General features: G+C 73.5%; 50 protein-coding genes and 1 riboswitch (1 of these 51 running past the window's edge). Of the genes, 31 read left to right on the forward strand and 19 right to left on the reverse strand.

Going from position 1 to position 56507, the window contains the following annotated elements; all coding sequences use genetic code 11:
* Window positions 1-118 precede the first annotated feature (118 nt).
* Window positions 119-475 (reverse strand): WhiB family transcriptional regulator, encoded by a 357-nt coding sequence (locus tag AB0B01_RS20035; RefSeq protein WP_361720481.1) that lies wholly within the window; start codon window positions 473-475, stop codon window positions 119-121.
* 152 nt (window positions 476-627) lie between these two features.
* Between AB0B01_RS20035 and AB0B01_RS20040 the strand changes: the two genes are divergently transcribed.
* Entirely contained in the window at window positions 628-1803 is a 1176-nt protein-coding gene (locus tag AB0B01_RS20040) for an acyltransferase (RefSeq protein WP_361720484.1), read from the forward strand.
* A 54-nt stretch (window positions 1804-1857) separates the two neighbouring features.
* On the opposite strand, the gene AB0B01_RS20045 is transcribed toward AB0B01_RS20040, so the two are convergent.
* Window positions 1858-2592, reverse strand: coding sequence for a GNAT family N-acetyltransferase (locus AB0B01_RS20045; protein ID WP_361720486.1), 735 nt, complete (start codon window positions 2590-2592; stop codon window positions 1858-1860).
* A gap of 449 nt (window positions 2593-3041) precedes the next feature.
* On the opposite strand from AB0B01_RS20045, the gene AB0B01_RS20050 reads away from it, so the two are divergent.
* The 3 genes from AB0B01_RS20050 to AB0B01_RS20060 all read left to right on the forward strand — a co-directional run bounded on the left by AB0B01_RS20050 (window position 3042) and on the right by AB0B01_RS20060 (window position 6153).
* Window positions 3042-3434, forward strand: a complete 393-nt coding sequence (locus tag AB0B01_RS20050; protein ID WP_361720489.1) for a hypothetical protein — start codon at window positions 3042-3044, stop codon at window positions 3432-3434.
* Between the two features lie 170 nt (window positions 3435-3604).
* Window positions 3605-4405: a carbon-nitrogen hydrolase family protein gene (locus AB0B01_RS20055; RefSeq protein ID WP_361720492.1), complete on the forward strand. Its 801-nt coding sequence runs from the start codon at window positions 3605-3607 to the stop codon at window positions 4403-4405.
* A 50-nt stretch (window positions 4406-4455) separates the two neighbouring features.
* On the forward strand, window positions 4456-6153 hold the full coding sequence (locus tag AB0B01_RS20060) for an NAD(P)/FAD-dependent oxidoreductase (RefSeq protein ID WP_361720495.1): 1698 nt from the start codon (window positions 4456-4458) through the stop codon (window positions 6151-6153).
* 126 nt (window positions 6154-6279) lie between these two features.
* On the opposite strand, the gene AB0B01_RS20065 is transcribed toward AB0B01_RS20060, so the two are convergent.
* Together AB0B01_RS20065 and AB0B01_RS20070 are read right to left on the reverse strand one after the other, a co-directional pair.
* The gene (locus tag AB0B01_RS20065) at window positions 6280-6921 is read right to left on the reverse strand and encodes a DUF5995 family protein (RefSeq protein WP_361720498.1); all 642 of its coding nucleotides are present in this window, start codon (window positions 6919-6921) and stop codon (window positions 6280-6282) included.
* Window positions 6922-7069: 148 nt separating this feature from the next.
* Window positions 7070-8284, reverse strand: a complete 1215-nt coding sequence (locus tag AB0B01_RS20070) for an MFS transporter (RefSeq protein WP_361720501.1) — start codon at window positions 8282-8284, stop codon at window positions 7070-7072.
* A gap of 54 nt (window positions 8285-8338) precedes the next feature.
* Here AB0B01_RS20070 and AB0B01_RS20075 point away from each other — a divergent pair, with 54 nt between their 5' ends.
* Entirely contained in the window at window positions 8339-9538 is a 1200-nt protein-coding gene (locus AB0B01_RS20075) for an ROK family transcriptional regulator (protein WP_361720504.1), read from the forward strand.
* Window positions 9539-9830: 292 nt separating this feature from the next.
* On the opposite strand, the gene AB0B01_RS20080 is transcribed toward AB0B01_RS20075, so the two are convergent.
* The 3 genes from AB0B01_RS20080 to AB0B01_RS20090 all read right to left on the reverse strand — a co-directional run bounded on the left by AB0B01_RS20080 (window position 9831) and on the right by AB0B01_RS20090 (window position 13951).
* Complete coding sequence (locus tag AB0B01_RS20080) at window positions 9831-10574, reverse strand: NAD(P)H-binding protein (RefSeq protein ID WP_361720507.1); 744 nt, start codon at window positions 10572-10574, stop codon at window positions 9831-9833.
* A gap of 55 nt (window positions 10575-10629) precedes the next feature.
* Window positions 10630-11514, reverse strand: a complete 885-nt coding sequence (locus tag AB0B01_RS20085) for an RNA polymerase sigma-70 factor (protein ID WP_361720510.1) — start codon at window positions 11512-11514, stop codon at window positions 10630-10632.
* Window positions 11515-11587: 73 nt separating this feature from the next.
* Window positions 11588-13951 carry a chitinase C-terminal domain-containing protein gene (locus AB0B01_RS20090; RefSeq protein WP_361720513.1) on the reverse strand — a complete coding sequence of 788 codons (2364 nt, stop codon included), beginning with the start codon at window positions 13949-13951 and terminating at the stop codon, window positions 11588-11590.
* A gap of 278 nt (window positions 13952-14229) precedes the next feature.
* Window positions 14230-14359, forward strand: a riboswitch (FMN riboswitch).
* Window positions 14360-14581: 222 nt separating this feature from the next.
* On the opposite strand from AB0B01_RS20090, the gene ribD reads away from it, so the two are divergent.
* The 10 genes from ribD to AB0B01_RS20140 all read left to right on the forward strand — a co-directional run bounded on the left by ribD (window position 14582) and on the right by AB0B01_RS20140 (window position 23288).
* The gene (gene ribD, locus AB0B01_RS20095; protein ID WP_361720652.1) at window positions 14582-15646 is read left to right on the forward strand and encodes a bifunctional diaminohydroxyphosphoribosylaminopyrimidine deaminase/5-amino-6-(5-phosphoribosylamino)uracil reductase RibD; all 1065 of its coding nucleotides are present in this window, start codon (window positions 14582-14584) and stop codon (window positions 15644-15646) included.
* Window positions 15647-16270, forward strand: a complete 624-nt coding sequence (locus tag AB0B01_RS20100; RefSeq protein WP_361720516.1) for a riboflavin synthase — start codon at window positions 15647-15649, stop codon at window positions 16268-16270. It begins immediately after the preceding gene.
* Window positions 16267-16920, forward strand: a complete 654-nt coding sequence (locus AB0B01_RS20105) for a nicotinamide mononucleotide transporter family protein (RefSeq protein ID WP_361720519.1) — start codon at window positions 16267-16269, stop codon at window positions 16918-16920. Before AB0B01_RS20100 ends, AB0B01_RS20105 begins: the two co-directional genes overlap by 4 nt.
* The gene (locus tag AB0B01_RS20110) at window positions 16917-18221 is read left to right on the forward strand and encodes a bifunctional 3,4-dihydroxy-2-butanone-4-phosphate synthase/GTP cyclohydrolase II (protein WP_361720522.1); all 1305 of its coding nucleotides are present in this window, start codon (window positions 16917-16919) and stop codon (window positions 18219-18221) included. The genes AB0B01_RS20105 and AB0B01_RS20110 overlap by 4 nt, the downstream gene beginning before the upstream one ends.
* Window positions 18222-18283: 62 nt before the next feature.
* Window positions 18284-18769: a 6,7-dimethyl-8-ribityllumazine synthase gene (gene ribH, locus AB0B01_RS20115; RefSeq protein WP_007262951.1), complete on the forward strand. Its 486-nt coding sequence runs from the start codon at window positions 18284-18286 to the stop codon at window positions 18767-18769.
* A gap of 35 nt (window positions 18770-18804) precedes the next feature.
* Window positions 18805-19086 carry a phosphoribosyl-ATP diphosphatase gene (locus AB0B01_RS20120; protein ID WP_361720526.1) on the forward strand — a complete coding sequence of 94 codons (282 nt, stop codon included), beginning with the start codon at window positions 18805-18807 and terminating at the stop codon, window positions 19084-19086.
* A gap of 66 nt (window positions 19087-19152) precedes the next feature.
* Window positions 19153-20001: an ATP phosphoribosyltransferase gene (gene hisG / locus AB0B01_RS20125; RefSeq protein WP_361720529.1), complete on the forward strand. Its 849-nt coding sequence runs from the start codon at window positions 19153-19155 to the stop codon at window positions 19999-20001.
* A gap of 54 nt (window positions 20002-20055) precedes the next feature.
* The gene (locus tag AB0B01_RS20130) at window positions 20056-20520 is read left to right on the forward strand and encodes a PH domain-containing protein (protein WP_361720532.1); all 465 of its coding nucleotides are present in this window, start codon (window positions 20056-20058) and stop codon (window positions 20518-20520) included.
* Between the two features lie 264 nt (window positions 20521-20784).
* Entirely contained in the window at window positions 20785-22212 is a 1428-nt protein-coding gene (locus AB0B01_RS20135; protein WP_361720535.1) for a hemolysin family protein, read from the forward strand.
* Window positions 22209-23288, forward strand: coding sequence for a hemolysin family protein (locus AB0B01_RS20140; protein WP_361720538.1), 1080 nt, complete (start codon window positions 22209-22211; stop codon window positions 23286-23288). Before AB0B01_RS20135 ends, AB0B01_RS20140 begins: the two co-directional genes overlap by 4 nt.
* A 45-nt stretch (window positions 23289-23333) precedes the next feature.
* Here AB0B01_RS20140 and AB0B01_RS20145 read toward each other — a convergent pair whose 3' ends face one another.
* Both AB0B01_RS20145 and AB0B01_RS20150 read right to left on the reverse strand, forming a co-directional pair.
* Window positions 23334-25274 carry an AAA family ATPase gene (locus AB0B01_RS20145; protein ID WP_361720542.1) on the reverse strand — a complete coding sequence of 647 codons (1941 nt, stop codon included), beginning with the start codon at window positions 25272-25274 and terminating at the stop codon, window positions 23334-23336.
* 377 nt (window positions 25275-25651) lie between these two features.
* The gene (locus AB0B01_RS20150; protein ID WP_361720655.1) at window positions 25652-26269 is read right to left on the reverse strand and encodes a hypothetical protein; all 618 of its coding nucleotides are present in this window, start codon (window positions 26267-26269) and stop codon (window positions 25652-25654) included.
* A 171-nt stretch (window positions 26270-26440) separates the two neighbouring features.
* Between AB0B01_RS20150 and AB0B01_RS20155 the strand changes: the two genes are divergently transcribed.
* From AB0B01_RS20155 to AB0B01_RS20170, 4 genes are all read left to right on the forward strand, one after another.
* Entirely contained in the window at window positions 26441-27901 is a 1461-nt protein-coding gene (locus tag AB0B01_RS20155; protein WP_361720545.1) for a peptidase C39 family protein, read from the forward strand.
* Between the two features lie 91 nt (window positions 27902-27992).
* Window positions 27993-28430 carry an SPW repeat protein gene (locus AB0B01_RS20160; protein ID WP_361720548.1) on the forward strand — a complete coding sequence of 146 codons (438 nt, stop codon included), beginning with the start codon at window positions 27993-27995 and terminating at the stop codon, window positions 28428-28430.
* A 127-nt stretch (window positions 28431-28557) separates the two neighbouring features.
* Complete coding sequence (locus AB0B01_RS20165) at window positions 28558-28710, forward strand: SCO1431 family membrane protein (RefSeq protein ID WP_361720551.1); 153 nt, start codon at window positions 28558-28560, stop codon at window positions 28708-28710.
* A gap of 252 nt (window positions 28711-28962) precedes the next feature.
* Window positions 28963-30135: an acyl-CoA dehydrogenase family protein gene (locus AB0B01_RS20170; protein WP_361720554.1), complete on the forward strand. Its 1173-nt coding sequence runs from the start codon at window positions 28963-28965 to the stop codon at window positions 30133-30135.
* A 120-nt stretch (window positions 30136-30255) separates the two neighbouring features.
* Here the strand turns inward: AB0B01_RS20170 and AB0B01_RS20175 are convergent, their stop codons facing one another.
* A complete protein-coding gene (locus tag AB0B01_RS20175) occupies window positions 30256-30492 on the reverse strand; it encodes a hypothetical protein (RefSeq protein WP_361720658.1) in 237 nt (78 codons plus the stop codon).
* Between the two features lie 255 nt (window positions 30493-30747).
* On the opposite strand from AB0B01_RS20175, the gene AB0B01_RS20180 reads away from it, so the two are divergent.
* A complete protein-coding gene (locus AB0B01_RS20180) occupies window positions 30748-31881 on the forward strand; it encodes a hypothetical protein (RefSeq protein ID WP_361720557.1) in 1134 nt (377 codons plus the stop codon).
* Between the two features lie 16 nt (window positions 31882-31897).
* The gene (locus AB0B01_RS20185; RefSeq protein ID WP_361720560.1) at window positions 31898-32995 is read left to right on the forward strand and encodes a phosphotransferase family protein; all 1098 of its coding nucleotides are present in this window, start codon (window positions 31898-31900) and stop codon (window positions 32993-32995) included.
* A 51-nt stretch (window positions 32996-33046) separates the two neighbouring features.
* Here AB0B01_RS20185 and AB0B01_RS20190 read toward each other — a convergent pair whose 3' ends face one another.
* Window positions 33047-33493 (reverse strand): hypothetical protein, encoded by a 447-nt coding sequence (locus AB0B01_RS20190; protein ID WP_361720563.1) that lies wholly within the window; start codon window positions 33491-33493, stop codon window positions 33047-33049.
* A gap of 216 nt (window positions 33494-33709) precedes the next feature.
* Here AB0B01_RS20190 and AB0B01_RS20195 point away from each other — a divergent pair, with 216 nt between their 5' ends.
* The 4 genes from AB0B01_RS20195 (at window position 33710) to fxsA (ending at window position 37760) form a co-directional block, all read left to right on the forward strand.
* Complete coding sequence (locus AB0B01_RS20195) at window positions 33710-34150, forward strand: Lrp/AsnC family transcriptional regulator (protein WP_030240692.1); 441 nt, start codon at window positions 33710-33712, stop codon at window positions 34148-34150.
* A gap of 145 nt (window positions 34151-34295) precedes the next feature.
* A complete protein-coding gene (locus AB0B01_RS20200) occupies window positions 34296-35930 on the forward strand; it encodes an amidohydrolase (protein ID WP_361720566.1) in 1635 nt (544 codons plus the stop codon).
* A 345-nt stretch (window positions 35931-36275) separates the two neighbouring features.
* Window positions 36276-37079 (forward strand): polyprenol monophosphomannose synthase, encoded by an 804-nt coding sequence (locus tag AB0B01_RS20205; protein WP_361720569.1) that lies wholly within the window; start codon window positions 36276-36278, stop codon window positions 37077-37079.
* Between the two features lie 96 nt (window positions 37080-37175).
* The gene (gene fxsA, locus AB0B01_RS20210; RefSeq protein WP_361720572.1) at window positions 37176-37760 is read left to right on the forward strand and encodes an FxsA family membrane protein; all 585 of its coding nucleotides are present in this window, start codon (window positions 37176-37178) and stop codon (window positions 37758-37760) included.
* 82 nt (window positions 37761-37842) lie between these two features.
* Here the strand turns inward: fxsA and AB0B01_RS20215 are convergent, their stop codons facing one another.
* The 3 genes from AB0B01_RS20215 to AB0B01_RS20225 all read right to left on the reverse strand — a co-directional run bounded on the left by AB0B01_RS20215 (window position 37843) and on the right by AB0B01_RS20225 (window position 40751).
* Window positions 37843-38217 (reverse strand): RNA polymerase-binding protein RbpA, encoded by a 375-nt coding sequence (locus tag AB0B01_RS20215; protein ID WP_007262928.1) that lies wholly within the window; start codon window positions 38215-38217, stop codon window positions 37843-37845.
* A gap of 312 nt (window positions 38218-38529) precedes the next feature.
* On the reverse strand, window positions 38530-39912 hold the full coding sequence (locus AB0B01_RS20220) for an MFS transporter (RefSeq protein WP_361720575.1): 1383 nt from the start codon (window positions 39910-39912) through the stop codon (window positions 38530-38532).
* Window positions 39913-39980: 68 nt separating this feature from the next.
* Complete coding sequence (locus AB0B01_RS20225; protein WP_361720578.1) at window positions 39981-40751, reverse strand: glycerophosphodiester phosphodiesterase family protein; 771 nt, start codon at window positions 40749-40751, stop codon at window positions 39981-39983.
* Between the two features lie 333 nt (window positions 40752-41084).
* Between AB0B01_RS20225 and AB0B01_RS20230 the strand changes: the two genes are divergently transcribed.
* Entirely contained in the window at window positions 41085-42587 is a 1503-nt protein-coding gene (locus tag AB0B01_RS20230) for a PLP-dependent aminotransferase family protein (protein WP_361720581.1), read from the forward strand.
* 21 nt (window positions 42588-42608) lie between these two features.
* Here AB0B01_RS20230 and AB0B01_RS20235 read toward each other — a convergent pair whose 3' ends face one another.
* Window positions 42609-44249, reverse strand: coding sequence for an ATP-binding protein (locus tag AB0B01_RS20235; RefSeq protein WP_361720584.1), 1641 nt, complete (start codon window positions 44247-44249; stop codon window positions 42609-42611).
* Between the two features lie 66 nt (window positions 44250-44315).
* Window positions 44316-44510 (reverse strand): hypothetical protein, encoded by a 195-nt coding sequence (locus tag AB0B01_RS20240; RefSeq protein WP_356853947.1) that lies wholly within the window; start codon window positions 44508-44510, stop codon window positions 44316-44318.
* A 323-nt stretch (window positions 44511-44833) separates the two neighbouring features.
* Between AB0B01_RS20240 and AB0B01_RS20245 the strand changes: the two genes are divergently transcribed.
* Together AB0B01_RS20245 and AB0B01_RS20250 are read left to right on the forward strand one after the other, a co-directional pair.
* Window positions 44834-45256 carry an ankyrin repeat domain-containing protein gene (locus AB0B01_RS20245; RefSeq protein ID WP_361720587.1) on the forward strand — a complete coding sequence of 141 codons (423 nt, stop codon included), beginning with the start codon at window positions 44834-44836 and terminating at the stop codon, window positions 45254-45256.
* Between the two features lie 339 nt (window positions 45257-45595).
* Window positions 45596-46993, forward strand: coding sequence for a HEAT repeat domain-containing protein (locus AB0B01_RS20250; RefSeq protein WP_361720590.1), 1398 nt, complete (start codon window positions 45596-45598; stop codon window positions 46991-46993).
* Between the two features lie 423 nt (window positions 46994-47416).
* Here the strand turns inward: AB0B01_RS20250 and AB0B01_RS20255 are convergent, their stop codons facing one another.
* From AB0B01_RS20255 to AB0B01_RS20265, 3 genes are read right to left on the reverse strand one after another with little or no spacing between them, the layout of a single operon-like run.
* On the reverse strand, window positions 47417-48283 hold the full coding sequence (locus AB0B01_RS20255; protein ID WP_361720593.1) for a biotin-dependent carboxyltransferase family protein: 867 nt from the start codon (window positions 48281-48283) through the stop codon (window positions 47417-47419).
* Window positions 48280-48891, reverse strand: a complete 612-nt coding sequence (locus tag AB0B01_RS20260) for an allophanate hydrolase subunit 1 (RefSeq protein WP_361720596.1) — start codon at window positions 48889-48891, stop codon at window positions 48280-48282. Before AB0B01_RS20260 ends, AB0B01_RS20255 begins: the two co-directional genes overlap by 4 nt.
* The gene (locus tag AB0B01_RS20265) at window positions 48888-49667 is read right to left on the reverse strand and encodes a 5-oxoprolinase subunit PxpA (protein ID WP_361720599.1); all 780 of its coding nucleotides are present in this window, start codon (window positions 49665-49667) and stop codon (window positions 48888-48890) included. The genes AB0B01_RS20260 and AB0B01_RS20265 overlap by 4 nt, the downstream gene beginning before the upstream one ends.
* 108 nt (window positions 49668-49775) lie before the next feature.
* On the opposite strand from AB0B01_RS20265, the gene AB0B01_RS20270 reads away from it, so the two are divergent.
* The 3 genes from AB0B01_RS20270 to AB0B01_RS20280 form a co-directional block, all read left to right on the forward strand.
* Complete coding sequence (locus AB0B01_RS20270; protein WP_361720602.1) at window positions 49776-51281, forward strand: hypothetical protein; 1506 nt, start codon at window positions 49776-49778, stop codon at window positions 51279-51281.
* 85 nt (window positions 51282-51366) lie between these two features.
* A complete protein-coding gene (locus AB0B01_RS20275; RefSeq protein ID WP_361720605.1) occupies window positions 51367-52269 on the forward strand; it encodes a hypothetical protein in 903 nt (300 codons plus the stop codon).
* Between the two features lie 52 nt (window positions 52270-52321).
* Window positions 52322-56507, forward strand: partial view of a hypothetical protein gene (locus AB0B01_RS20280; protein WP_361720608.1) — the 5' portion only. It continues 632 nt past the right edge of the window; the window shows 4186 of its 4818 coding nt (coding positions 1-4186); its start codon is at window positions 52322-52324; its stop codon lies beyond the right edge, outside the window.

The following is a 56507-nucleotide window of genomic DNA, read 5'->3' on the forward strand; positions in this document are numbered from 1 at the left end:
CCGCCAACGGCCACCCCGCTTGGGCGTCCGGTCCGGAAGCAACGGCTCGATCCGCGCCCACTGCGCATCAGTCAACGGCACACCCGGACCAACGACCAACTGATCCAAACGAAACTGCCTAGGCCCGTGCCCCCGCGGTGGCGTGGGCGGCGGCCTCGGCCGAGGCACGGCCTATCAGCCGGCGCCGCTCCTGCTCGGTGGAGGTACGGCTGAGCAGCGTCCGGCGCTCCTCCTCCGTCAGCCCGCCCCACACCCCGAAGGGCTCCCGGGTCCGCAGGGCATGCTCCAGGCACGCGGTGCGGACCGGGCAGACCGCGCAGACCCGCTTCGCGGCCTGGTCCCGGTCCTCCCGCTCCTCACCCCGCTCCCCGGCCGGATGGTAGAACCGGCCCGGGCCCAGTTCCCGGCAGGCCGCACGCAGCTGCCACTGCCAGTGATGGGCCGCGGAGCCGGGCAGGCGAGAGACATCGGTCATGGCAGTTCCCTTCTGGTGTCTTCGGGGGGACGCCCCGCGTGTGACCGCTCTATGCCCACCCAAACGTCAGCCCGCCGCCGCACGGGCCGGGACGTGGTCACGCCAGCAGGGAGTGGCCTTGCAGTGGAACGTGTTTTAGTAACATCTCCCGAGTGTCGAACGACCTCGCATCCAGCCCGAGGCGCGAGGTCGCTCCCGCGCCCGCGCCTGCCCCGCTGTCCACGCCGACCGCCCCGCGCCGACCGAGGCTGGAGGCTCTGGACGGGCTGCGCCTCATCGCCGCCCTGATGGTCGTCTTCCACCATTACGTGGGCTTCGGCGGAAACGCCGAAGCGTCCAAGAACGCCTGGGCCAAGCCGGTCGACGTGGTCTTTCCGACGGCCTCCTGGCCAGCCTCGTACACCTGGACCGGGGTCGAATTCTTCTTCATCATCAGCGGCTTCGTGATCTGCATGAGCAGCTGGGGACGCAGCCTGGGCGACTTCTTCATGTCCCGGGTGGTCCGGCTCTATCCTGCGTACTGGTTCGCCGTACTGGCCACCACCGCGGTGGTCACGCTCTGGCCGGTGGTCCTCCACCCGCTGGCCGCGAAGGACGTACTGCTCAACCTCACCATGCTCCAGGAGCCGTTCCGGGTCGGCTCGGTCGACGCCGTCTACTGGACGCTCTGGGTCGAGATCCGCTTCTACCTGCTGTTCGCCCTGGTGGTGTGGAAGGGCGTGACCTATCGCCGAGTTCTTCTCTTCTGCGCACTGTGGACGGTCGCCTCGGTGCTGGTGACGGCCGGGCGGGCGCCCTTCGCCGACTACATCATCATGCCCGAGTACTCGCCGTACTTCATCGCCGGTGTCGCGATGTTCCTGATGCACCGCTTCCGGCCGACCCTGCTGCTGTGGGGCATCGTCGGCATCTCGTGGCTGTTCTCGGTCCGCCAGGTCAGCCTCTACAACGACGGCCTGGCTGCCAGCCTCGGCCGGACGATGGACTCCAAGCCGGCGATCGCGCTGATGACCGTGGGCTACGTGGTGATGCTCCTGCTCGCCCTCGGCCGGCTCTCCTGGGTGCGCGGAAGGTGGCTGACCGTGGCCGGGGCGACCACCTACCCGCTCTACCTGCTCCACGAGCACATCGGGTGGACCGGCATCCGGCTGCTCCGCCACCACTTCTCACCGTGGGCACTGGTCACCGTGATGACGCTCGGCATGCTCCTCGCCGCCTGGCTGGTCCACCGCTTCCTGGAACGCCCGCTCTCCGCGCTCCTGAAGCGCGGCCTCAAGCGCGCCCTGGACTCGGCCCGTCACCCCTCCGCGCCTCCGACGCGCGGCTAGTCGCAGGGCGATTGCCCCGCGGACCGCATGCCCTTCCAGGCAGCCGGTGTCGCCTCAGGCCTGCGCGTCCGGGGTGCGGAGGCCCAGGAAGAGGGGGCGCCTGCGCAGGGTGAAGCCCATCGACTCGTACAGGGCGATCGCCGGGGCGTTGTCCGCCGCCGCGTGGAGGAAGGGGTGGTCGCCGCGGGCGGTGGCCGCCGCTGCCACCGCGCGGATCAGGCGGCCCGCGAGGCCCTGGCCGCGGTGGTCGGGGTGGGTGCACACCGCGCTGATCTCCGACCAGCCCTGCGGCCGCATCCGCTCGCCCGCCATCGCGACGAGCCGCCCCTCGTGCCGGATCCCGAGGTACGTGCCCAGTTCGACGGTGCGGTCCAGGAACGGGCCCGGCTTCGTCAGCTCCACAAGCTCCAGCATCTCCGGCACGTCGGCCGGCCCCAGGCGGACCGCCTCGGGCGCGGCTTCGGCCCGGACCGTCCGGCCGTCCAGCTGTACGCCCGCTATCGAAGCCACCGTCGTCCACCCCGCGGGCGGGGTCAGCAGCCCGGTGACCCACACCGGAGCCCCAGGGCCGGCCAGCGCGGCCAGATCCGCCCAGGCGGCCGGGTCCTCCGGGTCGGCGAGCGCCGCGAACGGAGAGGCGTCCCCGACGTAGCGGGCGGCGAGCCCCGCGGGGCCCGTCTCGGCGAAGCCGCGGGCGGGCCCGGTCAGCGCGGACCAGACGGGGTTGTCCAGAACGGCGGCGACATCGCGAGCGGGGGCGGGGGAAACCGTGCCGGTGTCGGGCGACATGAGGGGGAGAGCTCCTTTACTCGGGCGGTCCGGGCCGGGCGCCGACACCTTCTTGACGGCTCCGCGCGCCGCCACGAGACTGCTGGGGACGACGGTCACGAGGGTCAGCGTCCGACGCGGGCGAATTTATGCCCCCGGGGCGCCAAATCCCCGGGGCGCCAAGCCCCCGACGCGCCGAGAGGGCAGGACGGAGCGGGTGGAGATGGCCTGGACGGCGGAAGCGGGGGCGCAGACCCTCCGCCGCTGGTGGCTCACCCGGCGCCTGCACATCGACCTCCTGCGCGTCTGCAGCGCATTCCGCGCCGCCGCCTGACCTTCCCGCCTCCGTACGCCCGCACGCGCCGGCCGTCCTTTCGCCGACGCACGCTCCGGCCGCGTACGTCTCCCGCACGGCCCCGTGACCCGGCGCGCAGCCGCCGCCGGGCGTTCCGCCACGCCCCAGGAGAGTCATGCTTCAGATGGTCCTGCCCCGTACCGGCCCGGCGCCCGCCCTGCGGGGCCGCATCGGCGCCGGGTTCTCCCCGGTCCCGCACCGCTACCGCCTCTACCTGTCCGACGGCTGTCCGCTCTCCCGGCGCGTAGCGGACACCCTGGCCCTGCTCGGGCTGGAACGAAGCGTCGCCGCCACCGTGCTCGGGCCGCAGGCCTCGTACACGGCGCTGCGCCGGGCCTACGAGGCCGCCGGACACCACTACGACGGCACCCTGGCCGTCCCCGCCCTGTGCGACACCTGGAGCGGCCGCATCGTCAGCAACGACACCACCGATATCCTTGAGGACCTGCGCCGCATGAGCGCCCACCCCGCCTTCCGCGGGGACCCCGGAGGTGCCGGGGACGCCTGAGACCGCCCTCCCGCAAGGGACCACAGGCCCCCGCGCAACGAATCTCCGCCCAGTCCCGGAAACACGCAACGATTCGATGCGCGGAGCGCAACAGTCACGGCTTGTCGGGGTCGAACGCGCAAACGTACCTTCGTAGGACACCCCACCCCTCCTGCCCCAGAGGTACGCCCATGCCCCCGCTGCGCACCGCCCTCCTCCAGAGCTCCGGACGGCTCGGCGACACCGCCGAGAACCTGAAGGCGCTCGACGAGGCCGCGGCGCGCGCCGCACAGGCGGGGGCCGGGCTCCTCGTGACCTCGGAGATGTTCCTCACCGGCTACGCCCTGCCGGTCGAGGACATCGCCGGTCTCGCCGAGCCGGCCGACGGCGAATCCGCCCACGCCATCGGCTCGATCGCCCGCCGCCACGGGGTCGCCGTCCTGTACGGCTACCCCGAGCGGGACGGCGAGACCGTCTACAACGCGGCGCAGCTCATCGGCCCCGACGGTACGCGGCTCGCGAACTACCGCAAGACCCACCTCTTCGGCTGCTTCGAGCAGGAGGCCTTCACGCCCGGCGACACCCCCGTCGTCCAGGCGGACCTGGGCGGCCTCCGCATCGGCATCATGATCTGCTACGACGTGGAGTTCCCGGAGAACGTCCGGGCCCACGCGCTGGCCGGCACCGACCTCCTCCTGGTGCCGACCGCGCAGATGCACCCGTTCCAGTTCGTCGCCGAACAGCTCGTCCCCGTACGGGCCTTCGAGAACCAGATGTACATCGCGTACGTCAACCGCACCGGCCCCGAAGGCGAGTTCGAGTTCGTCGGACTCAGCTGCCTGGCGAGCCCCGACGGGGCCACCCGCACCCGGGCCGGCCGCGGCGAGGAGCTGGTGTTCGGCGAGGCCGACCCCGAGCTGCTGCGCGCCTCCCGCGAGACCAACCCCTACCTGCGCGACCGCCGCCCCGGGCTCTACGCCTCCCTCGTCTGAGCCCCGCCCGCGCCCTCCCCCCTGCCCCACCCTGCAAGGAGCCGTACCCCATGACGTCCACGGTGCCCACCACCGCCGTCCCGCACAGCGACGGACAGCCGCCGATCACCATGTTCGGCCCGGACTTCCCCTACGCGTACGACGACTTCCTCGCCCACCCGGCGGGGCTGGGCCAGATACCGGCGACGGAGCACGGCACCGAGGTCGCCGTCATCGGCGGCGGCCTGTCCGGGATCATCTCCGCGTACGAGCTGATGAAGATGGGCCTCAAGCCCGTCGTCTACGAGGCCGACCAGATCGGCGGCCGGCTGCGGACCGTGGGCTTCGAGGGCACCGGCACCGAGGGTCTGACCGCGGAGATGGGCGCCATGCGCTTCCCGCCCTCCTCCACGGCGCTCCAGCACTACATCGACCTCGTCGGCCTGGTCACCGAGCCCTTCCCGAACCCGCTCGCCGAGGCCACCCCCTCGACGGTCGTGGACCTCAAGGGCGAGACCCACTACGCCGAGACCATCGCCGACCTGCCGCAGATCTACCGCGACGTCGCCGACGCGTGGAACGCGTGCCTCGACGAGGGCGCCGACTTCTCCGACATGAACCGGGCGATGCGCGAGCGCGACGTCCCGCGCATCCGCGAGATCTGGGCCAAGCTCGTCGAGAAGCTCGACAACGAGACCTTCTACGGGTTCCTCTGCAAGTCCGAAGCCTTCCAGTCCTTCCGCAAGCGCGAGATCTTCGGCCAGGTCGGCTTCGGCACGGGCGGCTGGGACACCGACTTCCCGAACTCCATCCTGGAGATCCTGCGCGTCGTCTACACCGAGGCGGACGACCACCACCGCGGCATCGTCGGCGGCTCGCAGCAGCTGCCGCTGCGCCTGTGGGAGCGCGAGCCCGAGAAGATCGTCCACTGGGCCCCGGGCACCTCGCTGTCCTCCCTGCACGAGGGCACCCCGCGCCCGGCGGTGACCCGCCTGCACCGCACGGCCGGCAACCGCATCACGGTCACCGACGCCTCCGGCGACATCCGCACCTACCGCGCGGCGATCTTCACCGCGCAGTCCTGGATGCTGCTGTCCAAGATCGCGTGCGACGACTCGCTGTTCCCGATCGACCACTGGACGGCGATGGAGCGCACCCACTACATGGAGAGCTCGAAGCTCTTCATCCCGGTGGACCGCCCGTTCTGGCTCGACAAGGACGAGGAGACGGGCCGCGACGTCATGTCGATGACCCTCACGGACCGCATGACGCGCGGCACGTACCTCCTGGACAACGGTCCCGACCAGCCGGCCGTCATCTGCCTGTCGTACACGTGGTGTGACGACAGCCTGAAGTGGCTGCCGCTGTCCGCGAACGAGCGGATGGAGGTCATGCTGAAGTCCCTCGGCGAGATCTACCCGAAGGTCGACATCCGCCGCCACATCATCGGCAACCCGGTGACGGTGTCGTGGGAGAACGAGCCGTACTTCATGGGCGCGTTCAAGGCCAACCTCCCCGGCCACTACCGCTACCAGCGGCGCCTGTTCACCCACTTCATGCAGGACCGCCTCCCCGAGGACAAGCGCGGCATCTTCCTCGCGGGCGACGACATCTCCTGGACGGCCGGCTGGGCCGAGGGTGCGGTCCAGACCGCCCTGAACGCCGTCTGGGGCGTCATGCACCACCTCGGCGGCTCGACCGACGCCACCAACCCGGGCCCGGGCGACGTCTACGACGAGATCGCCCCGGTCGAACTCCCGGAGGACTGACCCACCCGGCCCCTCCGGCCCCGTGACCACGGGCCGCCCCCGCGCACACAGCGCGGCGGCGGCCCGTTTTCACATGCCGTACGCGGCCCGGCCGGGTGCTTCGCCGGGGCGCTTCGGCCGGTAGGATCAGCCGGTCGGGGTCAGCAGGCAGCGGCCCACCAGACCCACGCCCGCGTCCAGGGACTCCGCGAACTCCTCGGCCAGTTCGGGCGTACGGCGCAGGGTCCACAGCAGGCGGGCCGCCGACCAGGCGGCGCCGCGGGCCCGGTCCAGGCTCCAGGAGCCGAGCAGGTGCGTCAGCGGGTCGGCGATCTCCAGCAGGTCGGGGCCCGGCATCAGGTCCTCCCGGATGTGCTCCTCCAGGCAGACCAGAGTGTCGCCGACCCGGTCGAAATCCGCCTCCAAGGCCCGCGGTTCACAGTCCAGCGCTCGGCAGGTGGACACCACCGCCAGGGCCAGGTCGTGCCCGATGTGCGCGTTGATCCCGGCCAGTGCGTGCTGCAGCGGCCGCACCCCGGGATGGCGGCGGTACTGGAGCAGCGGCCGCCAGCAGGCCGGGGCGCGGTCCGCCTCCACCGCCGTCAGGTACCGCTCGGCGAAGCGGACGCTCAGGGTCTGCGCCCGGCGCGGCGAGGGGAACTCCCCGCGGCCGATGCGCGCGTGCAGGGTCTGCGTGACCGTCAGGTACACCCGGTTGAAGACGGCGACACCGTCCTGCGCGGGGAGCCGCTCGTCCAGGGCGCGCATCCGCGCGAGCACCGCTTCCATGGGAGGCAGGGTCCCAGCCGTGGGCGCGGATCCGGGGAACTTGGCCGTGCGCTTCGCCGGTTCGGGCGAACCCGGTTCCGGAAGAGCGCCGAGAACGAGAGCGAACGGCCCGCGTACGAAACGGCCGTGCCGACGGCCGGGCCCTACGCTACGGGCGGATACGGGCGGGTTCGTCCCGATCGGCGGGCTCCGCCGCACGCGCGGCGGGCCGTTGCCGCAGTACGGCCGCACCCGCCACCAGCGCGAACGCCAGCAGGGTGACCAGCCCGAAGGAGACCACGAGGGAGCTCGCGTCCGCCACCGCGCCGATCGCCGAGGGCGCGATCAGTCCCGAGGTGTACGTGATCGTGGCGACACCGGCGATGGCCTGCGCCGGGGCCGGCCCGCTGCGTGCGGCCGCCGCGAAGGCCAGCGGGACCACGACCGAGATGCCGAGCCCGATCAGCGCGAAGCCGCCCAGGGCCGCGGCCGGATGGCCGGCCGTCACCACGAGCAGCCCGCCCGCGGTGGCCAGGACGCCGCCCGCCCGGACCGTGCGTACCGGGCCGAACCGGTCCACCACCCGGTCGCCGGCCAGCCGGGCGGCGGCCATCGTGAGGGCGAAGGCGGTGGTCGAGGCGGCTGCGAGGCCGGCGTCGGTGTCGAGCACGTCCCGCAGGTAGACCGCCGACCAGTCCAGGCTCCCCCCCTCCGCGAAGACCGCGCAGAAGCCGATCGCTCCGATCAGCAGCGCGGACCGCGGCGGCAGTGCGAAGTGCGCCGGAGCCTCGGCCCCGGCCGCGCTGCGCAGATCGAGCACGCCCCGTACACAGACCAGCCCGGCCGCGGTCAGGGCCGGCGCGGCGAGCAGGTGGTGCAGCCGGGCGTCGGCCCCGGTGTGGGCGGCGACGGTGCCGGCGGCCGAGCCCAGCAGCGCGCCCACGCTCCACATGCCGTGCAGGGAGGACATGACCGAGCGGCCGAGCCGGTTCTCGGTCTCCACGCCCAGTGCGTTCATCGCCACGTCCGACATCCCCGAGGTGGCCCCGTAGACGAAGAGGGCGAAGCACAGGGTCGCCAGGTTCGGGGCGAGGGCCGGCAGGACGAGGGACAGGGTCCACAGGGCCAGCAGGCCGCGCAGTGCGGGGCGGGCCCCGAAGCGGTGGTTGATCCGCCCGGCCAGCGGCATCGCGAGCGCCGCGCCGAGGGCCGGGAAGGCCAGGGCCAGCCCCAGGGAGCCCGCGCCGAGGTGGGCGTGCTCCTGGATCCACGGGATGCGGGTGGCGAAGGAGCCGGTGACGGCTCCGTGCGTGCAGAAGACGGCGGCTATGGCGAGGCGGGCTTGGCGCAGGCGCGCAGGGCTGAGGTCGGGTTCCCCGGTCATGGCATTAAACTATCAGGGAACCTGCCTGATAGTGAGGGTGGGAAGCTGCCTAGGATGGGCGCCGTGACTCCTGCCAATGCCCTGACCGCCGCCGTGTCACCTGCATCGACGTCGCCCGTCTCCCCCGCCCCGCCCGTGACGCCGGCGTCGTCGAGCACGGCCCGGGCCATCAACGACCGGCTCGCCCTGCAACTCCTCCAGGAGGAGGGGCCGCTGACGGCCACCCAGCTCAAGGCGAAGACCGGCCTCTCCCGCCCGTCGGTCGCCGACCTGGTCGAACGGCTCGCCCACGCCGGGTTGATCGAGGTCGTGGGGGAGTCCGGGGAACAGCGCCGCGGCCCGAACGCCCGGCTGTACGGGATCGTCGCCCGCCGGGCCCATCTGGCGGCCCTGGACGTACGGACGGACCGTGCGACCGCGGTGGTCACGGACCTGCTGGGCCGGCCGCTCGCAGAGGCCGCACTGCCGGTGGACGCCGTCGACGAGGCCGTCGACGTCCTGGAGGCCCTCGCCAGGGAGGCCGGCGCCGATCCGCTGCACACGGTGGTGGTCGGAGCGCCGGGCCTGGTCGCGCCGGGCAGCGGGGAACTGCGCGGCACGGCCGGAATGCCGTCCTGGCACCGCGACCTCGTGGCCGCCCTCGGGCAGCGGCTGCCGGCCACGGTGGTGGTGGAGAACGAGACCAACCTCGCCGCCCTCGCGGAGCAGCGGGTGGGCGCCGCCCGGGACCTGGACTCCTTCGTGCTGCTGTGGCTCGGCGCGGACGTCGGCGCGGCAGTGGTCCTGGACGGCCGGTTGCGCCGGGGGGCCTCCGGCGGGGCGGGGGAGATCGGCTTCCTGCCGGTGCCGGGCACGGACGGGCTGCCCTCCGCCAGGGACTGCGGGGGTGGCTTCCACGCGCTGGCGGGCCGCGAGGCGGTGGCCGCGCTGGCCGCGGAGCACGGTTTCACCGGGCCGGTGGAGGAGGCGGTGGCCGGCGCCGCCGGGACCGCCTTCCTGGAGGCCCTCGCGGCGCGGCTCGCCCTCGGGGCGGCGGCCGTCGCGGCCGTCCTGGACCCGGGGTGCGTGGTTCTGGCGGGGGAGCTCGGCCGGGCGGGCGGGGACGCGCTGGCGGCCGCGGTCGCCGCCCGGCTGGCCACACTGACCCCGGTCTCCACCGAGGTCCGCGCGACCGCACTCGGAGGCCCGGCGGTCCTCACGGGCGCCCGCCTGGCCGCCCGCGAAGCCGCCCAGAACACCCTCTTCGGCCCCTGACGGCCGCACCCCTGGGCCGCACCCCTCACGGCCGAACCCCGGGCAGCCGGGTCGCGGGCGGCCGAGCCGTCGGCCGGTAGCGTCGGGGACGTGCCCACCAGCAGCGTGGCCTGGGCCGCGGTGAACGCCCGGCGGCTCCGCCGGCAGTTCCTCGGCGGCGTCTGGCACCAGCGCCGCTCCGGCAGGCACATCGCCCTCACCGTCGAACCACTGGCCGCACTCGACGCCGCGCACCGCCGAGCGCTGGAACGCGAGGCGGAACGCACCGCCGCGATCCTCGACGACACGGGGCCTAACCGCGGCGCGCCAGGAACTCCGCGAAGGTGGTGCGGCCCACCGCATGCGACGGCGCCAGGTTGCCGCCGCGGCGGAATGCCGCGTACGCCTTGCCCGCCAGCGGAAGCGGGACGACCGGCCGCCTGCGCCCCGTCGCCGCCAGGTACGCGCGGCCCAGCTCCACCAGGGTGTGGATCTTCGGGCCGCCCATGTCGGGGACCCGGCCCGCCGGGGTCGGGACCGCCAGCTCCGCCATCCGGTCGGCGACCTCCTCGACGGAGATCGGCTGCACCCGGACGCCCTTCGGCAGCGGCACCGGCAGCACCGGCACCTTCGCCAGCGTCTCCGTCACCGTCGCCACCAGGTCGTGGAACTGGGTCGTCCGCAGGATCGTCACGCCCAGCCCCGAGTCCTCCAGCAGCCGCTCCACCTTGTACTTCACCTCGTAGTACGCGAAGGGCACCACATCCACCCCGACGATCGAGATGTACACGATGTTCGTGACCGTCCCCGCCCGCCGGGCAGCCTCGACCAGATGCCCGGCGGCCACGTCGTCGCCGCCCCGCGGCGTGCTCGCGCAGTGCACCACCACCTCCGCGCCGGCCATCGCCGCGTCCAGCCCGCTGCCGTCGCGCAGATCCACCGGGTGGTCCTTCGCGCGCCGGCTCAGGACGCGCACGTCGTGGTCCGCCGCGCGCAACCTCGCGACGACCAGCGTGCCGAGGGTCCCGGTGCCTCCGGTGACGAGGATGGTGCTCATGGTGTCCGTTCCTTCCCAGAAGGGGATGCGTTCACCAACCGAGACCGGACAGCCCTCAGGAATGTGACAGCTGCCGCTGGAGGAATCCCAGCTTCTCCGGGTTCTGCACACTGCGCATACCGCTGACCAGCCCGTCCTCGAACTCGACCAGCAGGACCCCGGCCCCGCCGAACACCAGCGCCGGCTCCCCGTTGACCTCCGCGAAGGTGAGCGAGTGGCTGCCCGTCCACTTGCGCAGCACGCCCACCAGGAACCTGGCCACCTTGTCCCGGCCCAGGACGGGCCGCCGGGCCGCGCTGACGACCCCGCCGCCGTCCCCCACGAACCGCGCATCGGCGGTCAGCAGCCTCTCCAGCCGGGTCAGGTCGCCGTCCCGCGCCGCCGTCAGGAAGGTCTCCACCAGGCTCCGCCACTGCTCGGGGTCCGGTGCGAAGCGCGGCTTCGGGGCGGACACCCGGCCCGCGGCCCGCCGGTAGAGCTGGCGGCAGTTGGCCTCGGACAGGTCCAGGAGCCCGGCGATCTCCCGATGGCCGTACGCGAAGGCCTCGCGCAGCACGTACACCGCCCGCTCCACCGGTGTGAGCTGCTCCAGCAGCACCAGCAGGGCCATCGAGACGCTGTCCCGCTGCTCCGCCGACTCCAGCGGGCCGAGCGTTCCGTCCCCGGTGAGCACGGGCTCCGGAAGCCAGGGACCGGCGTACTCCTCGCGCCGGGCCCGCGCCGAGGTGAGGCGGTTCAGGCACAGGTGCGTGACGACCTTGGCGAGCCAGGCCCCCGGGTGTTCGATCTGCTCGCGGTCGGCGGAACTCCAGCGCAGGTAGGCGTCCTGGACGGTGTCCTCGGCCTCGGCGGCGGAGCCGAGCATGCGGTAGGCGATGCCGAACATCCGGCCCCGGTGCTCCTCGAAATCCGCGGCCGAGGCGGCTGTCTGTGTGCTCACGGCAGCAGCGTACGTGCGAGGACCCGGTGGCCGCCGGGCCACCGGGTCCTCACGCTTCCTCATCCGGAGCGGGTCAACAGGCGCCCTGGTCCTTCCAGACGCCCCAGTCGCCCGTGCTGCCCGGCTCCTCGTTCCGGGTCCACCACTGTGCCTTCCAGAGGTGGCCCTTGTGGGAGACGACCTGGCCGGCGGTGTACACCGTGCCCGCCGCGTACGCCGGGCCGGTGCACGTGCCGCCCGGGGGCGGGCTGGTCGGCGGGGTGGTCGTGGGCGGGGGAGTGGTCGGCGGTGTGGTCGTGGTCGGCGTGGTGGTCGCACCGCCGGGCTCGACGACGGTCGTACCGCGGGCCAGGTCACCGGCAAGGGCGTACGTGCTCCCGCCGAAGCTCACCGTCCAGTTGGACGGGGTCGAGGTCGGCAGGTAGTAGACGAAGTCGATCTCCGCGGAGGCGCCCGGTGCCAGCGACTGCCAGGACGGCAGCTTGAGCGAGACCCGGTTGTAGTCGCCCTTGAGACCGCCGACGTTGCTGCCCGTGTGGTCGCTGCGGATGACCGCGGTGCCCCAACCCGACTGGTCCTTGGCGTTGTTCGGCGCCGAGGAGGAGTAGTCGAACTGGAACTCCGTACCGCCCGGGAGGGTCGCCTTCGTGTTGTTTGTGATCTTCAGCTTGGGGCTGATCGGGTAGTTGGAGTCGCCCAGCGGGAACTGCCCGAAGTCCACGTCCACCTTGATCGCCTGGCTCGGCAGGGCGGTGGTGGCGCGCTTGGCGCCGTACGGGGCCGCCGACTTGAACTTCTCGTACATCGTGGTGGTGAGCGTGTCGCCCATCTCGTACTGGCCCTTGGCGGAGTTGTACGCGTAGTCGCCCGCCAGCTCCCAGACCATGGTGCCGCCGATGCCCTTGTTCACCACGTAGTCGGCCTTGGCGGCGACCGACTGCTCGTCCTCCGTCGACAGGAAGACCTTCTTCTGCTCGTTCCACAGCCACGGAGCCACCAGCGTGGAGCTGTACTTGCGTACGTAAGCGCCGGTCAGGGTGGTGTTCGCGGGGAAGCCGTACCGGGTGGCGTAGTCGCCGACGACCCCCTTCTCCAGGTTCTTGGCGTGCCACATCGGGTTGGAGCCGGCCGGGGACTCGACCCCGTTGGTGTCCAGGTCGTGCCACAGGTTGTCGATGCCGACCGCGCCGTCACCGCACTTGGTCAGGCCCGCGCCGGCCGGGCACGCGGTGGCCGGGGCCTTGCCCCACAGGCCGTCGGTGCCGCCCTGCACGTTCTTGAAACCGCGGGTGTAGTACGGCAGACCCATGTTGATGCGGCCCGACGGCATGGAGCCGCGGAAGTAGTGGTAGGCCCAGTCGGAGTTGAGGTAGCCGATGCCGCCGTACTGGGAGGTGGAGTAGACGCCCGCGGCGGCGAGTTCGCCGTCCTTGCCGTCGTCGAACAGGGAGGCGTTCGGGCCGACGTACTCGTTCCAGGCGCCGTGCAGGTCGTAGGACATGATGTTGACGTAGTCCAGGTACTTCTGCATCTGGAAGGTCTCCATGCCCCGCAGCAGGTAGCCGGAGGAGGGGGCGGCGACGGAGAGCAGGTAGTGCCTGCCGTCGGCGGCGCCCGCGCGGTCGAGCTTCTCGCGCAGCGACTTCATCAGGGCCGCGTAGCCCTTGACGAGCCCGGCTCGGCGGGCATTGGAGAGCTGCCAGTCCAGCGGGTTGCCCGCGTCCTTCATCGTGGTCGGGTACTCGTAGTCGATGTCGACGCCGTTGAAGCCGTACCTGCGGATGAATTCGACCGAGGAGTCCGCGAAGGTGTCGATGCCGGCCTGGTTGACGGAGCCGTCGGCGTTGGTGGCCATCGAGTAGAAGCCGCCGGAGGCGACCCGGTTGCCGTCGTCTCCGAAGTAGCCCCCGGTCTCCGCCCAGCCGCCGACCGAGATCAGCGTCTTGACGTCGGGGTACTGCTTCTTGAACTTGTTGAGCAGGTTGAAGTGGCCCTTGTAGGGGAGGGCCGGATCCATCTCGGCGCCCGCGACGCCAGGCCAGGTCATCCCGGTGGCGGCGTTGTTCGCGTTGTCCGCGCCGACGGAGATCCTGTTGTCGGCGCCGACGTGGGCGAAGGCGTAGTTGAGGTGGGTGACCTTGGACCAGGGGACGTTGTTGGCGAGGTAGGCGGGGGTGCCGTCCTTGCCGGTGCGCCAGCCGGTGAAGTATCCGATGACGCGTCGCTGGTGGTCGGCGCCCATCTTCTCGCGGCCCTCGGAGTCGTAGACCGAGCAGTAGGGGACGTCGACGCCGGCCGTCTTGTAGAGCCCGTCCGGGCGACAGCCTTCGTTGTCGGCGGCCTGGGAGACGCCCGCCGAGAGCCCGCCCACCAGCAGTCCGGCGATTGCGGCGCCGGATGCCAGGAGCATCGCTCTCGTACGTGTGGGGGACAGCATGGTGCCTCCTGGGGAGGGGAGGAGGGGGGCGCGGAAAGGGCACAACAGGCGTACGTGTGGTGCGTGTCGGCCCGTGACGTGCGCACATCTGACGGGCTGTCTCCCGGGGAAGATGAAGGGAACGTTAAGAGGACTAGACCACCTCGCCAATAGGTCTGGACCAACCACGGCGGGACCTGACGGACTCCTGCCGGAAGGCCCCCCTGTGACCCAGGCCACAGCTTCTCGCCCGCATGGCCGCCGATCACCCGTGGCAGACTGGCTCCAGTACCAGTAAGCAGCGCACTCCGGGGTCGGTGTAATTCCGAACCGGCGGTATAGTCCGCGACCCGTCCGCAGCCAGCGGCCGGTTGACCAGGTGAAATTCCTGGACCGACGGTGAAAGTCCGGATGGGAGGCAGTGCGCGGCGGGCCAGTCACCGGTACGCCGCCGTCGGCGGTTCATCGGCGTATCCCTGCGGATACGTCCGGACGGACCGTTTCTCCGGCCTCGGCGTCCCCGCGTGCGCTGTACCGCTTCATCTGTCGTATCCCGACAGGCCCCGGAGTCCGTGCCCGATGAGGCAGGAGGACCCGGTGGCGAACCACGCCGCGTACGCAGCGCACAGCGCCGACGCCGACGTATCCGCCATGCGCCGCGCCATCGCACTTGCAGCCCGCGGACTCGGCTCCACCAGCCCCAACCCCGTCGTCGGCTGCGTCATCACCGATGCCGCCGGCGCCCCCGTGGGCGAGGGCTGGCACGAGCAGGCCGGTGGCCCCCACGCCGAGGTGCACGCCCTGCGCGCCGCAGGCGAAGCCGCCCGCGGCGGCACCGCCTACGTCACCCTGGAGCCCTGCAACCACACCGGCCGTACGGGACCCTGCGCGCAGGCCCTCGCCGAGGCAGGCATCGCCCGCGTCGTCTACGCCGTCGCCGACCCGAACCCCCAGGCCAGCGGGGGCGCCGCCACGCTCCGCGCCGCCGGGGTCGAGACCGAGGGCGGGCTCCTGGAAGCCGAGGCCGAGGCCGGCAACACCGCCTGGCTCACCTCCGTACGCCTGGGCCGCCCGCACGTGACCTGGAAGTACGCCGCCACCCTCGACGGCCGCAGCGCCGCCTCGGACGGCAGCAGCCGCTGGATCACCTGCCCGGAATCCCGCGCCGACGTCCACCGGCTGCGCGCCGAGTCCGATGCCGTCCTCGTGGGCGGCGGCACCCTGCGCGCCGACGACCCGCACCTGGCCGTGCGCGGCATCGAAGGCGCCACCCAGCCGCTGCGCATCGCCCTCGACACCCGCGCCGCCCTCCTGCCGACCGCCCGCATCCTCGACGGGGCGGCGCCCACCCTGCTCGTCGTCGGCGAGGACGCCGACACCCGGCACCTGCCGGGCGTCGACCTGCTGCGGATGCCGCTGCACGAGGGCCGCATCGCCGTCCCCGACCTGCTCACCCGCCTGCACGCCCGCGGCGTGCGCTCCGTCCTCCTGGAAGGCGGCCCCACCCTCGCGGGCGCCTTCCTCCGGGCCGGGGCCGTCGACCGGGTCATCGGCTACCTCGCCCCCGCCCTCCTGGGCGCGGGCCCCGCCGCCCTCGCCGACGCCGGCATCCACACCATCACCCGCGCGGTACGCCTCGACCTCACCGAGACCGTCCGCGTCGGCACCGATCTGCGCATCACCGCCGTTCCCGCCACCGCCCCCAAGGAGCACTGAGTGTTCACCGGAATCGTCGAAGAACTGGGCGAGGTCACCGCCGTCGAGCAGCTCTCGGAGGCCTCCCGCTTCCGCCTGCGCGGCCCCGTCGTCACCGAAGGCGCCAAGCACGGCGACTCCATCGCCGTCAACGGCGTCTGCCTGACGGTCGTGGAGACCGCCGACGGCGAGTTCACCGCCGACGTCATGCAGGAGACCCTCAACCGCTCCAGCCTGGGCGCGCTCACCGAGGGCTCCCGCGTCAACCTGGAGCGCCCGATGGCGCTCGGCGGACGGCTCGGCGGCCACCTGGTCCAGGGCCACGTGGACGGCACCGGCGAGATCCTGTCCCGGACGCCCTCCGAGCACTGGGAGATCGTCCGGATCTCCCTCCCGCAGAACCTCGCGCGCTACGTCGTCGAGAAGGGCTCCATCACGGTGGACGGCGTCAGCCTCACCGTCGTCGAGGCCGGCGCCGACCACTTCAGCATCAGCCTCATCCCGACCACCCTCGCGCTGACCACCCTCGGCATCAAGCAGCCGGGCGACCCGGTCAACCTGGAGGTCGACGTCCTCGCGAAGTACGTCGAGCGCCTGCTCGCCGCCGGCGTGAACCCGCTGCACGCCCAGGAGGACCACCAGTGAGCGCCCTGACCTGGCTCAACGCGGAAGCCTTCACCGTCTTCGGACAGAAGGTCATCTGGTCCGACATGATCGGCAACCTGATGGGCCTGGCAGCCCTCGCCCTCGGCTGGCGCCGCTCCATATGGACCTGGCCCGCCCAGCTCCTGTCCGGCCTGATCCTCATCGCCGCCTACGCCTCCGCCCACCTCGCCGGCGGCGTCGGCAAGCAGCTCCTCGTCATCGGGGTGGCCGTGTTCGGCTGGCGCGCCTGGCAGCGCGGCAGGCAGCAGGCCCAGGACGGCTCCATCGCCGTCCGCACCGCCGGCTGGGCCGAGCGCGGACTGCTCCTCGCCGGCGCGGCCCTGGGCACCCTCGCCGTCGGCGGCCTGTTCACCCTCTTCCCGAACCTGTCGTGGAGCCCGTGGGCCGACGCCTACATCTTCGTCGGCACCATCGTCGCGATGGTCGCCCAGGCCCGCGGCCTGGTCGAGTTCTGGTTCGCCTGGCTCCTGGTCGACCTCGTCGGCGTCCCGCTCGCCTTCAACAACGGACTGGCCTTCTCCGGCCTCGTCTACGTCGTCTACTTCGCGCTCGTCCTCTGGGGCGCCTACGACTGGTACCAGCGCTCGCGCACCGCCCCCGCCCCGGCCCTGGAAGGAGCAACGGCATGAACACCCTCGACCCCGTGCCCGCGATCGATCTCGACCTCGACCTCGAAGCGGCCTTCCGGCTCGACCCCGTCGAGCAGGCCATCCGAGACATCGCGGCCGGCCGGCCCGTCGTCGTGGTCGACGACGAGGACCGCGAGAACGAGGGCGACCTCGTCATCGCCGCCGAGAAGGCCACCCCGGAGATCGTCGCGTTCATGATGAGCGAGTGCCGCGGCCTGATCTGCGCCCCGATGGAGGGCCCGGAGCTGGAGCGCTTGGAACTGCCCCAGATGGTGCAGCACAACACCGAGTCGATGAAGACCGCCTTCACCGTCTCCGTCGACGCGAGCGCCGCCCACGGCGTCTCCACCGGAATCTCGGCCGCCGACCGCTCCACCACCCTGCGGATGCTGGCCGACGGCGTCTCCGAAGCCTCCGACTTCGTCCGCCCCGGCCACATCTTCCCGTTGCGCGCCAAGCCCGGCGGCGTCCTGGTCCGCAACGGCCACACCGAGGCCGCCGTCGACCTCGCCCGCCTCGCGGGCCTGCGCCCCGTCGGCGCGATCGTGGAGATCGCCGGCGAGGACGGCGTGATGCTGCGCCTGCCCGAGCTGATCCCCTTCGCCCGCAAGCACGGCCTGACGATCATTTCCATCGAGGACCTGATCGCCTACCGCCGCTCCGCCGAGCCGACCGTCCGCCGCGAGGCCGAGGTCAGCCTGCCGACCGCCTTCGGCGAGTTCACCGCGTACGGCTACCGCTCCACCGTCGACGGGGTCGAGCACGTCGCCCTCGTCCACGGCGAGCTCGGCGACGGCGCCGACATCGTGGTCCGGGTCCACTCCGAGTGCCTGACCGGGGACATCTTCCAGTCCCTGCGCTGCGACTGCGGCCCCCAGCTGCACGCCTCCATGGCCCGGATCAAGGACGAGGGCCGGGGCGTGGTCGTCTACCTGCGCGGCCACGAGGGCCGCGGCATCGGATTGATGTCCAAGCTGCGCGCGTACGAGCTCCAGGAGCGCGGCCGCGACACGCTCGACGCCAACCTGGAACTCGGCCTGCCGGCCGACGCCCGCGACTACGCCGCCGGCGCCCAGATCCTGGCCGACCTCGGCGTCAAGAGCGTCAGGCTGCTGACCAACAACCCCGAGAAGGCCGCCGCCCTCGTACGACACGGGATCGAGGTCGCGCACCGCGAGCCGATGCCGACGGAGGCCGGGGAGCACAATCTGCGCTACCTGCGCACCAAGCGGGACCGGATGGGCCACGACCTGCCCTGGCTGGACCCGGCCCAGGCCGTCTCCACCTGCAACAACCAGTAACCAGTAACCCGTCACCAGTAACAGGCAACCAGCCAACACCAGACGTACCGAGGAGCAGAGCTGTGAGCGGCAAGGGCGCACCCGAACTGAGCGTGAAGAACTGCGGCGACCTCCGGGTCGCCGTGATCGCGGCGCAGTGGCACGAGAAGGTCATGGACGGGCTCGTCGACGGCGCCCTGCGCGCCCTGCACGAACTGGGCATCGACGAGCCCACCCTGCTGCGCGTCCCCGGCAGCTTCGAGCTCCCGGTCGTGGCGAAGGTACTGGCCGGTCGCGGTTACGATGCCATCGTCGCCCTCGGAGTGGTCATCCGCGGCGGCACCCCGCACTTCGACTACGTCTGCCAGGGCGTCACCCAGGGCCTGGTACAGGTGTCGATCGACACCGGAGTCCCCGTCGGCTTCGGCGTCCTGACCTGCGACAACGACGAGCAGGCGCTGGACCGCGCCGGACTCGAAGGGTCGAACGAGGACAAGGGGCACGAAGCGGTCACCGCCGCCGTCTCCACCGCCATGACCCTGCGGACCGTCAGCGAACCCTGGCGCTGAGTGGCGGCGGGGGACCCCTTATTCTGAGGACCATCATGGCGAACGAATCCTCCAAGACCTTCGAAGAGCTCTTCACCGAGCTCCAGCTCAAGGCCGCCAATGGCGACCCCAGCACCTCCCGTACCGCCGAACTCGTGGGCAAGGGCGTCCACGCCATCGGCAAGAAGGTCGTCGAGGAGGCCGCAGAGGTCTGGATGGCCGCCGAGTACGAGGGCAAGGAAGCCGCCGCCGAAGAGATCTCCCAGCTGCTGTACCACGTCCAGGTGATGATGGTGGCGCGCGGGATCTCCCTCGACGACGTCTACGCGCACCTCTAGGCCGGAGCTCGTCCACGGGCCCCCGCCCGAACCCACCCATCGCACCTACGCACCCGAGGAATCCCCATGCTGCGCATCGCCGTCCCCAACAAGGGTTCACTCTCCGGACCGGCGTCGGCGATGCTCCATGAGGCCGGCTACCGCCAGCGCAAGGAGTCCAAGGAACTCGTGGTCGTCGACCCCGAGAACGAGGTGGAGTTCTTCTACCTCCGCCCCAAGGACATCGCGATCTACGTCTCCTCCGGCAAGCTCGACATCGGCATCACCGGCCGGGACCTGCTGCTCGACTCCGGCGCCAGCGCCGAGGAGATCCTGCCGCTGAACTTCGGCCGCTCCACCTTCCGCTACGCCACCAAGCCCGGCACCGCGAAGGGCCCCGAGGACTTCCAGGGCATGACGATCGCTACCTCGTACGAGGGAATCGTCGCCAAGCACCTCGCCGACCTCGGGATCGACGCCTCCGTCGTGCACCTGGACGGCGCCGTGGAGACCGCCATCCAGCTCGGCGTCGCCCAGATCATCGCGGACGTCGTCGAGACCGGCACCAGCCTGCGCAATGCCGGCCTGGAGGTCATCGGCGAGCCGATCCTCACCTCGGAGGCCGTGGTCATCCGCGGCAACGGCACCGACGCCGAGAACCCGCAGGCCCAGCAGTTCCTGCGCCGCCTCCAGGGCGTCCTGGTGGCCCGCAGCTACGTGATGATGGACTACGACTGCCGCGCCGAGCACCTGGAGCGCGCGGTCGCCCTCACCCCGGGCCTGGAGTCGCCGACCGTCTCCCCGCTGCACAACGAGGGCTGGGTCGCCGTCCGCGCCATGGTTCCCGCCAAGGAAGCACAGCGGATCATGGACGACCTGTACGAGCTCGGCGCGCGCGCGATCCTCACCACCTCGATCCACGCCTGCCGCCTGTGACCCGTACGCCTGCCGCCGATCCGTACGCCACCTGAAGAAGGCAACACCAGCACCATGGCCGAGTCCACCGCCCAGCCCGCACCGCCCGCCCTGCCGGTCACCTTCCGGCCGACCCGCACGCGGGCCGTCCTGCTGGGCACCGGACTTGCCGTGTTCGCCACCATCACGGCGATCGCCTTCCTGCTGGAGAACCTCAGCCCCGGCGAACGGATCAGCTTCGTCTTCACCGCCGTCCTGCTGACCTCCGTGCTCGTCCTGCTCAGCCGCCCCAAGGTCGTCGCGGACGAGACGGGCGTCACCGTCGTCAACCTCACCACCACCCGCCGCCTGGAGTGGGCGCAGATCCTGCGCGTCAACCTCCGCCCGGGCGACCCCTGGGTGTTCCTGGACCTGAGCGACGGCACCAGCCTGCCCGCCCTCGGCATCCAGCCCGGGGTGGCCCGGCAGCAGGCCATCGGCGACGCCCGCGCCCTGCGCGCCCTCGCCGAGGCCCGGGGCACCGGCCCCCACGACCGCTGAGCCGCCGCCGCGCCGGGCTCGTGCCGGCTTCGAACCCCTTCTGAGCGGGCTTCGAGCCGGCCGCCGGGCCGACGGAACACCGCTGCGTCCCATTGCGGCGGCGATCTCAATGACTACCCTGGTGGCGGGGCGCAGCCGTGCGCCCTCCCACCGGCCCCGGGACCTCGTGGCCCGTGGGCACCTGCAACCAGAGGAGTGACTCCTTCCAGCAATGGACGGATCGTCCGGTAGTACCCGCGCCGCCCTCCCCGCGGAGGCGGCGGCATGACCATCCCGCTACTCCTGCTCGTGGCGGCCTTCGCCCTGATCCTCGCCAACGGTTTCTTCGTGGCAGCCGAATTCGGCCTCGTCACCGTCGAGAGACCCGAGGCCGAGCGCGCCGCAGCCGAGGGTGACCGCCGTGCCCGCACGGTGGTCGAGGCCCTGCGGGAGCTGTCCTTCCAGCTCTCGGGCACCCAGCTCGGCATCACCATCACCTCACTGGTCGTCGGCATGCTCGCCGAACCGGCCCTCGCCGCCCTGCTGACCGGGCCGCTCGCCGCGACCGGACTGCCTGCGGGAGCCGTCTCCGGCATCGCCGTGTTCATCGGCATGCTGCTCGCCTCCGCCGTCCAGATGGTCGTCGGCGAGCTCGTCCCGAAGAACTGGGCCGTCTCCCGGCCCCTCCAGGTGGCCCGGGTCGTCGCCGGCCCGCAGCAGGTCTTCTCCCGCGCCTTCCGGCCCGTCATCGCCGCGCTCAACGCCGTCGCCAACCGGCTCGTGCGGGCGCTCGGCGTGGAACCGGCCGAGGAGATGGCCTCCGCCCGCACCCCGGGCGAACTGGTCTCCCTGGTCCGCCATTCGGCCCAGGCCGGCGCCCTCGAACAGGACACCGCCGACCTCTTCGTCCGCACCCTGTCGCTGGGCGAGCTCACGGCCCAGCACGTCATGACCCCCCGGGTGAAGGTCAGCGCCCTGATGCACACGGCCACCGCGGCCGACGTGCTCAACCTGACCCGCGCCACCGGCCTGTCCCGCTTCCCGGTCTACCGCGAGCGCATCGACGAGATCACCGGCGTCGTCCACCTCAAGGACGCCCTCGCCGTGCCCGAGTCCGAACGCGCCCGCACCACCGTCAGCCGGATCTGCGTCGCCCCGCTGCGGGTGCCCGGCTCCCTGCCGGTGCAGCCGCTGCTGGAGCGGCTGCGCAGCGAACAGCCCATGGCCGTGGTCGTGGACGAGTACGGCGGCACCGCCGGCGTGGTCACCCTGGAGGACATCGTCGAGGAGCTCGTCGGCGAGGTCCGCGACGAGCACGACTTCGCCGAGAACGAGACCCCCGAGCTGGCCGCCGTCCCCGCCGAGGACGGCCGCCCCTCCTGGGAGGCCGACGGCAGCTGCCGGGTGCACACCCTGCGCCGGATAGGCCTGGAGGTGCCCGAAGGCCCGTACGAGACCGTCGCCGGCCTCGTCGCCGATCTGCTCGGCCGCATCCCCGCCCCCGGGGACCGGGCCGAACTCCCCGGCTGGAAGCTCTCCGTCCGCCAGGTCCGCCGCTACCGGGCCGAACGGGTCCGGCTGGTCCGGCTCGTACCCGCCCCGCACCCCGGGCCGGCCGTGTCTCCGGCCGCCCGCCCCGCGGCACACCCGCACGGCGGCGCCGGGCAGCCGGCCCCGGCTCTGCGCGGCGACGTGGAGGCGGCCGTCCGATGAACGCCCTGCAACTGCTGTTCGCCCTGCTGCTGGTCCTCGCGAACGGCTTCTTCGTCGGCGCCGAGTTCGCCCTCGTCTCCGTCCGGCGCAGCCAGATCGAGCCGCTGGCCGCCTCCTCCAAGCGGGCCCGCCAGGTGCTGTACGGCCTGGAGAACCTGCCCCGGATGATGGCCGCGGCCCAGTTCGGCATCACCGTGTGCTCGCTGACCCTCGGTGCGGTCGCCGAGCCGACCGTGGCCAGCCTGCTGGAGCCCCTCTTCCACGCCGTCCGCGTCCCGCCGGGGCTGATCCACCCCCTCGGTTACGCCTTCGCCCTCGCCGCCGTGGTGTTCCTGCACCTGGTCATCGGCGAGATGGTGCCCAAGAACCTGGCCATGGCCGCCCCCGAGCGCACCGCGCTCTGGTTCAGCCCCGGCCTGGTCGCGTTCGCCCGGCTGTGCGGGCCCGTCACCACCGCGCTCGGCGCGTGCGCGCACTTCGTGCTCCGCCTGTTCAAGGTCGAGCCGAAGGACGAGGTCGAAGCCGTCTACACCAGCGCCCAGCTCGGCCGGCTCGTCGAGGACTCCCGGCAGGCGGGACTCCTGGACCCGGGTGAGCAGGAACGGCTGGAGGACGCCCTGGAGCTCGGCAGCCGCCCGGTCACCGACGTGCTGCTCGCACGGGAACGGCTCGTCACGGTCGGGCCCTCGGCCACCCCGCGCCAGATCGAGCAGCTCACCGTCCGTACGGGCTACTCCCGCTTCCCCGTCCGCTCAGAGAACGGCGCCTTCATGGGCTACCTGCACGTCAAGGACGTGCTGGACCTGGAGGAGCGGGAGCGGGCCGTGCCCCAGCGGGTCTGGCGCCGGATGACCACCCTGTCCTCCACCCTCCCGCTCGACGACGCGCTCAGCGTCATGCGGCGGGACGCCACCCATTTGGCGCAGGTCGCCGACCCGGCCGGACGCGTGCTGGGCCTGGTCGCCCTGGAGGACGTCCTGGAGATGCTCGTCGGCGAGGTGCGCGACCCCGCGCACCGCAGGGCCGTCGCGGCGGCCCTGCGCCCGCCCCGCCGGGACGGGGCGATGGCGGGCTGACCCCGCCCGGCCGGTCCGCCGGGGTCGCCCGGGCCGCCGCCGCGCTCACAGCGGCGGGGGCTCCGGGCGGCCCCGGTCCTGCGGGCCCCGGCCCGACAGGACCTCCCCGTACGCCTGCATCAGGTCCGGCAGCCGCAGCGTCGCCAGATCGTCCCGGGACGGCTCGCCGGCGAAGCCCGCCAGCCGCAGGTCCCGGTAGGCGCAGCTCTTCTCGTACAGGGTGCGCAGGAAGCGGCCGTTGCCCAGCTCGTCGATCCAGCCCTGCTCCACCACGTGCCCGCTGATGCTGCGCAGCTCCTCCAGGGCCTCCTCGTCCCAGCGGTCCCCGTTCGCCTCCGCCAGGACCCCGCCGATCGCGGTCAGCTCGGGCGGCCGGTAGCTCGGGAAGTCCACCCGCGTGGTGAACCGCGAGGACAGCCCCGGATTGGTGGCGAGCAGCCGGTCCATCCCGGCCGGATAGCCCGCGAGGATCACCACCAGGCGGTCCCGGTTGTCCTCCGCCCGCTTCAGCAGCACCTGCAGGGCCTCGTCCCCGTACGCGTCGCCCTTGCTGTACCCGGAGTTGGACAGGCTGTACGCCTCGTCCACGAACAGCACCCCGCCGATCGCGGAATCGATCAGCTCATTGGCCTTGACGGCGGTCTGACCCAGGAACTCGCCCACCAGATCGGCCCGCTGGGCCTCCACCAGGTGGTCCCCGCCCAGCAGGCCGAGCGCGTAGAAGACCCGGCCCAGGATCCGCGCCACGGTCGTCTTGCCGGTACCGGACGGCCCCGAGAACACGAAGTGCCGCTTCGGCGGCTGCACCGGCAGCCCCTGACCGGCCCGCAGCCGCGCCATGTGCAACTGCGCCGACAGGGCCTTCACCTGACGCTTCACCGGCTCCAAGCCCACCATCCGCTCCAGCTCGGACAGCGCCCGGGCCAGCAGCTCCGGGTCGGACGGCCCGGCCGGCAGCCCCCCGGGCGCCGTCTGCGGCGGGACGGGCGCCTTCCGCCGTACGTCCTCCACCCGGCCCGTGGCGGGCGCCCCGAACCGCGGGTCCGGCGGCTCCGGCGACAGCAGCGGGTCCGGCTCCGCCTGGCCGTCCGCCGCGATGTCCTGGACCGGGGCGCCGCCCGGCGCCACCGCGGCGAAATCCCCACCGAGCGAGGTCAGGCCGTGCCCGGCGTAGCCGGTGTCCGCCGCATGCCCGGCGTATCCGGCGTACCCGTCGGCGTCCTCGCTGTCCTCGATCGCCGTCAGCCGCGCCGCCGTGTCCATGAACGCCGGGTCCACCCGGTGCACCGCCCGGTACAGCGGCAGCGCCGCCGCACTGCGCCCGGTCCCCTCGTGCGCCCGCGCCAGCCAGTACCGCAGCTCCTTGCGCTGCGGCTGCTCGCTGCGGCACCGCATCAGCGCCGCGGACAGCATCGGTTCGGCCTGTCCGTACATCTCCAGCCGGACCCGGGCCATTCCGCCGAAGAGGCCCGCCTCGATGCCGAGCAGCGGATCGTCCACCAGCGGTTCGGTGTGCCGGACCAGCTGCTCCCAGTCCTTGACCAGATAAGCCCGGCAGGCGTGCAGGAAACGTACCTGCGCATCGGTGTCCACCGGCGGCAGCGCGGCCAGCGCCTGGTCCAGCTCGGGCACGTGGCGGCCGTCCAGCCAGTGCGAGGCGTGGGCCAGCAGCAGGTCCCGGCGGCTCTCCAGTACGGGCTGGACCCACCAACCGAGCCAGTACCAGGAGTTCAGCGTGCGGCGGTGGCGGGCCCGCTGCTCGCCGAAGCGGTCCCGATGGGCGTACATGCGTAATAACGCGTTCGTGGTGTCCACCCGGAGGGCGTGCAGGCCCAGCCAGGCGTCGGCCATCGCGGGATCCAGCCGTACGGCCGTCCGGAACTCCTCCTCGGCCTGCGGATAGGCACCCATCGTGCAGGCGTCCACCCCGCGCAGCCAGGCGAGTTCGGCCGGGGCGTGCGTACTGCCCGGCGCGGCGAAATCCATCACATCCCCCACAAGCCTGCCCCGTGTTGCCCGGCAACCCCCGGATCGAGCCCGCGAGTTGTCCACCGCGCCGATGAAACCAGGGGTGCATCGTACCTGCGGGGACGCACCTTACCCAGGGTGCGGGAGGCGCGGACCCGCCGAGCCCCGGACGGCGGCGAGGTGACACAGGGTGAAGATTTCGGGGAGGAGTGCCGCGAGCGGCGGCCGCCCGGGAGGCGGCGGGGGCAGAACGAAGCCCCCGATCACGGGGGAACAATCGGGGGCTTCGCGTCTGCGGCAGCCTGGAAAGACCGCGCATTGAGAACGTAAGGCCGGTGCGGGGCCCAGGTCAAGCACGTCGGTGAAGGCCCGCGCGGCCGGATTCCGGAGGCCGCTCAGGCCCGGGGGAGTTCGTTACCTTCCGTGACGGAACTCGGCTGTCCCGTCGTCCCAGCCGTCCCGGAAGTCCACTCGTATCCCGTACTGCTCTGGCGTACCAGCGTGTCGGCGAAGGGGCGCGAAGGATCATCCGAGAAGTGCGCGAGCTCTGCGCGCTCCCACCCGTCCCAGAAGTCGGAAAGTTCACGCCCGTCCCGGTGTCGTCCGCGCCCCCAGGACTGCGCGCGCGGTGTCTCCATCCACAGCAGCCGCGCCAGGTGCGGGCGCAGCAGCCGCCGCCCCGCCCCGACCCCCTCGACGAGCAGCACGGGCGCGGGCTCCAGGACCCGTTCCGGGCCGAAGCGGCGCTCCACCCAGTCGTACGGGGCCCAGCGGGCGGCCCGCCCGGCGGCGAGCGGCTCCAGCACTTGCGCGCGCAGCCGCTCCGGCCAGTCGAAGAGCTCCTCGTGGGTGGCCACGTCGTCCAGGTGCAGTACGGGCGCCCCGCCCAGGGCCGCGGCGAGGTGCCCCGCGAAGGTGCTCTTGCCCGAGCCGGCGTGGCCGTCGATGCCGATCAGCCTGACCGGGCCGAGCGAGGGCGGCAGGCCGCTGATCTCGTGCGCGAGCCGCTCCAGGGGCTGCGGCCGGACGAGGAGCGGTGAGGGTGCCGGTGACTGCTGTGACTCCACCCGGTCAGGGTATGACCCCGACACGCCCGCGGCTTCACCGTCCGGCTGCCGGGAACTGTAAGGCTGGGAAAGCCGACCGGCAACACCGCACCCGACCGACTCCGGGGGACCGCCTCGATGACCGCACCCACGCCCCGCCGGGCCCTGCTCGCGATCGCCCTCGCGGCTGCCACCGCCGCCGCCGTTCCCGGTGGCAGGGCACAGGCCCGTACCGCCACGTCCGGTACCGCCGTGTCCGGCACCAGCCTGCCCGGTAACGCCGTGTCCGGCAACGGCGCGGCCCCCGCCGGCCCGGACTCGGGCCGCCCGACCGGAGCCGGAGCCGGAGCCGTCGGCAAGGCCGTCGACAACCGGTTCTGGTTCACGGACTCGCACTGGCGGGCCGGCACCCACCGGGGGACCGCCGCCGTCTCCGGTACCCGTCCCGGCGTGCGGATCGGGACGCCGGCCGGCCGGACCGAGTACGCCGACCCGCACACCGGGAAGAAGAGCACCTGGGAGTACGCGACCTGGACCTCCCCGGTGCACCACTCGACCGTCCCCGCCTCCGAGATCATCGCCTCCTGGAACGCGCACACCCCCGCGGGCAGCTGGATCCAGACCGAGGTGCGCGGCACGTACACCGACGGCACGGCCACGCCGTGGTACGTGATGGGCCGCTGGGCCTCCGGCGACGGCGACATCCGGCGCACCTCCGTGAACGGCCAGACCGACGGCCGCTCCACCGTGTGGACCGACACCCTGGCCGTCGACGCCCCGGCCAAGGCCGGCGGCCTGCGGATCGAGGCCTGGCAGCTGCGCCTGACCCTGTACCGCACCCCGGGCGGCGCGGTCGCGGGGCCGACGGTCTGGCTGGCCGGGGCCATGGCCTCCGACGTACCGGACCGGTTCACCGTTCCCGCCTCCACCCCCTCCCGCCCGGCCCGCGAGCTGAAGGTCCCGCGGTACTCGCAGGAGCTCCACGTCGGCCAGTACCCCGAGTACGACAACGGCGGCGAGGCGTGGTGCAGCCCCACCTCCTCCCAGATGATCATCGAGTCCTGGGGTCTGCGGCCCGCCGCCCGGGACCTCGCCTGGGTCAACCCCTCCTACGCCGACCCCCAGGTCTGCCACGCGGCCCGGTCCACCTACGACTGGGCGTTCAAGGGCTGCGGGAACTGGCCCTTCAACGCCGCCTACGCCGCGACCTATCCCGGGTTCGCGGGCGTGGTCACCCGGCTCGGCTCCCTCAACGACCTGGAGGCCCTGATTGCGGCCGGAATCCCGGTGATCACCTCGCAATCCTTCCGCGCCGAGGAGCTCACCGGGGCGGGCTACGGCACGTCGGGCCACCTGATGACCGTCATCGGCTTCACCGCGGCCGGGGACGTGATCGCCAACGACCCGAACTCGCCCGACAACCCCTCCGTCCGCCGTGTCTACCGGCGCCGGGAGTGGGAGAACGTGTGGCTGCGCACCAAGCGGCACGACGCGGCGGGCAAGACCGTCTCGGGTTCCGGCGGCATCTGCTACCTCTACGCCCCGGCCCGCCCGAGCCAGGCCCAGATCCAGGCGCTGCGGTCGGCCGGCGTGCTGTGAGGAAAGACCGGACCTGCATTGACCGTAAATCGGGATAAGGCGAACATAAGGGGGTAAAGGGCTTATAAGTCTTCTACAGGAGGCGGCCCCCATGACCACCCACAGCAGCATCGAACACCACCCCGACCTCGCCGAGATGCGTACGCGGTTCGAGCGGGTCACCAGCACCCCGGCCGCCCAGGCCGTGGAGGCGCTGGCTCTCATCACCGGCCTGTACCTGGCGGCCTCGCCGTGGATCGCCGGGTTCAGTGTGCTGACCGCGCTGACCGTCAACAACCTGATCGCAGGTCTGGCGTACTGCCTGTGCATGAGCGGTCTCGGCTCGGCCTACGAACGCACCCACGCGATGGCCTGGACGGCTCTGGCCATCGGCGCCTGGACGATCGTGGCTCCCTGGGTCATCGCGGGCAACGTCGACACGACCCGCACCGTGGTCAACAACATCATCACGGGCATCGTCGCATGCCTGCTCGCCCTGGCCATGGCCGCCATGGCGGGCCGCAACCGCGTCGGCCGCACCGCCCGCTGACACCCCGCTCGACACCCGGAACGCCGGGCCCCGACCGCGAGACGGCCGGGGCCCGGCCACGTGATTCGCGCCACCCGTGAGCCTCGTCTCTACCGTGAAAGCCGCATACGCTGTCACATTGGTCCGCATGACCGCATACACCGCCACCGTCACCGCCCGCGCCCGCAACCTCGTCGGGACCGGCGGCCCCAAGGACTCCTCCGCCTGGGTCGAGCACGTGCTCGGCTGGACGCTCGTGGTCGTCGTGGCCATGTTCGTGACCCAGGTCGGCTGGCTCTGACCCCCTCTCCGGATGCGGTTCGTGCCGGTGTGTCCGGCCCCGTCCGCTCCCGAAAGGCCGTTCGGTCGGGCGAGTGATCTTGCCCCGGTGACGGGACGGCACCGATCGGGCATACTCAAGCCGCCGCAGCCCCTGAACTGCTCCTTCCGCGACCCGGGAGGGCAGTATCGGCTGTGAGAGCACCGAGATCCGGCGGCGCGCCCCACACCTCGCGCGTCGCCGCCGTGCCCGACGAGGGAGGAGAGCGCCGCCATGAACGACCGCGCCCCGCAGCCGGTGGACCGACAGCTGCCCACCGAGGAGTCCCGGGACCTCCTCGCACTTGTGCGCGAGATCGCGCAGAGGGAGATCCGCCCCACGGCCGCCGAGGAGGAGGACGCGGGCACGTTCCCCCGTGCGATCTTCACCCTGTTGTCCGAGGCCGGTCTGCTGGGACTTCCGTACGCGGGTGAGTTCGGCGGCGGCGAACAGCCGTACGAGGTCTACCTCCAGGTCCTGGAGGAGCTCGCCGCGGCGCGGCTGACCGTCGGCCTCGGCGTCAGCGTGCACTCCCTCGCCTGCCACGGCCTGGCCGGCTACGGCACCAAGGAGCAGCGCAGCGCCCACCTGCCGGACATGCTCGGCGGTGGCCTGCTCGGTGCCTACTGCCTCTCCGAACCCTCCTCGGGCTCCGACGCCGCCTCGCTGACCACCAAGGCGGTGCGCGACGGCGACGACTGGATCATCACCGGCACCAAGGCGTGGATCACCCACGGCGGCGTCGCCGACTTCTACACCGTCCTCGCCCGCACCGGCGGCGACGGAGCCAAGGGCATCACGGCCTTCCTGGTGCCGGGCGACGCGGAGGGCCTGACGGCGGCCGCCCCCGAGAAGAAGATGGGCATGAAGGGCTCGCCCACCGCCCAGCTGCACTTCGACGGCGTCCGCGTCCCGGACAGCCGGCGCATCGGCGAGGAGGGCCAGGGCTTCACCATCGCGCTGGCCGCGCTGGACGCGGGGCGCCTGGGCATTGCGGCCTGCGCCGTCGGCGTCGCGCAGGCCGCCCTCGACGAGGCCCTCGCGTACGCCCTGGACCGCAAGCAGTTCGGCCACCCCATCGCGGACTTCCAGGGCCTGCGCTTCATGCTGGCCGACATGGCCACCAAGATCGAGGCGGGCCGGGCGCTGTACCTCGCGGCGGCGCGGCTGCGGGACGCGGGCAAGCCGTTCTCCCGGCAGGCCGCGATGGCCAAGCTGTTCTGCACGGACGCGGCGATGGCCGTCACCACGGACGCCGTCCAGGTCCTCGGCGGCTACGGCTACACCGCGGACTTCCCGGTGGAGCGGCTGATGCGCGAGGCGAAGGTGCTCCAGATCGTGGAGGGCACCAACCAGATCCAGCGCATGGTCATCGCCCGCCACCTCGCCGGACCCGAGTCGCGCTGACGCCGCTGCCGTCGGAGGTCCGCCCGCTCCCCGTCCGAAGCGGAGCCGAACGAACTGTTCGCCGCCGCCCGGCCGGGGCGCCGGGCGGGCCTCCGTCGCGTACGTCCTGAGCGCAGCACGCTACGCCCGCTGCGGCGTGCGTCCGGCGGTGGCGGGACCGCTCTCGCTCCACGACCCGGCCTGATCGCCGAAGAGGGGCCCGCTCGGCCAGATGGGGGCGCCGGCGACGCGGGACCACTCGGGGTCCCTGCGCCCGGGCAGGGTGCGCCCGTCGTCGGCCCAGCGGGCCAGCAGCGCGCGGTAGATCGGTGGATCCGGCTGTCTCTGCTGAACCGATTCTTCGTAGCCGGGCGGCATCGGCCTGCGGCGACGTCCCGTCCGCGGCGTGGAAGCTTCAAGCGTGGTCATGCAGGGCCAACGCGCCACCGGCCGCGCGGGTAACCGCCCTTGCCCTGCGGGTTTCCGTTCGATCCTTCCCCGGGTGGCCGGCCGGGCGTGCCGAGCTGTCAGAACGTGCCGGAAGTATGGGCGCCCGAACGGTTTCTGACGTACCGTCATATCCGCCGAGCCCTCGCACACCGCCGCGCCGCCGCGCCGCCCAGGAGGTTTGCCATGCCCGCGGACCGACCCGTACCCCTCGACGAATACCCCGTCCACCAGGCGTCCTTGTCGATGAAGCACCTGGTCACCGGCGACCGCAACGCCTACGACCGGTGCATCTTCCATGTCTTCGACCACGCCGGCCGCGCCGTCCTCATCCTCGGCCTCGGCGTCTACCCCAACGCCGGCGTCATCGACGCGTACGCCACCCTGCGCCTCGGGGACGAACTCCTCGCCGTGCGGGCCTCCGACGCCCTCACCGACGACCGCATGCACCTCTCGGTCGGCCCCCTGAGGATCATCGTCGAGGAACCGCTCAAGCGGATCACCCTCCAGTGCGACGCGGACCCCGCCGACCCGCAGGGGCTCTCCTACGACCTCACCTGGACCGCCGAGTTCCCCGCCGTCTGGGAGCCGCACCACGTCCAGCGGCGCGGCGACCGCCTCATGCTCGAAGGCCGCCGCTTCGTCCAGGCCGGCCACGTCACCGGCACCCTGCTGGCCCGCGGCGAGCAGTTCGCCCTCACCCCGGGCGAATGGACCGGCACCCGCGACCGCAGCTGGGGCGTCCGCCCCATCCCCGGCGAGGACGGCGGCCGCGCCGCCGAGGAGCACCGGCCCGAAGGCTTCCACTGGCTCTGGATCCCGGTCCGCTTCGAGGACCGCTTCCTCATGGTCATCGCCCAGGAGGATGCCGACGGGCACCGCACCCTGAGCGAAGCCGTCCAGGTCTTCCCCGAGGGCAGCGGCCGAAACGACGTCCAGCTCGGCTGGCCGCACACCGACATCCGCTACCGCCCCGGCACCCGCCGCCCCGAGAGCGCGGTCGTCCACCTCACCGACCCCGCCCGCAAACCCCTCGAACTCGGCGTCGAGATCCTGAACTCCTCCCCGCTCGCCGTCGGCGCCGGCTACCCGCCCGCCGCCGACTGGCAGCACGGCAGCTGGCAGGGCCGCGGTTGGACCGACCGCCGCGTCTACGACCTCTCCGACCCGGCCGCCCACCCCATGGCCGCCTTCGGCGTCACCGACCACGCCGCCCGCTTCACCCTCGACGGGCAGACCGGCCACGGCATCTTCGAACACGGCAGCTTCGGCCGCCACGACCCGAGCGGCTTCACCGACTACGGCTCAGTGGCCCAGTAGCAGCAAAGGGGCAGTCATGGCAGCAGCACCGGCACCACGTCCCCGCACCTCCACCCGGGAACCGGAAGAACTCGGCCGGCGCCTCGCCGCCTGGCTCGACACCCGGCTCCCCGGCGCACAGGTGACGGACGTCCGCGTCCCCGCCTCCAACGGCATGTCCAGCGAAACCCTGCTCTTCGACATCGAACACCCCGACACCCCGGTACGGGCCTGCGCCCTGCGGCTCGCCGCCGACCCGGCCGCGTACACCGTCTTCCCCACGTACGACATGGCCCGCCAGCACCGGGTGATGGGCCTGGTCGCCGCCCACACCGACCTGCCGGTCCCGCGCGTGCACTGGCTGGAGGAGGACCCCGGACCGCTCGGAGCGCCCTTCTTCGTCATGGCGCGCGCCGAGGGCCGGGTGCCGCCCGACGTCATGCCCTACACGTACGAGGGCAACTGGCTGCACGCCGCGAGCGACACCGAACGCGCCGCGCTCCAGGAGGCCAGCATCTCGCTGCTGGCCCGCCTGCACGACCAGTTCCCGGCGAAGGAGGCCGAGTTCCTCCTCCCGGAGGGTGCGGGCAGCCCGCTGCGCCGCCACGTGGACGACCAACGCGCCTACTACGCCTGGGTGGTGCGCGGACTGGCGCCGTCCCCGCTCCTGGAACGGGCCTTCGACCGCCTGGAGGAGCTGTGGCCCGAAGACGAGGGCCCCGCCGTCCTCAACTGGGGCGACGCCCGCATCGGCAACGTCGTCTACGACGGCTTCGAACCCGTGGCCGTCCTCGACTGGGAGATGGCGGCCTACGCCCCGCGCGAGGTCGACCTCGGCTGGACCGTCTACCTGCACCGCTTCTTCCAGGACCTCACGGTGGGCTTCGGCCAGCCGGGCCTGCCCGACTTCCTGCGCCGCACGGACCTGGAGCGCCGGTACGCCGAACTCACCGGGCACACCCCGCGGGACATGGAGTTCCACACCCTGTACGCCGCCCTGCGGCACGGGATCGTGATGCTGCGCATCGCCTACCGGCAGGCGCATTTCGGCGAGGTCGTGATCCCGGCGGATCCGGACGGCCTGATCCTGCACCACGCCGGCCTCGCGGCGATGGTGCAGGGAACGTACTGGTAGCTCCGGCCCGGTGCTCCGGTGCTCCGGAGCTCGGGTGCTCCGGTGCTCGGGTCAGGCGGCCTGCGCGTGCTGCCGCATCTGCGGCAGCAGCGTCGGCGCCGGCATCCGCACCGGCCGCGAGCCGGGGCCGCCCACGTGCGAGAACGGCTGCGTCCGCCAGTCCAGCCCCTGCGGCAGGGTCAGCAGCACGACCTCCAGGTCCTGCGCCTCCTCACCGCCGCCCGTGCCCACGGTCGGCAGCGCGTCGGCGGCCGGCCGGCCCGTACCCGCGCACACCGTGAGCCCGAAGGGGTTCCACGGGGTCAGGCAGAGCGCGTGCTCCGGCAGGTACTCCTCGTCCGCCACCAGGGCGATCGACTGACCGCAGTCCGGGCAGGTCGCGTGGTGGATGTCGAAACCCTCGGTGTCGTCGAGGTACTCCGCGTCGTCCCCGTACGCGGAACCGCCCGGTTCCAGAGGCTCCCGTTCGGTGCGACCGGCGCGCTGGGTGTTCTGCATGGATGTACTCCCCCTTGAGTGGGCCGGGCGGGCATTCCCACGGCCTCGGCCACAGCAAGCACTTCCCGTCGCGCGGCACGAGTAACCACGACATCCCGGCGTACGCGTACATACCCCTGTGGCTTTGGTCACATGCCCGCCGCAGGTGCCACTTGTGGGCGGACAGCACTGGGCCTGGAGGGGCATTGGGCCGTAGGTTGTGCGGCTATGAGCGCAATGGAGGAGCTGGACCGCCAGATCGTGGATCTGCTCGTACGGGACGGGCGGATGAGCTACACGGACCTGGGCAAGGCCACGGGACTGTCCACGTCGGCGGTCCACCAGCGAGTACGCCGTCTGGAGCAGCGCGGGGTGATCCGCGGGTACGCGGCGGTGGTCGACCCCGAGGCCGTCGGACTGCCGCTGACGGCCTTCATCTCGGTGAAGCCCTTCGACCCGAGCGCGCCCGACGACATCGCGGAGCGGCTGGCCGGTGTACCGGAGATCGAGGCCTGCCACAGCGTCGCCGGCGACGAGAACTACATCCTCAAGGTCCGGGTGGCCACGCCGCTCGAACTGGAGGACCTCCTGGGCCGGCTGCGTGCCCTGGCCCACGTCTCGACCCGCACCACGGTGGTCCTCTCCACCCCGTACGAGGCCCGCCCGCCCCGCGTCTGACCTTTCACGCGCCCCTCGCACCGCTCGGCGCCGGGGCGCCTCCCGGGCTTCGGGCCGCTGCGCCGGACTCCGTCCGGCAGGGGCCGCGCCCGCCCGCAGGGGGGTCGTGTCGGAGCGGGGGCGGCCGACCCGCGAAACTGGGGCCATGACTGACCGCACCGCCACCTCCGCCACCGCCGCCGGAGCAGACGCCCCCGCACGCACCGTCCTCCTGCGCGGGGGCGAGGTCCACAGCCCCGCCGACCCCTTCGCCACCGCGATGGTCGTCGAGCGCGGACACATCGCCTGGGTCGGCTCCGAAGGCGCCGCCGACGCCTTCGCGCAGGGCGTCGACGAGGTGGTCGACCTCGGCGGGGCGCTGGTCACCCCCGCGTTCACCGACGCCCACGTCCACACCACCGCCGCCGGCCTCGCGCTCACCGGGCTGGACCTCTCCGAGGCGGCCTCCCTCGCCGACGCCCTCCGCCTCGTCCGCGCCTACGCCGAGCGCCGCCCCGCGGACCGGGTGCTCCTCGGCCACGGCTGGGACGCCGCCCGCTGGCCCGAGCGCCGCGCCCCCCGCCGCGCGGAGCTCGACGAGGCCGTCGGCGGCCGCCCGCTCTACCTCAGCCGCATCGACGTGCACTCCGCCGTCGTCACCACCGCCCTGCTGGACCTCGTCCCCGGCCTCGTCGTCCGCGGCGACGAGCCGCTGGTCCGCGACGACCACCACGCCGTCCGCACCGCCGCCCTCTCCGCCGTCACCGCCGCCCAGCGCGCCGAGGCCCAGCAGGCCGCCCTCGACCGGGCCGCCTCCCTCGGCATCGGCTCCGTGCACGAGTGCGGCGGCCCCGGGATCTCCTCCGCCGAGGACTTCAGCGACCTGCTCAACCTCGCCCGCGAACGGCCCGGGCCGCGCGTCTTCGGCTACTGGGCCGACCGCGACCTGGAACAGGCCGCCGCGCTCGGCGCGATCGGCGCCGCCGGCGACCTCTTCGTCGACGGAGCCCTCGGCTCCCACACCGCCTGCCTGCACACCCCGTACGCCGACGCCCCGCACACCGGCACCGGCTACCTCGACGCCGCCGACATCGCCGAGCACGTCGCCGCCTGCACCGAAGCGGGCCTGCAGGCCGGTTTCCACGCCATCGGCGACGCCGCGCTCACCGCCGTCGTCGAGGGGGTGCGCGCGGCCGCCGACAAGGTCGGCCTCGCCCGCGTCCGCGCCGCCCGGCACCGTGTCGAGCACGCCGAGATGATGACCCCCGCCACCATCGCCGCCTTCGCCGACCTCGGCCTCACCGCATCCGTGCAGCCCGCCTTCGACGCCGCCTGGGGCGGCGACGACGGTATGTACGCCGACCGTCTCGGCGCGGAGCGCGCCCGTACCCTCAACCCGTTCGCCGCCCTCCTCAAGGCCGGTGTCCCGCTGGCCTTCGGCTCCGACGCCCCGGTCACCCCCTTCGACCCCTGGGGCACCGTCCGGGCGGCCGCCTTCCACCGCACCCCCGAGCACCGGATCTCCGTACGGGCCGCCTTCACCGCCCACACCCGCGGCGGCTGGCGGGCTCTGGGCCGTGACGGCGCGGGCGTGCTCGTCCCCGGCGCCCCGGCCGACTACGCGGTGTGGGAGAACACCGAACTGGTGGTGCAGGCCCCGGACGACCGGGTCGCCCGCTGGTCCACCGACCCCCGGTCCGGCACCCCCGGACTGCCCGACCTGACCCCCGGCGCGGATCTGCCCGTGTGCCTGGCCACCGTGGTCGGCGGGCGGGAGGTATTCGTACGGCCACAGGGGTGATCCGGCGGGCATCGGCTCGGTACGCGCGGCCGGACCCGGATAGGTTCGGCCGGGTCCACCAAACGACGTCCGTACCGGACGGATCCGTCCGCTCAGCGCGCCCGCGCCTCGGGGGCGAGCGAAGGTTTCGCCGGTGGGGGCACCCCTGGGGTACCCCCCGGACGAGGTCTGGGGGAGGTAGCCGGGGGAGGTGGCCCCGCGTCGGGGCCCGGCGGTCCAGTAGACAACGGTGACGGCGATCCGCAGCCAGCGGGGACCGGACCGGCCCGAAGGACCGCGGGCCCCGACCACTGTTCTAGAGTCATCCTCTGTGACAGGACGTACAAGAACACGAAGGCGGACCCAGTGAGCGAAGGCGGACAGCGAGGCCACGGACCGCTCGGCACGGCCTTGGTGATCATCCCCACCTTCAACGAGGCGGAGAACATCGGGCCGATCGTCGCCCGCGTGCGCGCGGCGGTGCCCGAGGCGCACATCCTGGTCGCGGACGACAACAGCCCCGACGGCACCGGCAAGCTCGCCGACGAGCTGGCAGCCGGCGACGACCACGTGCACGTCCTGCACCGCAAGGGCAAGGAGGGCCTCGGCGCCGCCTATCTGGCCGGCTTCGCCTGGGGCCTGGAGCGCGACTACGGTGTGCTCGTCGAGATGGACGCCGACGGCTCCCACCAGCCGGAGGAGCTGCCCCGCCTGCTCACCGCGCTGGCCGGCGCCGACCTCGTCCTGGGCTCGCGCTGGGTGCCGGGCGGCCGGGTCGTGAACTGGCCCAAGAGCCGGGAGTTCCTCTCCCGGGGCGGCTCCACGTACTCCCGGCTGATGCTGGACGTGCCGATCCGCGACGTGACCGGCGGCTACCGGGCCTTCCGGCGCGAGACGCTGGAGGGGCTGGGCCTGGACGAGGTGGCCTCCGCGGGGTACTGCTTCCAGGTCGACCTGGCCCGGCGGGCCGTGCGCCAGGGCTTCCGCGTCGTGGAAGTGCCCATCACCTTCGTCGAGCGGGAGTTCGGCGACAGCAAGATGAGCAAGGACATCGTGGTGGAGGCCCTGTGGCGGGTCACCCAGTGGGGGCTCAAGGCCCACGCGGCCAAGCTGACCGGGCAGGACAAGGCCAAGGGGCAGGACGACGGCCAGGCCAAGGGCCGGGGATAGGCCGGGGCCGGGACAGGACCGAGGGCACGGTCCCTCGGGGAGGCCCGCCACCTCCGGCTGAGGTCGCTTTTACGCTGCTCCCGGCACACTGGACGCATGATGAGCGGCGTTCCCACTTCCACGGCCCCGCGGCGGCGCTCGCCCGCCCGCACGTTCCTGCCCCTGGCGGTCGCCGTCTGGCTGATCCTGGAGATCTGGCTGCTCAGCCTGGTCGCGGAGGCGGCCGGCGCTGTGACCGTCGCCGCACTGATCGCGGGCGGGATCGTCCTCGGCGCGGTGGTCATCAAGCGCGCGGGACGGCGGGCGTTCAGAAACCTGACGAGCACCTTCCAGCAGGCTCAGCAGGGGATCCGGCCCGCCCCCCAGCAGCCGGGCGGCGGCAACGGTCTCACCATGCTGGCCGGTCTGCTGCTCATCCTGCCCGGCCTGCTCTCCGACCTGGCCGGCCTGCTCTGCCTGATCCCGCCGGTGCGGGCATGGGTCGGGCGGCGCTTCGCCCGCTCGCTGGAGCGCAGGATGGCCTCGGCCTCCGCGGGCGGTTTCGGGGACGCCTTCCAGCAGGCCCGTATCCACTACCCGGACGGCAAGGTGGTCCAGGGCGAGGTCATCCGGGAGGACGGCGGACAGCGGCCGGGCGCGGCCCGGCCCGACACGGGGTACAGGCCGCCGCTGGCTCCCTGAGGCAGGGACACGGCAAGCCGAGGGCCCCCGCCACATGCGTGGCGGGGGCCCTCGGCTTGTTGTGTGTGAATCCGTCCGCTTGTCAGGCGGACTTGCGGCTGTCCCGCGGATGCACGGCAATGTTCATGGCGCCGGAACGCAGGACCGCCAGCCTTTCGGCCAGCACCTCCTCCAGCTCCTCGCGGGTGCGCCGCTCCATGAGCATGTCCCAGTGCGTTCGCGCAGGCTTGCCCTTCTTCTCTTCGGGCCCGTCCCCGTCAACCAGGAGTGCCATGGCGCCGCACGCCTTGCACTCCCACTCCGGCGGAATCTCTGCCTCAACCGAGAACGGCATCTCAAATCGATGTCCGTTCTGGCATGCGTACTCCACCGCCTGGCGCGGGGCCAGATCGATGCCGCGGTCCGTCTCGTAGCTGGTAACCACGAGCCGCGTACCGCGGAGAGCTCGCTCACTCATGAATCGTGCCTCCCGGGCTTGTCGCCCACAGGACAGGTGTCGCTGTCGTCGTCATCCGGTCAACGTCCGGTCGGCGGTATAGATTCCCGCTCCGGGTCGTGCGTCGCCCGTCGTGCCGCCCCTTGTTGTACCCACCAATGCCCGTTTTGTCACATCTGGCAGCAGATGTCACCCAACGTCTTTACTTCTTACGCACGCAGTAACGGTCCGCCTGGCAGGCCAAAGGCGTACACTACCGGCCCTTCGCTTCAACGTCGAAATCCGTTCGGAATTCGTATGAAGATCCGGCCCCGGCCGGGCCGCCGACCGCCGTCAGATGCGCTCGGGAACAGGATTCCCCGCCGCCTCCACCGCGCGCCGCACCGGCACCCGCGCCAGCAGCGCGAAACCCAGTGCGAAGAACACCACCAGCGAGATGATCGCGTCCCGGTAGCTCCCGGTGACCTGGTACGTCAGGCCGAACACCAGCGGCCCCACCCAGCTCAGCCCGCGGTCGCTCATCTCGTACGCGGAAAAGTACTCGGCCTCCTTCCCCGCCGGCACCAGGTGCGAGAACAGCGAGCGCGACAGCGCCTGGCTGCCGCCCAGCACCAGCCCGATCATCGCCGCCAGGGCGAAGAACCACACGGGCGTCCGGGCCGGCAGGAAGTATCCGGCCGCCAGGGTGAGCGCCCACGCGGCCAGCGAACCGAGGATCGTCCGCTTGGCGCCGTACACCACGGCCAGCCGGCCCATCGCCAGCGCACCCGCCACCGCCAGGATCTGCACCAGCAGCACCGCCACGATCAGCGTGGACTGCTCCAGCTCCAGCTCCTGCGACCCGTAGATCGAGGCCTGCGAGATCACCGTCTGCACGCCGTCGTTGTAGATCAGGTACGCCAGCAGGAACGACAGGGTCAGCGGGTAGCGCCGCATGTCCTTCAAGGTCGCCACCAGCTGCTTCCAGCCGCTGACGGCCGGCGCCGCGCCCGGCTCCCGCACCACGGCCCGGTCGCGCAGTCGGCGCAGGGGGATGATCGCGAAGGCCCCCCACCACAGACCGGCCGAGGCCAGGCAGATCCGCACCGCCGCACCCTCGCCGAGGCCGAAGGCGTCGTGGCCCTGGAACAGCACCAGGTTCAGGACGAGCACGAAAGCGCCCGAGGTGTAGCCGAAGGCCCAGCCGCGGGAGGAGACGGTGTCCCGCTCGTCCGAGGTGGAGATCTGCGGCAGGTAGGCGTTGTAGAGCACCATCGAGACCGACAGTGAGGCGTTCGCGACGATCAGCAGCAGGCCGCCCAGCAGGTAGCGCTCGCCGCCCACGAAGAACATTCCGGCCGTCGCCGTGGCCCCCGTGTAGGCGGCCGCCGCCAACAGCGGCTTCTTGCGGCCGGTGCGGTCCGCCACGGCGCCCACCAGCGGCATCACCAGCACGGCCACGATCACCGACGCCGACACCGCGTACGCGAAGAAGGACCCCGCCCGGACCGGGAGGCCCAGCGGGTGCACATAGCCCTCGGCATCCGCGGCTGCCTTGGCCACGGCCGTCAGGTACGGCCCCAGGAACACGGTGAGCACGCTCGTCGAGTACACCGAGCAGGCGAAATCGTAGAAGTACCAGCCGTGCTGCTCCCGCTTGCGGGCCGCCGCGGCTGCGGCATCCGCTTTGCCGTCCTCCGCGCCCGGTTCCGCTTCTTCTGTCGTGCGCGCACTCATCGGTGCCCCCTCGCTGGTCCCCGTACCGCCCCGGCCGCTCCACCGGACGCGGCGGCCGTAAGGGCTCGTCAGGCCCAGGCCCCGCGCCGGTCCAGCACCGTGCGCAAGATGTCGATCCGGTCGGTCATGATGCCATCGACTCCCAGGTCGAGGAGAGCCTCCATGCGTTCCGGTTCGTTCACGGTCCACACGTGCACCTGGAGGCCCCGCTCGTGCGCGGTGCGGACGAAGCGCCGGTCGACCACCCGGATGCCCCCCTGCGTCTCCGGAACCTGCGCCGCCACCGCCCCGGCGCGCAGCGCCGCCGGGATCGCGTACGAGCGCAGCCGCAGGCCGAGCACTCCGCACACCCCGTACGAGGTCGCCAGCCGGGGGCCGGCGACCTTCTGCGCCCGGGCCACCCGGCTCTCCGAGAACGACCCGACGCAGACCCGGTCCCAGACCCCGGCGCGGGCGATCAGGTTGACCAGCGGGTGCAGGGCCGACTCGGACTTGACGTCGATGTTCCAGCGGGCGTCCGGGAACTCCTCCAGGAGCTCCTCGAACAGCGGCAGCGGCTCGCTGCCGCCCACCCGCACCTCGCGGACCTTGCTCCAGGTCAGCTCGGCGATCCGGCCCCGCCCGTCGGTGACCCGGTCCAGGGTCGCGTCGTGGAAGGCGACGAGCTTGCCGTCGGCGGTGGCGTGCACGTCGGTCTCGAAGTAGCGGTACCCCGCGGCGGCGGCCCGCCGGAAGGCGGCGGCGGTGTTCTCCAGACCGTCCGCGGCACCTCCCCGGTGCGCGAAGGGAATCGGGGCCGGGTGGTCCAGATACGGATGGCGAAGGCGTACGTGCGTCACCCGCCGCAGTATGCACGTTCCACCCCCGGCGCCGGGAGCGACGGCATGGAGCCCCGGTGAACACCGGGCCGCCGGACGGAGACCCGGCCGCCGAACGGACACCGGGCCGCCGGACGGAGACCCGGCCGACCTGGCAACCGGGCCGGTGGGGACGCGGCCTGCTGGACGCCGGGTGTGGACCCCGGGCCCGTGTGCACCCTGGGCCGCCCCGGTCCCCGGCCGGCCCTGGCCCGGTGGCCCCCGGCGTGACAGGCTGTGCGGGAACGGAGCAATCCAATACCCGCCGCTGCCGCGGTGTGGTGAGGCCAATGCGACAAAGGTGGACCGGACGGCATGGCAGAGTGGACCTCGGCGGTCGGTGCCGCGCAGCTCGCGCGGCTCATCACCTCCCAGCAGGAGCGGCCCGGCATCCCCGGGGCGCGCAAACTCCCGGCGTACCGCACCCTCGCCGACGGGATCCGGCTGCTCGTCCTGGAAGGCCGCATCCCCGTCGCCGCCCGGCTGCCCGCCGAGCGGGAACTGGCCGTCGCCCTCTCCCTCAGCCGCACCACCGTCGCCGCCGCCTACGAGGCCTTGCGCGGCGAGGGTTTCCTGGAGTCCCGCCGCGGAGCGGGCAGCTGGACCTCCGTGCCGGCCGGGAACCCGCTGCCCGCCCGCGGCCTGGAGCCGCTGCCGCCCGAGTCCCTCGGCTCGATGATCGACCTCGGCTGCGCCGCCCTCCCGGCCCCCGAGCCCTGGCTCACCAAGGCCGTGCAGGGCGCCCTTGAGGAACTGCCGCCGTACGCGCACACCCACGGCGACTACCCCGCCGGACTGCCCGCGCTGCGCCGGATGCTCGCCGACCGCTACACCGAGCGCGGCATCCCCACCATGCCCGAGCAGATCATGGTCACCACCGGCGCGATGGGCGCCATCGACGCCATTTGCAGCCTCTTCGCGGGACGCGGTGAGCGGATCGCCGTCGAATCCCCTTCCTACGCCAACATCCTCCAGCTCATGCGCGCCGCCGGAGTCCGGCTCGTACCGGTCGCCATGGCCGACGGGCTCGGCGGCTGGGACATGTCCCTGTGGCGCCAGGTGCTGCGCGACGCCGCCCCCCGACTCGCCTACGTCGTCGCCGACTTCCACAACCCGACCGGCGCCCTCGCCACGGAGGAGCAGCGCCGCGCCATGGTGGAGGCCGCCCGCTCGGCCGGCACCGTCCTCGTCGTCGACGAGACCATGACCGAGCTCCAGCTCGACGCCGAGCTGGAGATGCCCCGGCCCGTCTGCTCCTTCGACCCCGCCGGCTCCACCGTGATCACCGTCGGCTCCGCCAGCAAGGCCTTCTGGGCGGGCATGCGGATCGGCTGGGTCCGCGCCGCCCCCGATGTCATCCGGAGCCTGGTCGCGGCGCGGGCGTACGCCGACCTCGGCACGCCGGTGCTGGAGCAGCTCGCGGTGAACTGGCTGATGCGGACCGGCGGCTGGGAGGAAGCCGTCGGGATCCGCCGCGCCCAGGCCCGGGAGAACCGGGACGCCCTGGTCGCGGCGGTGCGCCGGGAGCTGCCCGACTGGGAGTTCGAGGTGCCGCTCGGCGGGCTCACCCTGTGGGCCCGGGCGGGCGGCCTGTCCGGCTCGCGGCTCGCCGAGGTGGGGGAGCGGGTCGGCGTACGGGTCCCCTCGGGCCCGCGGTTCGGCGTGGACGGCGCCTTCGAGGGATACGTCCGGCTGCCGTTCACCGTCGGCGGGGCGGTGGCCGAGGAGGCCGCGGCGCGGCTGGCGGCGGCGGCCCGGCTGGTCGGCAAGGGGGCGGGCGGCAGCGGCGCGGAACCCCCGCGCACCTTCGTCGCGTAGGTCCCGCCGCGCGGACCCCGCTCAGGGAGCCTCGGCGGGGACCTCGGGGGCGTCCGGGACCTTCGGGATCTCCGCGGTGTCCGTCACCGAGCCCTGGAGCTGCACCGGCGGCTGCGCCTGCAGCGGCTTGCCGAGCGCGACGGGCCGGTCGGGGGCCTCCCGCGCGGGCAGCAGTTCCCGTACGGCCTGGCGGTGCAGGGGATGCGCCGCGTCGTCGTACGGATCCGGCGTGGCCGGCACCTGCAGCCGGTGCACCGGACCCGTGCCGAGCCGGGCGTACCCGCGGCCCGCGGGGACCTGCGCGGGCGGGGTGGTGTGCGGCGGCAGCCCCAGCACGTCCGCGAGCTGCTGGGCGGCGGCCGCTCCGAGCGCGACCCGCGCCCGGGTGTGCTGCCAGACGGCGTCGTTCAGCAGCTCCAGATGGTCGAAGTGCTCGGCCACCACCACGGTGACGTACACGGTACGACCGTGCCGGAGCGGCACCTGGAGCTGTGCCAGCGGGTCGGGGCTCCCCTCCGCGGCCGCGAGGTGCGCGAGCACGCTCGGCCGGTCCAGCAGGATCCACAGCGGACGCCGGGTGTCCTCCGGCGCCGGAAGGCCCTCCTCCCTGGCCCGGTGGGTCTCGGCCAGCCGCCGGCCGGTCTCCTGGGCGGCCCACTCCAGCACGGCCAGCGCTCCCTTCGGCGCGCACTCGACGGCGTGCACGCCCGCCCGTCCGGCCAGGCACGCGTAGTCGCCGCTGCCGCCGCCCTCCACGACCAGGACCTCGCCGCCGTGCCGCAGCGCCTGCAGGGCGATCGAGCGCAGCAGGGTGGAGGTGCCGCTGCCCGGCTGACCCACGGCCAGCAGGTGGGGTTCGGTGGAGCGGGGACCCGTACGCCAGATCACCGGCGGCACGTCGCGCGGCTGCCCGCCGTCCGTGACCGGCAGCGTGCGCTGCACGCTGCCCGCGTCGGTGAAGCCGAGCACGGTCTCCCCGGGCGAGGTGACGAACGGCTGCGCGGCGATCCCGGTCGGCAGGGGCGGGAGCACCGTCAGATCGAGCTGGTTGCCCTCCTCGTCCCACTCGAAGAGGTACTCGCGGCCCCGCCCCGACTTGGCGTGCAGCAGGGCCTCGATCCGGGCCCGCGAGGAGGCCTCGCCGTCGGTGAAGTAGGCCGGGTAGCGGATGTGGAGCCGGGTGATCCGGCCCTCCTGGTCGAATGCGCAGTCGCTGAAGGCACGGTCCCAGCTCCCGCCGTGGGCGAAGAGCGGATCGGGGTCCTCCGAGGTGGAGAAGTACGGCACGAGGGCCTCGTAGAGGGAGCCGAGGCGTTCGGTCTCGGCCTCGCTGGGGCCCGTCCTGACGGGTTTGCGGTCCCGTCCGGCCCAGGCCGCCGCCGCCATCAGGGTGATCAGGGCCAGCAGCGGGCCGTAGGGGACGAGCGCGACCACGAGGACGCAGGCGGCCCCCAGGAACAGCGCGGGACCACGCTTGTCCTTGGGGGTCCCGGCCCACTTGCGCCGCCCGGCCGCGGCCAGGAGGCGCAGGCCGCGCCCGATGAGCAGGAGCGGATGGAGGACGTCCGTGGCACTGTCGGCGGCCGTGCGCGCGAGGTCGCGGCCCCGGGCCAGCGACGCGGTGCCGCTGCTGAGGATGCGGGGGAGTGGGCGCCGGGCCACGGGCGTCTCCTGGAGTTGTCCGGTCGGGGAGTTGTCCGGTCGGGCGGGACGGAGCGGCAGCGGACGCTAGAGCTTGATCCCGCCGAGCAGGCTCGCCAGGCTCGCGGTGCTCGCCGTGATGCTCGGCGCGATGGCGGAACCGGCGAGGAAGAAACCGAACAGCGAGCAGACGAACGCGTGCGAGAGCTTCAGCCCGTCCTTCTTGAAGAACAGGAAGGCGATGATGCCGAGCAGGACGACGCCTGAGATGGAGAGGATCATGAAGTTCTCCTGGTGGGTGGGGACAGTCACCATCAGTTGTTCCAGGCTCACAGGAAGTATCAATGCGATAAAAGGTGCAAATGGGTGACTCCCGGCATTTTTCACTTGACCGGCCGAGTCCGGCTGGCGTGCCCGCCGCGGACCGGCCGCGCACCGGCCCGCCTGGCCCGGCGGGGATCCTTGCCGTGGACACGCCCTCGTATGTGCAGGTCGGGGCGCTACTCTGACGCTTCACCCGTACGGACGCAGCACCGGGCACCCCGCTGCCCGCGCCGCCTGCCCCCATCCCGACTCGACTCGCTGACGAAAGGCGGACACGACCGATGAGCGAGCAGCACGAGCCCACCGGCGGCGCCCCGGGCGCCCCCGACGAGGACGTCATCGAACTGGCCACCAAGATCTTCGACCTCGCCCGCCAGGGCCAGACCGCCCTGCTCACCGCCTATCTCGACGCAGGGGTCCCCGCCAACCTCACCAACGACCGCGGCGACACCCTGGTCATGCTGGCCGCCTACCACGGCCACGCCGACACCGTCACCGCCCTGCTCGCCCGCGGCGCCGAGGCCGACCGCGCCAACGACCGCGGCCAGACCCCGCTCGCCGGCGCCGTCTTCAAGGGCGAGGAGGACGTCATCCGCGCCCTGCTCGCCGGAGGCGCCGACCCGAACGCCGGAACACCCTCCGCCGTCGACACGGCCCGCATGTTCGCCAAGGCCAACCTGCTGGACCTCTTCGGAGCCAAGTAGTCCGTTTTTGGCCGTGACCTGGCACGGTCCGACCGGTCCCCCAGCTCACGGGTTGATCACGACAGCCGTAAATGTGGTCGCGGTGCACAAACCGGCTGGGTCATCATGGCGTCGGATTCGATTCGCGAGCACGACGGACGGGCAGGACCGGGCAGGACACGACGGGTGTCCGAGCCCACCTGCCGAACCGGCCGCCGAGGTCGCGAAGCACCGACGAGAGTGAGAAGGCAATGGTCTACATCGAGCGGAACAAGACGGCGGACGTCCTCACATGCTGTTACGCGGCCCTGTGAATCCCGATTCCCGGTTGCGTCCCCAGCTTGATTTGAGGCCATTCCCATGTTCGAACCAGTCATAGCGCCGAGCGGCACCCTGCTCGGGCTCCTCCAGCGAGGCCGCGGCGACGGCACGCTGCACGCGCTCGCGGCGCCCAGAGCGGAAGCCCTCGCGGCGCTCAACCAGTGCGTGCTCCGCGACCCGCGCCAGGACTGGCAGGTCGAGAACCGCTCCCTGTACTACGCACGCCTGTACCTCGACCTCGACGGGCCCCTCGGCGAGATCGAGAGCCACCTCTTCAGCGCCGACGACCTCGTCGACGACACGGACCACCGGACCGGCCTCGCCCTGTCCGTCCTCGGCCACCTCGCCTCCTACGGGCGCGACGACGCACTCATGCTGCTGCGCCGCTACGCCGCCTCCGGCGCCAACTGGGCCTGGGCCCTCGACGAGCTCGCCCTGCGCGACGACGACCAGGGGCTGCGCTCCCTCGCCGCGCCGGTCCTCGCGAGATTCCCCGCCGGCGAGGAGGGTGAGGCGCGGCTGGCCGCCGCCGTACGCGACGCCTACGAGCCCCGGCCGTGGTTCCTCTGGGAGGAACTGCCCGCCTACGGAGAGCGGCTGCGCGCAGCCCGCCGCCAGGGCTCCTTCGACCGCTGGCAGCGCCAGCTCACCCCCAACGGCCCCCGGCCCGGCTGGGGCGTCCAGGCCGTCTTCGACTGGGCCGCGGACGGGCTGCGCCGCGGAACCCCGCTGCACGTCCCCGCCGCGCGATGCCTCGCCGCCGTGGCCGCCCCCGAAGACCGCTCCGCCATCCTCGCGGCCGCCGCCGGCACCCTCGGCGAAGCCGCCCGGGCCACCGCCCTGCACCACCTGGTCCTCGCCGAGCCGGACAACCCGGCCGTGCTGGACCTCATCGAAGCCGCCGCGGACGAGCCCGCCGTCGCCGCCTACGAGCGCATGATCGGCCCCGCGGCCGTCGAACGGGCCCGACGCTGGGTCCACCGCCCCGACGCCCTCGGCGCGGCCGCCGCCGCCCTCCTGGCCGCCCACGGCGACGCCGAGGACGCCGGCCTGGTCCTGGGCGCCCTCCGCTCCACCGTCCGCGGCTCCGGCCCGGACTCCCCGCGGCTCTTCGCCCTGGTGGACGGAGCGGGCCGGCTGTCGATCGGCTGCGCGGCGCCGGTGCTGCGCCACGTCTACCGCGAGACGGCCTCGTCCCACCTCCGCGGCCGGGCGGCCCGGGCCCTGGCCGCCACCGACCCGTCCTTCGCCGCGGGCTTCGCGGTGGAATGCCTCTGGGACTGCGAGGAGACCACCCGCGAGGTGGCGGCCCACCACGCGGAAACCGCGGACGCCCGCGTGGCCCCGAGACTGCGCAGGCTGGCCGCGGACCCGGCGGAGGAGGAAGACGTCCAGTCGGCGGTGCGCAGTCGGATTGCGCCGGAGTCGGCGGTGTAGGAGGCCTGGGGGCCTGGGGGGGGGATTCCCGGGCCGGGGTCGGCGGGGTTCGGGGGCGTCCCGTCAGTCCACTGTCCTTCCGTGTCGGTCCGGCCCGTCAAGGGCGCTCCTCCTCGTCGTCGCGTCGCTTCGCGATGGCCTTCGGCCACCCTTGACTGACCGGCCCGCCCCGGAAAGACAAAGACTGCCGGGAAGCCCCCGAAGGATGGCCGGGGGGTTCGTGTTCAGGGGCGGCCCGTCAGCGATCCCCGGGCCGTTCCCTGTTCCCGTGCGGGGTCGATGGATCCCCTCTCCGAGCGCAGGTCGGGTCGAGCCGCAGACGACGCCGATGAGGTTGGGCATCGGGGACCGGTGGGGGCCGCCATCGCCTCGGATCGCTACACAGCCCGTCCCGGCTTGGCGTCCGGCGGCCGCCAGGCCCTCTCATACCGCCCCCACGAACCTGACCGGCACCCCCGGCCTCGCCTGGGCCGCCGCGTTCAGAGCGGGGCCCGGGGGGACCACGCCGACCACCGGGTAGCCGCCCGTCACCGGGTGGTCCGCCAGGAACACCACCGGCAGGCCGTCCGGGGGGACCTGGACCGCGCCCAGGACCATGCCCTCGCTCGGGAGTTCCCCCGGGCGGCTGCGGGCCAGCGCGGGGCCCGCCTCCGTGCGCAGGCCGATGCGGTTGGACGCCGGCGAGACCCGGTACGTCGCATGCCGCAGGGCCGCCAGTGACGCCGGGTCGAACCAGTCCGCACGGGGCCCCGGCCGCAGCGGCAGCACCAGCTCGGCCGGCGGTCCCGGCACCCCGAGCTCGTCCGCCCCGCGTACCGGGTCCGGGCCGGGCGGGCCCACCGGCAGCACCATGCCGGCCGTCAGCACGTCCGGCCCCAGCCCCGACAGCAGGTCCCGCGAGCGGCTGCCCAGCACCGGGGGCACGGCCAGGCCGCCCCGCACTCCTACGTAGCTGCGCAGCCCCGACTCCGCCCGGCCGACCTCCAGCTCCGCCCCCGCCGGGAGCCGGACCGGGGCTCCCCAGGCCGCCGGGCGGCCCGACACCCGTACCGCGCAGGGCGCTCCCGTGACCGCCACCGTCAGCGGGGCCAGCGCGTGCAGGGCGACCCCGTCGAGGGTGGTCTCCAAGGCCGCAGCCTGCGCGGGGTTGCCCAGCAGGCGGTTGGCCAGCGCGTACGCGGCCGTGTCCAGGGCGCCGGACCGGGGTACGCCCAGGTGGGCGTAGCCCGGCCGCCCCTGGTCCTGGACGGTGGTCAGGGCCCCGGGCCGTACGACCTCCAGCGCTCTCACCGGCCCGCCTCCTCGAAGCGCACCCGTACCCCCGGCGCGAACAGCGCCGCCGGTTCCCGGTCCGGGTCCCACAGCACCGCGTCCGTGGTCCCGATCAGCTGCCAGCCGCCGGGGGAGGAGCGCGGGTACACCCCTGCGTACTCGCCCGCGAGCGCCAGCGAGCCCGCCGGGACGGCGGTGCGCGGGGTGGCCCTTCGGGGCAGGTGGAAGCGTTCCGGCAGCCCCGTCAGATAGCCGAAGCCGGGGGCGAAGCCGCAGAACGCCACCCGGAAGACGGTGCCGCCGATGAGGCCGCGGACCTCCGCGGGGTCCATTCCCCACCTGTGGGCCACCTCCGCCAGGTCCGGCCCGTCGTAGCGGACCGGCACGCTGACGAGCGGGCCCTCGGTCAGCGCGAGCGGCGCCACCTCCCAGCGCGCCATCCGCTCCGCCAGCGCGCCCGGCTCCCGTACGCCGTCCAGCAGGACGGTGCGGGCCGCCGGCACGATGTCCCGCACCGGGCCGATCTCCGCCCGGCGCCGCTGCAGCTCCGCGTGCCACGCGGCCACCTCGGCGGCCGAGTCCAGCTCGATCAGCAGCGCCTCGCCGCCCACCACGAGCGGCCTCACGCGAAGGCCTCCACCCGGACCCCGGCGGCCCCCAGCGCCTCCCGTACCCGGCGGGCGAGCAGCGCCGCCCCCGGCGTGTCCCCGTGGACGCACAGGGAGCGCGCCGCCACCGCCACCCGGGAGCCGTCGGCGGCGGTCACCGCGCCCTCGGCGGCCATCGCGACCGCCCGGGCGACCACGGCGTCCGCATCGTGCAGCACCGCCCCGGGCTCACCGCGCGGTACGAGCGTGCCCGCCGGGGTGTAGGCACGGTCGGCGAACGCCTCCGGTACGGCCGTCAGGCCCGCCGCCTCGGCGGCCGCCAGCAGCACCGACCCCGGCAGGCCCAGGACCGGCAGGTCACCGGACCCGGCCGCCGTCCGCACCCCGGCGACGACGGCCCCCGCCTGCTCGGCGTCGTACACGGTGCGGTTGTACAGCGCGCCGTGCGGTTTCACGTACGACACCCGGGATCCGGCGGCCCGTGCGAACACCTCCAGCGCCCCGATCTGGTACGCCACCTCGTCGGCCAGCTCACCGGCCGGCACGTCCATGGCGCGCCGCCCGAAGCCCGCCAGGTCGCGGTAGGACACCTGGGCGCCGATCCGTACCCCGCGCTGCACCGCCAGCTCGCAGACCCGGCGCATGGTGGACGGGTCGCCGGCGTGGAATCCGCACGCGACGTTGGCGCTCGTGACGACGGACAGCAGCGCCTCGTCGTCCGTCAGCGTCCAGCGTCCGAAACCCTCACCGAGGTCGGCGTTGAGGTCGATCAGAGGTGTGATCATGGAGGCCATGCCGTGAGGGTAGAACAGCGTCCGCGCCGCGTTCCCGCGCGCCGGGGACCGATCCGGCCGAACCATGCCGTTTGGGATGTTGTCCGTGACAGCGCCTAGTCTTTGTCCGTGACTCTCCCTGCCCCGGCGAAGACCCTCCCGTCCCCGGCGCCGGGCCCGGCCGCCGACGAGGGCCTGGCCCGGCGGCTGCGCGCGCTCGCCTGCACCGCCCCGCTGCACGACCTCGACGTACGCAAGGCCAATCTCGCCGGCGAGTACGGGATCTATGCGATGGCCGAGGTCGCCCTCGCCGCGATCGACCTGGTCACGCTCACGATGGACTTCGACACGGGCGCCGACCACGAGCAGATCGTCGCCAGGCTGCTCCCGCGCGTCGCCGCGCAGGCGCCGGCCCGCCCTGCGGCCGAGCACGAGCGGGTGGCCCGCTGGGTCCTGGAGAACCTGATCAACGTCGGCAGCGTCGACCGGGGCTTCCGCGCGAACTACGGCACGTTCGGCCCCGACGGGGTGTACGTCCGCCGGGACTACGACTTCAAGCTGATCGAGGAAGTCCCCGGCTACGGGGGCGCGGTGTACCTGCGCACGACCGACGAGGCCGTCAACGTCCTGGTCGGCGCCCTCGACACGGACGTCACCAGCGCGCAGATCGCGGCCGAGGTGAAGCTGGAGGTCCTGATCAGCCGCGGCCGGCTGGCGGACGCCCAGCTGGCCGCCGAGCAGGCCCGCTACCGCACCGTGCAGTACGCGGAGACCCTGCGCCGTACGTTGGACGCGACGCGGCGAAACGTCCGGGCCGTGGACTGGCTGCAGTCCGTGCCCGACATGATCGAGGAGGCGCTCGACCACGTCGCCGACCGCTACCGCCACGAGAACGCGATCCTGACCAACATCCGCAAGGCCCGCGACGAGGCGGTGGAGCCCGAGAACAAGCGGCGCGCCGCCGAGCTGGTCGACATCGTCAAGGACTGCATCCGCCGCCACACCCAGCTCCAGTCGAGGCTCCTCGACGCGGGCCCGCTCTTCCGCGCCGAACAGGACCGCCAGGCCTTCGCCGCCCCGGCCCGGCGCACCGGCATCGACCTCTACGGCCAACTGGTGGCTCCCGTGCTGCCGTTGCCGCTCGCCGACGCCACCCGCGTCACCGACGCCTTCTTCGCGCGGGGCACGGGGCTGCGCACGCCCGTCTCCGTGCGGGTCGCCGACCTGGTGGAGATACTCCTGACCCCGCCGGTGGAACGGGAGCACCTCGGCGCGGAGATGCCGGAGCCGGACCTGATCGCCACCCCCGACGACAGCCGCTTCAGCGAGGAGCAGCTCGCCGCCGCGATGCAGCTGCTGGACCTCCCCCACGACGCGCCGCGCCGCCTGTCGGGCCTGCTGGCCGAGGCCCGGCGCACCGACCCGGACCTGCCGTACCTGGTCGCGCTGCTGGCGGTGCACGCGGCGAGCCCGGCGGTGGGCACGGCCTACCGCCAGGGCGAGGAACGGCTGCTGTTCGCGGTGGACGACGGCACCACGCTCGACGACCCCGAATTCGGCGGCGCGGACCTGATCGTCGGCACGGCCCTGCTGGACGCGGCGGCGATGACCGCGGACCGCACGGAGGCCTCATGACCCCCGCCCCCCGTCCGCTGCCGCCCCGCGGGCGGGCCCCGCGAACCGCCGCCGAAACCACCGCACACCACGAGAGGCAGTACCCGTGAGCGACCACCACGCCGAGCACCCCGCGTGGAGCGAGGCCGACGCGCCGCCGGCCCCGGTCGCGCCCGCGCAGAGCACGGGCGTCACCCCCGCCGACGCCGCGGACGCCGCCCGGCTCGTCGCCTTCGGGCTGCAGCCCAAACTGCTCCCCACCCGCGACGCCGAGTACACCGAGCTGCTGCGCCGCTACCGCGAGGACCCCGCCTTCGGGCGGCTCGCCGATGCCGTCGCCACCGGCCTCGGGCTCGTCGTCCTGGAGGTCTCGCCCCGCGCGGGCATGGCCGTGGCCGCGGGAGAGGACTCGGTGTTCGCCGTGCGGATGGGCGACTACGCCCGGCGCACCGCCGCCGACTCCGCCGACCGGTTCCTGCACGGCCTGGCCCACCTCGCCCTCGCCGCCCTCGCCTTCCCCCGCCCCGAGGACCTCGCCGACGACGCCTACATCGGCCGCGTCACCGTCAACGGGGTCGACGCCTTCGTCCGGCAGGCCTGCCGCCGCCTGGAGGAGCGTGCCGAGGAGCTGGGGGAGAACACCGACCCGGCCACCGACCGCCCCGGCCTGGAGGCCGCCTGGCGCGTCTACGCCCGCCGCAGCGCCACCGGCGCCACCAAGGACGCCCGCCGCCTCGCCGGTTCCACCACCGGCATCGTCGGCAAGGCCGCCGCCTTCCTCACCGACTCCGGCTTCCTCCAGCGCACCGGTGACGACGCCGGAGGCACGTACCGCACCACCCCCCGCTACCAGCTCCAGGTGCGCGACATGGCGGGAAGCGCGGCCATGGCCGAACTCCTGGACCTCGGCGTGGTCCCCGTCAGCGACGGCTCCGCGAGCCTCCTGCCGCCGCCCGAGGGCGACGACCTGGAGCTCGCCGCCGACGCCGGCCTGCCCTTCCACGCCTGAGCCTCCGCCCCCGTCCCGTACGACCTACGAAAGACCACGAGAGTCCGCCGCCATGTACGAGCTGTCCCGGATCCGCCTCTACTCCATCGGGCCCGCCGGTGCGCGCTACGCCGACACCGTGCTCGACCTGCGCGGAGTCGGCGAGCCGGTGCCCCACCCGGCGCCCGCGCAGGCGGAGTTCTTCGAGGACGAGCCCACCGGCCCGCCGCGCCGGCCCGCGCCCGCCGGTGTGCTCTTCCTGGAGAACGGCGGCGGCAAGTCCGTCCTGCTGAAGCTGATCTTCTCGGTGATGCTGCCAGGACACCGCAACACCCTCGGCGGCGCCAGCTCCGGCGTGCTGCGCAAGTTCCTCCTCGCCGACGACTGCGGCCACGTCGCGCTGGAATGGCAGCACACCCAGACCGGCGAGTGCGTGGTCGTCGGCAAGGTCAGCGAATGGCGCGGCCGCCAGGTCTCCAACGACCCGCGGAAGTTCGCCGAGGCCTGGTACTCCTTCCGGCCCGGGCCCGGCCTGAGCCTGGACAACCTCCCGGTCGCCGAGGCCACCGCCGTCCGCCCGCCCGTCGAGGGGGCCTCCGGCGCCCAGGGCCGGCGCCGCACCATGAAGGGGTTCCGCGACGCCCTCACCGAGGCCGGCAAGGCCTACCCGCACCTTGAGGTGTACTTCGAGGAGATCCACGACCGCTGGAACGAACACCTCACCGAACTCGGCCTCGACCCCGAACTCTTCCGCTACCAGCGCGAGATGAACGCCGACGAGGGCGAGGCCGCGGGCCTCTTCGCGGTCAAGAAGGACTCCGACTTCACCGACCTGCTGCTGCGCGCCGTCACCGACACGCGCGACACCGACGGCCTCGCCGACCTGGTCCACGGCTTCGGCAACAAGCTCGGCCGCCGCTCCGAACTCATGGCCGAACGGGACTTCACCGCCGGCTCCGTCGATCTCCTCACCAAGATCGTCGAGGCTGCCGAGACCCGCTCCCGGCTGCGCGACGTCCACGCGGGCGCCGAACGCCGCACCCGCACCCTGGCCCGCCGGCTGTCCGCCCGCGCTGCCGAGGAGCGGGGGCGTGCGGCCGATCTCGCCCAGCGGGTCACCGCTGCCGCCCATGCCGTCACCGCCGCCGAGTCCGCGCGCGCCCGCAGCGCCGCGATCTCCGCCGAACTCGCCTACCGGCACGCCTCGCTGGCCCTGACGGTCGCCGACAAGGCCGCCGCCGCCCAGCGCCGCGAGCTCCTCGAAGCCCGCACCCTGCACTCCGCCTGGCAGGCCGCCGAGACGGTGTTGCGCCACCGCGCGGCCGCCGACCGCTCCGCCCGGGTCGCCGCCGCGATCCTGGAGGCCGAGCGGGACGCCGCCCCGGCCCTGGCCGCGCGCGCCACCGCGGCCGCCGCGCTCGTACGCGCCCTGCACACCGCCGCCGAGGACGGCGAACGCCTGGCCAACGAGGAGGAGGAGCGTTCCGCCGCCCTCCAGGAAGCCGGTGAGGCCGCGCACCGCGACGCCACCGCCGCCGCCACCGCCGCCCAGCGCGCCCGCAGCGAGGCCGAGCACCTGCGGGCGCGGCTGTCCGAGGTCCAGCAGGAGACCGCCGAGGCCGTCCGGGCCGGCTGGCTCGACGACTCGGCGCCGGACGCCGACCCGGCCCGCGCCGCCCTCGCCGCCAGCGACGCCGAGCAGACCGCCGTGGCCGCCTGGGACGAGGCCCGCGAGGCCGCCCGCACCGCAGCCGAAGCCGCCCGCGAGGCCGCCGCCGCGGAGTCCCGCGCCGAACTCACCGCCGCCCGCGCCGCGGACGCCGCCGACGCGGCCGAAGCCGCCCACCAGGCGGAGCACCGCGCCGCGCAGTCCCTCGCCGCCGCCCCCCGCCTCGCCGAGCTCCTGGGCCTCCCGTCGGCGCCGGACACCTTCCTCCCGCACCCGCGCGGAGCCACGCCCGCCGGCACCCCCGGCGCCGCCTCTGCCCGATCGGGCAGCGCCCCCGGTGCCTCCGCTGACCCCGGGGCACCGGGGGCCACCGCCCGCGGCTCCGCAGGAGCCGGAGCGTCCGGCTCCGACGACCCCGGCGCAGCCGGACGGCCCGGCGCGGCGGCCGCAGCAGCCGGTGCCCGCACCCCGGCTCCCGCCACCGCAGGATGGCTCACCGCCGAGGAACTCGACCGGAACGCCGACGAGCTCCACACCCTGCTCACCGACGGGGTCGCCTCGGCCGAACGCCAGCTGTTCGAGCTGCGCACGGCCGCCGCCGACGACGCCCGGATCCTCGGCGCGCTCGGCGACGGCGGGCTGCTGCCGCCCGGCCCCGACGTCCTCGCCACCGTCGAGTACCTCGGCGAGCACGGCATCCCGGCACTGCCCGGCTGGCGCTACCTCGCCCAGTCCGTGGACCCGGCCGACCACGCCGCGGTCCTCGCCGCCCGCCCCGAACTCGTCGACGGCGTGGTCATCACCGACCCCGACACCCACGCCCGGGCCCGCGAAGTCCTGTCCGGCGCAGCCCTGCTGCCCCGCTCGACCGTCGCCGTCGGCACGGCCGCGGCCCTGCTGGCACCCGTGCCCCCCGCGGGCGGCGACGCCGCGGGAGCCTCCGGGATCTTCATCGTCCCGCCGAACCCGGCCATGCACGACGAGCACGCCGCCGACGAGGAACGCCAGGCGCTGCGCAGCCGCGCCACCGCCCGCGACACCGAGATCCGGGACCTGGCGGCCCGGCTCGCCGGGGACCGCGAACTCGCCGCCCGGCTCGGCTCCTGGCGCACCGGCTGCCCGCCCGGCCGCCTCGCCGAACTCGCCCGGCAGGCCGAGGCGGCCCGCGCCTTCGCCGAGGAGGCGGACGCCGAACTCGCGGAGGCCCGTACCGTACGCGCCGAGGCCGACGAGGCCGCCGCCGACGCGGCCCGCGTCCGCGACGAACGCCAGGACACCGCCCAGCGCGCCCGCCGGGCCGCCGACGCCCTCGCCGGCCTCGCCTTCCGCCTGCGCGAACGCGCCGGCTGGCAGGCCAAGGTCCGCGAACTCGCCGACGAGGCCGCCGAGTCCGAGGCCCGCGCCGAGTCCTGCCTGGCCCGCGCCCGCGCCGCCGACGAGGACCGCCGGGCCGCCCAGCGCGCCGCCGACGACGCCCGCCGCACCGCCCGCGCCCTGCGCGCCGAACGCGCCGAGATCGCCGGCGCTCCCGAGGCCCTCCCGGAGGAGGACGCCGCGCCCAAGGCACCCCTGCCCGATCTGCGCGAGGCCTACCGGGCCGCCTCCCGGCTCTACGAGAAGGTCGGCGTCGGCGCGGACCTGCGCGCCGAGCAGGCCCGCGCCGAGAGCGACGAGAGCGCGGCCCTCGCCGAACTGGACCGGCTCACCAACAAGGTCCGCACCCGCGCCGCCCAGCTCCTCGAAGGCACCGACGGCGCCGACGGCCCCTCCCGGCAGGCCGCCGCCGCCCGCGCCGAAGCCCTCGTACAGATGCTGGAGACCCGTGCGTCGGCCGCCAGCGAGCAGCTCGGCCGACTGCGGGGCGAGGCCGAACGGCACGCGCCGACCGAGGGGGAAGCGCACACCGACCTCCCCGAGGAACTCGTCCCCGCGGACGTCGAACACGCCCAGGCCCTGCTGCGCACCGCGACCGCCCAGCTGGCCGCCCACACCGCCGCCGTCGAGACCGCCCGCGCCGCACACGCCGACCTGCTGCGCGCCCATCGGGCCGCCGAGGACGGCGCCGGCGGCTTCGACGAGACCGCCGCCATGCTGCGGGACCTGCTGCGCGACCACACCCACCAGGACGACGAGCAGGAGCCGGCGGCCCACCGGGGCACGCTGGAGGAGGCCCGCCAGTCCGCCGCCGAGGCCCGCCGCTCCCTGCGCGGCTGCGCCGCCGACCTCTCGGCCGCCGAAGCCGCCGTGCGGGAGTCCAGCGACATCCTCGTCCGGCACGCCAACGCCACCCGCTACGAGCAGGTACGCACCCCGGCCCGCCAGCAGATCCGCGAACTGCCCGCCTCCGCCCTGCCCGAGCACGCGGCGGCCTGGGCCGCGGCCTTCGCCCCGCGGCTGCGCGTCCTCACCGACGAACTGGCCCAGCTGGAGCGCAACCGCGACAGCATCGTCGACCGGCTGCGCGGACTCGTCGAATCGGCCCTGGCCACCCTCCGCTCCGCCCAGCGGCTCTCCCAGCTCCCCGAGGGCCTGGGGGAGTGGTCGGGGCAGGAGTTCCTGCGCATCCGCTTCGACGAGCCCGACCAGGCGA

Origin of the sequence: Streptomyces sp. NPDC044571 (assembly GCF_040647115.1) — a bacterium.
Lineage (GTDB): Bacteria > Actinomycetota > Actinomycetes > Streptomycetales > Streptomycetaceae > Streptomyces.

What these genes read in the sequence shown, in the direction of transcription:
- AB0B01_RS20035 (WP_361720481.1), bottom strand. Translation starts at nt 475, where the DNA reads ATGACCGATGTCTCTCGCCTGCCCGGCTCCGCGGCCCATCACTGGCAG.
- AB0B01_RS20045 (WP_361720486.1), bottom strand. Translation starts at nt 2,592, where the DNA reads ATGTCGCCCGACACCGGCACGGTTTCCCCCGCCCCCGCTCGCGATGTC.
- AB0B01_RS20050 (WP_361720489.1), top strand. Translation starts at nt 3,042, where the DNA reads ATGCTTCAGATGGTCCTGCCCCGTACCGGCCCGGCGCCCGCCCTGCGG.
- AB0B01_RS20055 (WP_361720492.1), top strand. Translation starts at nt 3,605, where the DNA reads ATGCCCCCGCTGCGCACCGCCCTCCTCCAGAGCTCCGGACGGCTCGGC.
- AB0B01_RS20060 (WP_361720495.1), top strand. Translation starts at nt 4,456, where the DNA reads ATGACGTCCACGGTGCCCACCACCGCCGTCCCGCACAGCGACGGACAG.
- AB0B01_RS20065 (WP_361720498.1), bottom strand. Translation starts at nt 6,921, where the DNA reads ATGGAAGCGGTGCTCGCGCGGATGCGCGCCCTGGACGAGCGGCTCCCC.
- AB0B01_RS20070 (WP_361720501.1), bottom strand. Translation starts at nt 8,284, where the DNA reads ATGACCGGGGAACCCGACCTCAGCCCTGCGCGCCTGCGCCAAGCCCGC.
- AB0B01_RS20075 (WP_361720504.1), top strand. Translation starts at nt 8,339, where the DNA reads ATGGGCGCCGTGACTCCTGCCAATGCCCTGACCGCCGCCGTGTCACCT.
- AB0B01_RS20080 (WP_361720507.1), bottom strand. Translation starts at nt 10,574, where the DNA reads ATGAGCACCATCCTCGTCACCGGAGGCACCGGGACCCTCGGCACGCTG.
- AB0B01_RS20090 (WP_361720513.1), bottom strand. Translation starts at nt 13,951, where the DNA reads ATGCTGTCCCCCACACGTACGAGAGCGATGCTCCTGGCATCCGGCGCC.
- ribD (WP_361720652.1), top strand. Translation starts at nt 14,582, where the DNA reads ATGCGCCGCGCCATCGCACTTGCAGCCCGCGGACTCGGCTCCACCAGC.
- AB0B01_RS20110 (WP_361720522.1), top strand. Translation starts at nt 16,917, where the DNA reads ATGAACACCCTCGACCCCGTGCCCGCGATCGATCTCGACCTCGACCTC.
- AB0B01_RS20120 (WP_361720526.1), top strand. Translation starts at nt 18,805, where the DNA reads ATGGCGAACGAATCCTCCAAGACCTTCGAAGAGCTCTTCACCGAGCTC.
- hisG (WP_361720529.1), top strand. Translation starts at nt 19,153, where the DNA reads ATGCTGCGCATCGCCGTCCCCAACAAGGGTTCACTCTCCGGACCGGCG.
- AB0B01_RS20130 (WP_361720532.1), top strand. Translation starts at nt 20,056, where the DNA reads ATGGCCGAGTCCACCGCCCAGCCCGCACCGCCCGCCCTGCCGGTCACC.
- AB0B01_RS20135 (WP_361720535.1), top strand. Translation starts at nt 20,785, where the DNA reads ATGACCATCCCGCTACTCCTGCTCGTGGCGGCCTTCGCCCTGATCCTC.
- AB0B01_RS20140 (WP_361720538.1), top strand. Translation starts at nt 22,209, where the DNA reads ATGAACGCCCTGCAACTGCTGTTCGCCCTGCTGCTGGTCCTCGCGAAC.
- AB0B01_RS20145 (WP_361720542.1), bottom strand. Translation starts at nt 25,274, where the DNA reads ATGGATTTCGCCGCGCCGGGCAGTACGCACGCCCCGGCCGAACTCGCC.
- AB0B01_RS20155 (WP_361720545.1), top strand. Translation starts at nt 26,441, where the DNA reads ATGACCGCACCCACGCCCCGCCGGGCCCTGCTCGCGATCGCCCTCGCG.
- AB0B01_RS20160 (WP_361720548.1), top strand. Translation starts at nt 27,993, where the DNA reads ATGACCACCCACAGCAGCATCGAACACCACCCCGACCTCGCCGAGATG.
- AB0B01_RS20165 (WP_361720551.1), top strand. Translation starts at nt 28,558, where the DNA reads ATGACCGCATACACCGCCACCGTCACCGCCCGCGCCCGCAACCTCGTC.
- AB0B01_RS20170 (WP_361720554.1), top strand. Translation starts at nt 28,963, where the DNA reads ATGAACGACCGCGCCCCGCAGCCGGTGGACCGACAGCTGCCCACCGAG.
- AB0B01_RS20175 (WP_361720658.1), bottom strand. Translation starts at nt 30,492, where the DNA reads ATGCCGCCCGGCTACGAAGAATCGGTTCAGCAGAGACAGCCGGATCCA.
- AB0B01_RS20180 (WP_361720557.1), top strand. Translation starts at nt 30,748, where the DNA reads ATGCCCGCGGACCGACCCGTACCCCTCGACGAATACCCCGTCCACCAG.
- AB0B01_RS20185 (WP_361720560.1), top strand. Translation starts at nt 31,898, where the DNA reads ATGGCAGCAGCACCGGCACCACGTCCCCGCACCTCCACCCGGGAACCG.
- AB0B01_RS20190 (WP_361720563.1), bottom strand. Translation starts at nt 33,493, where the DNA reads ATGCAGAACACCCAGCGCGCCGGTCGCACCGAACGGGAGCCTCTGGAA.
- AB0B01_RS20195 (WP_030240692.1), top strand. Translation starts at nt 33,710, where the DNA reads ATGGAGGAGCTGGACCGCCAGATCGTGGATCTGCTCGTACGGGACGGG.
- AB0B01_RS20200 (WP_361720566.1), top strand. Translation starts at nt 34,296, where the DNA reads ATGACTGACCGCACCGCCACCTCCGCCACCGCCGCCGGAGCAGACGCC.
- fxsA (WP_361720572.1), top strand. Translation starts at nt 37,176, where the DNA reads ATGATGAGCGGCGTTCCCACTTCCACGGCCCCGCGGCGGCGCTCGCCC.
- AB0B01_RS20215 (WP_007262928.1), bottom strand. Translation starts at nt 38,217, where the DNA reads ATGAGTGAGCGAGCTCTCCGCGGTACGCGGCTCGTGGTTACCAGCTAC.
- AB0B01_RS20220 (WP_361720575.1), bottom strand. Translation starts at nt 39,912, where the DNA reads ATGAGTGCGCGCACGACAGAAGAAGCGGAACCGGGCGCGGAGGACGGC.
- AB0B01_RS20230 (WP_361720581.1), top strand. Translation starts at nt 41,085, where the DNA reads ATGGCAGAGTGGACCTCGGCGGTCGGTGCCGCGCAGCTCGCGCGGCTC.
- AB0B01_RS20240 (WP_356853947.1), bottom strand. Translation starts at nt 44,510, where the DNA reads ATGATCCTCTCCATCTCAGGCGTCGTCCTGCTCGGCATCATCGCCTTC.
- AB0B01_RS20245 (WP_361720587.1), top strand. Translation starts at nt 44,834, where the DNA reads ATGAGCGAGCAGCACGAGCCCACCGGCGGCGCCCCGGGCGCCCCCGAC.
- AB0B01_RS20250 (WP_361720590.1), top strand. Translation starts at nt 45,596, where the DNA reads ATGTTCGAACCAGTCATAGCGCCGAGCGGCACCCTGCTCGGGCTCCTC.
- AB0B01_RS20265 (WP_361720599.1), bottom strand. Translation starts at nt 49,667, where the DNA reads ATGGCCTCCATGATCACACCTCTGATCGACCTCAACGCCGACCTCGGT.